At 64.9% G+C, this 52,838-nt stretch carries 59 protein-coding genes (1 of these 59 only partly in view); 31 read left to right on the top strand and 28 right to left on the bottom strand.

Annotated elements, in window-relative coordinates; translation table 11 throughout:
* The 6 genes from PRtIB026_RS20220 to PRtIB026_RS20195 form a co-directional block, all read left to right on the top strand.
* Positions 1-910, top strand: partial view of an extracellular solute-binding protein gene (locus PRtIB026_RS20220; protein ID WP_203651953.1) — the 3' portion only. The gene continues 170 nt to the left of window position 1, outside the view; 910 of the gene's 1,080 nt are visible here — the last part of the coding sequence; its start codon lies beyond the left edge, outside the window; it ends in the stop codon at positions 908-910.
* A gap of 23 nt (positions 911-933) precedes the next feature.
* On the top strand, positions 934-1,899 hold the full coding sequence (speB, locus tag PRtIB026_RS20215) for an agmatinase (RefSeq protein ID WP_203651955.1): 966 nt from the start codon (positions 934-936) through the stop codon (positions 1,897-1,899).
* Between the two features lie 132 nt (positions 1,900-2,031).
* Complete coding sequence (locus PRtIB026_RS20210; RefSeq protein WP_203651957.1) at positions 2,032-2,352, top strand: hypothetical protein; 321 nt, start codon at positions 2,032-2,034, stop codon at positions 2,350-2,352.
* 21 nt (positions 2,353-2,373) lie between these two features.
* Complete coding sequence (locus tag PRtIB026_RS20205; RefSeq protein WP_203651959.1) at positions 2,374-3,522, top strand: PQQ-dependent sugar dehydrogenase; 1,149 nt, start codon at positions 2,374-2,376, stop codon at positions 3,520-3,522.
* A 75-nt stretch (positions 3,523-3,597) separates the two neighbouring features.
* On the top strand, positions 3,598-4,698 hold the full coding sequence (gene zapE, locus PRtIB026_RS20200) for a cell division protein ZapE (protein ID WP_203651962.1): 1,101 nt from the start codon (positions 3,598-3,600) through the stop codon (positions 4,696-4,698).
* Between the two features lie 11 nt (positions 4,699-4,709).
* Positions 4,710-5,294 carry a DinB family protein gene (locus PRtIB026_RS20195; protein WP_232856993.1) on the top strand — a complete coding sequence of 195 codons (585 nt, stop codon included), beginning with the start codon at positions 4,710-4,712 and terminating at the stop codon, positions 5,292-5,294.
* Between the two features lie 7 nt (positions 5,295-5,301).
* On the opposite strand, the gene PRtIB026_RS20190 is transcribed toward PRtIB026_RS20195, so the two are convergent.
* Positions 5,302-5,670 carry a CesT family type III secretion system chaperone gene (locus PRtIB026_RS20190; protein WP_203651964.1) on the bottom strand — a complete coding sequence of 123 codons (369 nt, stop codon included), beginning with the start codon at positions 5,668-5,670 and terminating at the stop codon, positions 5,302-5,304.
* A gap of 380 nt (positions 5,671-6,050) precedes the next feature.
* On the opposite strand from PRtIB026_RS20190, the gene PRtIB026_RS20185 reads away from it, so the two are divergent.
* From PRtIB026_RS20185 to PRtIB026_RS20120, 13 genes are read left to right on the top strand one after another with little or no spacing between them, the layout of a single operon-like run.
* Positions 6,051-6,752: a helix-turn-helix transcriptional regulator gene (locus PRtIB026_RS20185; RefSeq protein WP_267812789.1), complete on the top strand. Its 702-nt coding sequence runs from the start codon at positions 6,051-6,053 to the stop codon at positions 6,750-6,752.
* A 34-nt stretch (positions 6,753-6,786) separates the two neighbouring features.
* Positions 6,787-7,209: a CesT family type III secretion system chaperone gene (locus PRtIB026_RS20180; RefSeq protein WP_203651967.1), complete on the top strand. Its 423-nt coding sequence runs from the start codon at positions 6,787-6,789 to the stop codon at positions 7,207-7,209.
* On the top strand, positions 7,197-8,717 hold the full coding sequence (sctC, locus tag PRtIB026_RS20175) for a type III secretion system outer membrane ring subunit SctC (RefSeq protein ID WP_203651968.1): 1,521 nt from the start codon (positions 7,197-7,199) through the stop codon (positions 8,715-8,717). Before PRtIB026_RS20180 ends, sctC begins: the two co-directional genes overlap by 13 nt.
* Before the next feature lies 1 nt (position 8,718).
* Entirely contained in the window at positions 8,719-9,621 is a 903-nt protein-coding gene (locus tag PRtIB026_RS26490; protein WP_203651969.1) for an FHA domain-containing protein, read from the top strand.
* Complete coding sequence (locus PRtIB026_RS20160) at positions 9,611-9,808, top strand: EscE/YscE/SsaE family type III secretion system needle protein co-chaperone (protein WP_203651970.1); 198 nt, start codon at positions 9,611-9,613, stop codon at positions 9,806-9,808. Before PRtIB026_RS26490 ends, PRtIB026_RS20160 begins: the two co-directional genes overlap by 11 nt.
* A 1-nt stretch (position 9,809) precedes the next feature.
* Positions 9,810-10,070 carry an EscF/YscF/HrpA family type III secretion system needle major subunit gene (locus PRtIB026_RS20155; protein WP_203651971.1) on the top strand — a complete coding sequence of 87 codons (261 nt, stop codon included), beginning with the start codon at positions 9,810-9,812 and terminating at the stop codon, positions 10,068-10,070.
* 2 nt (positions 10,071-10,072) lie between these two features.
* Positions 10,073-10,423 carry a YscG family type III secretion system chaperone gene (locus PRtIB026_RS20150; RefSeq protein WP_203651973.1) on the top strand — a complete coding sequence of 117 codons (351 nt, stop codon included), beginning with the start codon at positions 10,073-10,075 and terminating at the stop codon, positions 10,421-10,423.
* Positions 10,420-10,641: a hypothetical protein gene (locus tag PRtIB026_RS20145; RefSeq protein WP_203651975.1), complete on the top strand. Its 222-nt coding sequence runs from the start codon at positions 10,420-10,422 to the stop codon at positions 10,639-10,641. Before PRtIB026_RS20150 ends, PRtIB026_RS20145 begins: the two co-directional genes overlap by 4 nt.
* Positions 10,638-10,976, top strand: a complete 339-nt coding sequence (gene sctI / locus PRtIB026_RS20140; RefSeq protein WP_203651978.1) for a type III secretion system inner rod subunit SctI — start codon at positions 10,638-10,640, stop codon at positions 10,974-10,976. Before PRtIB026_RS20145 ends, sctI begins: the two co-directional genes overlap by 4 nt.
* A gap of 28 nt (positions 10,977-11,004) precedes the next feature.
* Positions 11,005-11,718, top strand: a complete 714-nt coding sequence (gene sctJ / locus PRtIB026_RS20135; protein WP_203651980.1) for a type III secretion system inner membrane ring lipoprotein SctJ — start codon at positions 11,005-11,007, stop codon at positions 11,716-11,718.
* The gene (locus tag PRtIB026_RS20130) at positions 11,715-12,329 is read left to right on the top strand and encodes a SctK family type III secretion system sorting platform protein (protein WP_203651982.1); all 615 of its coding nucleotides are present in this window, start codon (positions 11,715-11,717) and stop codon (positions 12,327-12,329) included. Before sctJ ends, PRtIB026_RS20130 begins: the two co-directional genes overlap by 4 nt.
* On the top strand, positions 12,308-12,943 hold the full coding sequence (locus PRtIB026_RS20125) for an HrpE/YscL family type III secretion apparatus protein (RefSeq protein ID WP_203651984.1): 636 nt from the start codon (positions 12,308-12,310) through the stop codon (positions 12,941-12,943). Before PRtIB026_RS20130 ends, PRtIB026_RS20125 begins: the two co-directional genes overlap by 22 nt.
* Positions 12,940-13,116, top strand: coding sequence for a hypothetical protein (locus PRtIB026_RS20120; RefSeq protein ID WP_203651987.1), 177 nt, complete (start codon positions 12,940-12,942; stop codon positions 13,114-13,116). The genes PRtIB026_RS20125 and PRtIB026_RS20120 overlap by 4 nt, the downstream gene beginning before the upstream one ends.
* Positions 13,117-13,305: 189 nt before the next feature.
* Here the strand turns inward: PRtIB026_RS20120 and sctU are convergent, their stop codons facing one another.
* The 8 genes from sctU to sctN are packed head-to-tail and all read right to left on the bottom strand — an operon-like array spanning position 13,306 to position 19,597.
* On the bottom strand, positions 13,306-14,352 hold the full coding sequence (gene sctU / locus PRtIB026_RS20115) for a type III secretion system export apparatus subunit SctU (protein ID WP_203651989.1): 1,047 nt from the start codon (positions 14,350-14,352) through the stop codon (positions 13,306-13,308).
* Entirely contained in the window at positions 14,349-15,137 is a 789-nt protein-coding gene (gene sctT, locus PRtIB026_RS20110) for a type III secretion system export apparatus subunit SctT (protein WP_203651991.1), read from the bottom strand. Before sctT ends, sctU begins: the two co-directional genes overlap by 4 nt.
* Positions 15,134-15,400 (bottom strand): type III secretion system export apparatus subunit SctS, encoded by a 267-nt coding sequence (gene sctS, locus PRtIB026_RS20105; RefSeq protein ID WP_203651993.1) that lies wholly within the window; start codon positions 15,398-15,400, stop codon positions 15,134-15,136. The genes sctT and sctS overlap by 4 nt, the downstream gene beginning before the upstream one ends.
* Position 15,401: 1 nt before the next feature.
* A complete protein-coding gene (sctR, locus tag PRtIB026_RS20100; protein ID WP_203651994.1) occupies positions 15,402-16,055 on the bottom strand; it encodes a type III secretion system export apparatus subunit SctR in 654 nt (217 codons plus the stop codon).
* Entirely contained in the window at positions 16,052-16,975 is a 924-nt protein-coding gene (sctQ, locus tag PRtIB026_RS20095) for a type III secretion system cytoplasmic ring protein SctQ (RefSeq protein WP_232857010.1), read from the bottom strand. Before sctQ ends, sctR begins: the two co-directional genes overlap by 4 nt.
* Positions 16,972-17,814 (bottom strand): type III secretion system needle length determinant, encoded by an 843-nt coding sequence (locus PRtIB026_RS20090; protein ID WP_203651995.1) that lies wholly within the window; start codon positions 17,812-17,814, stop codon positions 16,972-16,974. Before PRtIB026_RS20090 ends, sctQ begins: the two co-directional genes overlap by 4 nt.
* Positions 17,808-18,278, bottom strand: a complete 471-nt coding sequence (gene sctO, locus PRtIB026_RS20085; protein WP_203651996.1) for a type III secretion system stalk subunit SctO — start codon at positions 18,276-18,278, stop codon at positions 17,808-17,810. Before sctO ends, PRtIB026_RS20090 begins: the two co-directional genes overlap by 7 nt.
* Positions 18,269-19,597 (bottom strand): type III secretion system ATPase SctN, encoded by a 1,329-nt coding sequence (gene sctN, locus PRtIB026_RS20080; RefSeq protein ID WP_267812787.1) that lies wholly within the window; start codon positions 19,595-19,597, stop codon positions 18,269-18,271. Before sctN ends, sctO begins: the two co-directional genes overlap by 10 nt.
* 207 nt (positions 19,598-19,804) lie before the next feature.
* Here sctN and PRtIB026_RS20075 point away from each other — a divergent pair, with 207 nt between their 5' ends.
* The 11 genes from PRtIB026_RS20075 (at position 19,805) to PRtIB026_RS20025 (ending at position 29,005) form a co-directional block, all read left to right on the top strand.
* Complete coding sequence (locus PRtIB026_RS20075) at positions 19,805-20,647, top strand: HrpJ domain-containing protein (protein WP_232857013.1); 843 nt, start codon at positions 19,805-19,807, stop codon at positions 20,645-20,647.
* Positions 20,628-20,912 (top strand): TyeA family type III secretion system gatekeeper subunit, encoded by a 285-nt coding sequence (locus PRtIB026_RS20070; protein WP_203651998.1) that lies wholly within the window; start codon positions 20,628-20,630, stop codon positions 20,910-20,912. Before PRtIB026_RS20075 ends, PRtIB026_RS20070 begins: the two co-directional genes overlap by 20 nt.
* 2 nt (positions 20,913-20,914) lie before the next feature.
* Positions 20,915-21,286 carry a hypothetical protein gene (locus tag PRtIB026_RS20065; RefSeq protein WP_203651999.1) on the top strand — a complete coding sequence of 124 codons (372 nt, stop codon included), beginning with the start codon at positions 20,915-20,917 and terminating at the stop codon, positions 21,284-21,286.
* A complete protein-coding gene (locus PRtIB026_RS20060; RefSeq protein WP_203652001.1) occupies positions 21,283-21,648 on the top strand; it encodes a hypothetical protein in 366 nt (121 codons plus the stop codon). The genes PRtIB026_RS20065 and PRtIB026_RS20060 overlap by 4 nt, the downstream gene beginning before the upstream one ends.
* 4 nt (positions 21,649-21,652) lie before the next feature.
* Complete coding sequence (locus PRtIB026_RS20055; protein ID WP_203652003.1) at positions 21,653-21,982, top strand: tetratricopeptide repeat protein; 330 nt, start codon at positions 21,653-21,655, stop codon at positions 21,980-21,982.
* A complete protein-coding gene (sctV, locus tag PRtIB026_RS20050) occupies positions 21,979-24,078 on the top strand; it encodes a type III secretion system export apparatus subunit SctV (RefSeq protein WP_203652005.1) in 2,100 nt (699 codons plus the stop codon). The genes PRtIB026_RS20055 and sctV overlap by 4 nt, the downstream gene beginning before the upstream one ends.
* Positions 24,079-24,263: 185 nt before the next feature.
* Positions 24,264-25,184: a virulence-associated V antigen gene (locus tag PRtIB026_RS20045; protein WP_203652007.1), complete on the top strand. Its 921-nt coding sequence runs from the start codon at positions 24,264-24,266 to the stop codon at positions 25,182-25,184.
* Positions 25,185-25,192: 8 nt separating this feature from the next.
* Positions 25,193-25,699, top strand: a complete 507-nt coding sequence (locus tag PRtIB026_RS20040) for a SycD/LcrH family type III secretion system chaperone (RefSeq protein WP_203652014.1) — start codon at positions 25,193-25,195, stop codon at positions 25,697-25,699.
* A complete protein-coding gene (gene sctE, locus PRtIB026_RS20035) occupies positions 25,689-26,849 on the top strand; it encodes a type III secretion system translocon subunit SctE (protein ID WP_203652016.1) in 1,161 nt (386 codons plus the stop codon). Before PRtIB026_RS20040 ends, sctE begins: the two co-directional genes overlap by 11 nt.
* 14 nt (positions 26,850-26,863) lie before the next feature.
* Positions 26,864-27,685 (top strand): hypothetical protein, encoded by an 822-nt coding sequence (locus PRtIB026_RS20030; protein ID WP_203652018.1) that lies wholly within the window; start codon positions 26,864-26,866, stop codon positions 27,683-27,685.
* Positions 27,686-27,796: 111 nt separating this feature from the next.
* Positions 27,797-29,005, top strand: a complete 1,209-nt coding sequence (locus PRtIB026_RS20025; protein ID WP_203652020.1) for a hypothetical protein — start codon at positions 27,797-27,799, stop codon at positions 29,003-29,005.
* Between the two features lie 55 nt (positions 29,006-29,060).
* On the opposite strand, the gene PRtIB026_RS20020 is transcribed toward PRtIB026_RS20025, so the two are convergent.
* From PRtIB026_RS20020 to yegQ, 5 genes are all read right to left on the bottom strand, one after another.
* A complete protein-coding gene (locus tag PRtIB026_RS20020) occupies positions 29,061-29,498 on the bottom strand; it encodes a YqaA family protein (RefSeq protein ID WP_203652021.1) in 438 nt (145 codons plus the stop codon).
* Positions 29,498-29,926, bottom strand: coding sequence for a DUF411 domain-containing protein (locus tag PRtIB026_RS20015; RefSeq protein ID WP_203652022.1), 429 nt, complete (start codon positions 29,924-29,926; stop codon positions 29,498-29,500). Before PRtIB026_RS20015 ends, PRtIB026_RS20020 begins: the two co-directional genes overlap by 1 nt.
* A 137-nt stretch (positions 29,927-30,063) precedes the next feature.
* Positions 30,064-30,969 (bottom strand): copper resistance protein B, encoded by a 906-nt coding sequence (locus PRtIB026_RS20010; RefSeq protein WP_203652023.1) that lies wholly within the window; start codon positions 30,967-30,969, stop codon positions 30,064-30,066.
* On the bottom strand, positions 30,962-32,698 hold the full coding sequence (locus PRtIB026_RS20005; RefSeq protein ID WP_203652024.1) for a copper resistance system multicopper oxidase: 1,737 nt from the start codon (positions 32,696-32,698) through the stop codon (positions 30,962-30,964). The genes PRtIB026_RS20010 and PRtIB026_RS20005 overlap by 8 nt, the downstream gene beginning before the upstream one ends.
* A gap of 146 nt (positions 32,699-32,844) precedes the next feature.
* On the bottom strand, positions 32,845-34,179 hold the full coding sequence (gene yegQ, locus PRtIB026_RS20000) for a tRNA 5-hydroxyuridine modification protein YegQ (protein ID WP_203652025.1): 1,335 nt from the start codon (positions 34,177-34,179) through the stop codon (positions 32,845-32,847).
* Positions 34,180-34,303: 124 nt separating this feature from the next.
* On the opposite strand from yegQ, the gene PRtIB026_RS19995 reads away from it, so the two are divergent.
* A complete protein-coding gene (locus tag PRtIB026_RS19995) occupies positions 34,304-35,368 on the top strand; it encodes an AI-2E family transporter (RefSeq protein ID WP_110733451.1) in 1,065 nt (354 codons plus the stop codon).
* Between the two features lie 99 nt (positions 35,369-35,467).
* On the opposite strand, the gene PRtIB026_RS19990 is transcribed toward PRtIB026_RS19995, so the two are convergent.
* The 14 genes from PRtIB026_RS19990 to PRtIB026_RS19925 all read right to left on the bottom strand — a co-directional run bounded on the left by PRtIB026_RS19990 (position 35,468) and on the right by PRtIB026_RS19925 (position 52,694).
* A complete protein-coding gene (locus PRtIB026_RS19990; protein WP_203652026.1) occupies positions 35,468-37,519 on the bottom strand; it encodes a TonB-dependent receptor family protein in 2,052 nt (683 codons plus the stop codon).
* Positions 37,520-37,734: 215 nt separating this feature from the next.
* Complete coding sequence (nuoN, locus tag PRtIB026_RS19985; protein WP_038706426.1) at positions 37,735-39,204, bottom strand: NADH-quinone oxidoreductase subunit NuoN; 1,470 nt, start codon at positions 39,202-39,204, stop codon at positions 37,735-37,737.
* 7 nt (positions 39,205-39,211) lie between these two features.
* Complete coding sequence (gene nuoM / locus PRtIB026_RS19980) at positions 39,212-40,744, bottom strand: NADH-quinone oxidoreductase subunit M (protein ID WP_110733457.1); 1,533 nt, start codon at positions 40,742-40,744, stop codon at positions 39,212-39,214.
* 40 nt (positions 40,745-40,784) lie between these two features.
* Entirely contained in the window at positions 40,785-42,638 is a 1,854-nt protein-coding gene (gene nuoL, locus PRtIB026_RS19975) for an NADH-quinone oxidoreductase subunit L (protein WP_062573488.1), read from the bottom strand.
* Positions 42,635-42,943, bottom strand: a complete 309-nt coding sequence (gene nuoK / locus PRtIB026_RS19970) for an NADH-quinone oxidoreductase subunit NuoK (RefSeq protein ID WP_008096201.1) — start codon at positions 42,941-42,943, stop codon at positions 42,635-42,637. Before nuoK ends, nuoL begins: the two co-directional genes overlap by 4 nt.
* 3 nt (positions 42,944-42,946) lie before the next feature.
* On the bottom strand, positions 42,947-43,447 hold the full coding sequence (gene nuoJ, locus PRtIB026_RS19965; RefSeq protein ID WP_110733459.1) for an NADH-quinone oxidoreductase subunit J: 501 nt from the start codon (positions 43,445-43,447) through the stop codon (positions 42,947-42,949).
* Between the two features lie 10 nt (positions 43,448-43,457).
* Positions 43,458-44,006 (bottom strand): NADH-quinone oxidoreductase subunit NuoI, encoded by a 549-nt coding sequence (gene nuoI / locus PRtIB026_RS19960; RefSeq protein WP_203652029.1) that lies wholly within the window; start codon positions 44,004-44,006, stop codon positions 43,458-43,460.
* An 11-nt stretch (positions 44,007-44,017) separates the two neighbouring features.
* Positions 44,018-45,025 (bottom strand): NADH-quinone oxidoreductase subunit NuoH, encoded by a 1,008-nt coding sequence (gene nuoH / locus PRtIB026_RS19955; protein WP_050706494.1) that lies wholly within the window; start codon positions 45,023-45,025, stop codon positions 44,018-44,020.
* Positions 45,022-47,736: an NADH-quinone oxidoreductase subunit NuoG gene (nuoG, locus tag PRtIB026_RS19950; RefSeq protein WP_203652031.1), complete on the bottom strand. Its 2,715-nt coding sequence runs from the start codon at positions 47,734-47,736 to the stop codon at positions 45,022-45,024. The genes nuoH and nuoG overlap by 4 nt, the downstream gene beginning before the upstream one ends.
* Before the next feature lie 132 nt (positions 47,737-47,868).
* Positions 47,869-49,236 (bottom strand): NADH-quinone oxidoreductase subunit NuoF, encoded by a 1,368-nt coding sequence (nuoF, locus tag PRtIB026_RS19945; RefSeq protein WP_203652033.1) that lies wholly within the window; start codon positions 49,234-49,236, stop codon positions 47,869-47,871.
* A complete protein-coding gene (gene nuoE, locus PRtIB026_RS19940) occupies positions 49,233-49,730 on the bottom strand; it encodes an NADH-quinone oxidoreductase subunit NuoE (protein WP_012313767.1) in 498 nt (165 codons plus the stop codon). The genes nuoF and nuoE overlap by 4 nt, the downstream gene beginning before the upstream one ends.
* Before the next feature lie 2 nt (positions 49,731-49,732).
* Positions 49,733-51,514 carry an NADH-quinone oxidoreductase subunit C/D gene (gene nuoC, locus PRtIB026_RS19935; RefSeq protein ID WP_110733467.1) on the bottom strand — a complete coding sequence of 594 codons (1,782 nt, stop codon included), beginning with the start codon at positions 51,512-51,514 and terminating at the stop codon, positions 49,733-49,735.
* Positions 51,515-51,593: 79 nt separating this feature from the next.
* Positions 51,594-52,271: a NuoB/complex I 20 kDa subunit family protein gene (locus PRtIB026_RS19930; RefSeq protein WP_008096180.1), complete on the bottom strand. Its 678-nt coding sequence runs from the start codon at positions 52,269-52,271 to the stop codon at positions 51,594-51,596.
* Positions 52,272-52,280: 9 nt separating this feature from the next.
* Positions 52,281-52,694 carry an NADH-quinone oxidoreductase subunit A gene (locus PRtIB026_RS19925; RefSeq protein ID WP_028692461.1) on the bottom strand — a complete coding sequence of 138 codons (414 nt, stop codon included), beginning with the start codon at positions 52,692-52,694 and terminating at the stop codon, positions 52,281-52,283.
* Positions 52,695-52,838 lie beyond the last annotated feature (144 nt).

Below are 52,838 nucleotides of genomic sequence, written 5' to 3'. Positions count from 1 at the left end.
GGTGCTGGAGACCAAGCTGCTCACCGGCGGCAGCGGCTACGACGTGGTGGTGCCGTCGGCCACGGTGCTGGCCCGGGCGCTCAAGGCCGGCGCCCTGCAGCCGCTCGAGGCGCAGGCGATGCCCGGCTACGCCAACCTCGACCCGGACCTGCTGGCCAAGCTGGCCGAGGCCGACCCCGGCAACCGCCATGCGGTGCCATACACCTGGGGCACGCTGGGGCTGGGGGTGAATGTCGAGGCCGTGCGCCAGCGCCTGGGCGATGTGCCGCTGGACAGCCTCGACCTGTTGTTCAAGCCCGAATACGCCAGCCGCCTGAAGGACTGCGGGATCGCCATGCCGGACTCGCCCCAGGAGGTGATCGGCCTGACCCTCAACTACCTGGGCAAGGACCCGTACAGCCAGAGCAAGGCCGAACTGGACGCCGCCCAGGCACTGTTGCAGCAGTTGCAGCCGTCGATCAGCTACGTGGCCAACGGCCGCCAGATCAACGACCTGGCCAACGGCAGCGTGTGCCTGGCGCTGACCTACAACGGCGACGCGGCCATGGCCGCCGACCAGGCCCGTCGCGCCGGCAAGCCGTTCGAGCTGATCTACCGCATCCCCCGTGAGGGCACCCTGGTCTGGCAGGACAACCTGGTGATCCCCAAGGACGCGCCGCACCCCGAGGCGGCCCGTGCCTTCATCGCCTTCATGTTGCGCCCAGAATCGGTGGCGGCGCTGACCAACACGCTGTTCTTCGCCAACGCCAACCAGGCCGCGACGCCGCTGGTGGATGCGGCGATCCGCAATGACCCGGACATCTACCCGCCGGCCGAGGTGCGCCAGCGCCTGTTCGCCGACCGCAGCATGGCGCTGTCCGACCTGCGCCAGCGCAACCGCCTGTGGACCACCTTCCGCAGCCGCCAGTGAACAACAACGACAGGAGACAGACCGTGGACCTCGCCCAGGACAACGACCAGGCCATGACCCGTGACAGCCTCTACGGCACCGCCGCCGAGAGCACCTATGCTGGTATCACCAGTTTTTCCCGGCGCCGCTATAGCCGCGACCTGCGCGGTGTCGACGTGGTGGTCAGCGGTGTGCCGTTCGACACCGCCACCAGTAACCGCCCCGGCGCGCGCTTCGGCCCGCGGGCGATCCGCAACGCCTCGGTGCAGCAAGCCTGGGCCCGACACTGGCCCTGGACGTTCGACCCGTTCGATCACCTGGCGGTGATCGACTACGGCGACTGCGCGTTCGACAGCGGCACGCCCGCGTCGGTGCCGGACAGCATCGAGGCGCACGCCGAGCACATCCTCGAGGCCGGCTGCGCCATGCTCACCCTGGGTGGCGACCACTTCATCAGCTATCCGCTACTCAAGGCCCATGCCCGCCGGCATGGCCCGCTGGCGCTGGTGCACTTCGACGCCCACAGCGACACCTGGCCGGATGAGGAGGGCAAGCGCATCGACCACGGCACCATGTTCTGGCACGCGGCGCGCGAAGGCCTGGTGGATCCGGCGCACTCGGTGCAGATCGGCCTGCGCACCACCAATGACGACAGCCAGGGGTTCGCCATCCTCGATGCCCGCCAGGTACATCGTTCGGGCACCGAGGCGATCATCGCGGCTATCCGTCAGCGGGTGGGGGAGCGGCCGGTGTACCTGACCTTCGACATCGACTGCCTGGACCCGGCCTTCGCGCCCGGTACCGGCACGCCGGTATGCGGTGGGCTGAGCACGCTGCAGGCGCTGGAGATCCTCGGCGGCTTGCGCGGGATCAACCTGGTGGGCATGGACCTGGTGGAGGTGGCGCCGGCCTATGACCATGCCGATATCACCGCGCTGGCCGGGGCGACGCTGGCGATGGAGATGCTGTGCCTGTACGCGGCGCGGCACAAGGTGGATAAAGCCGGCTGACACCGGGGCTGCATGGCCGCCCCAAGGGGCCATACTGAAACATCAGGACCCATATTCATCCTTTTGCGTCGAACCCTGCGCGCTTTAGGCTATCCAACCCTGGAGCGCGCCTTTTCGTACCGGAGGTGAAGCATGAACCCCACCCTGCCAATCCTGGGCCTCGGCCTGTTGCTGGCCATGCCGCTCCAGGCGGCGCCCCTGCCGGCGCCGTTGCTCGCCGCCAACGACAGCAACAACCCGTACAACAGCCCGATCATGCGTGCCAACCCCAACAGCCGCCAGGGCAGCGTGCCCGCCACGCCGCCGGTGCGCGGCCCGTCCACGCAACCCAACCCGCGCCCGCCGACTCTCGACAACCGCGGTATCGGCAATGGCGAAAACCTGCGCCGCGAGCAGCAGACCCCGAACCTGGAACCCACCCGGCCACCACGCGATTCGCTGCGCGTGCCGTGAGCCCCTTCGAAGGAATCGAGCATGACGCCACGTACCTGGTTGACCACCCTGGCCGCCGCCAGCCTGTTTCCGCTGTTGGCCCAGGCGGCCGCCGAGCAGGAATTTCCCAGTGAAGCGGGGCAACTGACCGTCAGCACTGTCGCCGACGGCCTGCGCAACCCCTGGGCCCTGGCCTTCCTGCCGGGTGGCAAGGACATGCTGGTGAGTGAACGCCCCGGCAACCTGCGCATTGTCAGTGCAGAGGGCAAGGTCGGCCCGCCATTGTCCGGCGTGCCCAAGGTGTGGGCCGAAGGCCAGGGTGGCCTGCTCGACGTGGTGCTGTCGCCGGACTTCGACAAGGACCGAACGGTCTATCTGTCGTTCGCCGAAGAAGGCCCTGACGGCAAGGCGGGGACTGCGGTCGGCCGTGGCCAGCTGTCCCAGGACCGCGCGCGGTTGGAGAATTTCACGGTGATTTTCCGTCAGCAGCCCAAGCTCTCCGAAGGCAATCATTTCGGTTCGCGGCTGGTGTTCGACCGCGACGGTTACCTGTTCATCGCCTTGGGCGAGAACAACCAGCGGCCCACCGCCCAGGACCTGGACAAGCTGCAGGGCAAGATCGTGCGCATCCTGCCCGATGGCGAGGTACCCAAGGACAACCCCTTCGTCGGCCGCGACAATGTGCGCCCGGAGATCTGGTCGTTCGGCCACCGCAACCAGCAGGGCGCGGCGTTGAACCCCTGGACCGGCCAGCTGTGGACCCACGAGCATGGCCCCCGTGGCGGCGACGAGATCAACATTCCACGGCCCGGCAAGAACTACGGTTGGCCGATCGCCACCCATGGCATCAATTACTCGATGCTGCCGATCCCGGAAGCCAAGGGCAAGCACGTCGATGGCATGGTCGACCCGCATCATGTGTGGGAGAAGTCGCCGGGCATCAGCGGCATGGCGTTCTATGACAGCCCGACCTTCAAGGCGTGGGAACACAACCTGTTCATTGGCGCCCTGGCGACCCAGGAGTTGATCCGTTTGCAGCTCGATGGTGACAAGATCGTGCATGAAGAACGCTTGTTGGGCGATCTCAAGGCGCGGATCCGCGATGTGCGAGTGGGGCCGGATGGTTATGTGTATGTGCTGACCGATGCCAAGGACGGGGCATTGCTGAAGGTGGGCTTGAAGGACGGGTGATGGCTGAGGGGGCCTATCGCGGGGCAAGCCCGCTCCCACGCACGATAGGGGCGAAAGTGTCGTACCATGGCCGGCATGACGCCAGAATCCCTCTACCTCCAGGCCCTCACTGAACGCGGCTACTTTCCCGACCCGGACCAGGCGACCGCCGTCACTGCATTGCAGGCCTGCTTCGATGCCCTGGGCCAGGACAAGCCGACCCAGGGCCTGTACCTCTGGGGCCCGGTGGGCCGTGGCAAGACCTGGTTGATGGACCTGTTTCACCGTTCATTGTCGCTACCTGCCCGGCGACTGCACTTCCATCACTTCATGGCCTGGGTCCACCAGCGCCTGTTCCAGCTCAACGGCACCGCCGACCCGCTCAAGGCCCTGGCCCGCGAGTTGGCTGGCGATATTCGCGTGCTGTGTTTCGACGAGCTGTTCGTCAGCGATATCGGTGACGCGATCATCCTCGGCCGGTTGTTCCAGGTGCTGTTCGACCAGGGTGTGGTAATCGTCGCCACCTCCAACCAGCCCCCCGAGCAGCTGTACCGCGACGGCTTCAACCGCGAGCGCTTCCTGCCGGCCATCGCCGCCATCGAGCAGCATATGCGCGTGCTGTCGGTGGCCGGAGAGCAGGACCATCGCCTGCACCCGGGGGCACGGTTGCAACGCTACTGGGTGGCGCCAGCGGGAGGTGGCGGGGCGTTGTCGACGGTGTTCGACCAGTTGAGCCCGGATGACCCCGGCAGCGCGCAGGCCCTGCAGATCGGCTCGCGCCACGTTCAGGTCGTGCGCCACAGCCCGCGGGCGCTCTGGTGTCGATTTGCCGATCTGTGCGAGCAGCCCCTGGCCGCCATGGACTTCATGGCGTTGTGCGACCGTTACCCGGCCATTCTGCTGAGTGATGTGCCGGCCCTGGGCGGCGTGCAGCAGGCCGGGCGTATCGCCCGTGGCACTGAAGATGGCGCCGCCCGTGTCGAGGCCGGAGACCGCGAACTGCCGACGTTGGCGCCCAAGGATGACAGCGTGCGGCGTTTCATCGCGCTGGTCGACGAGTGCTACGACCGGCGGGTCGCGTTGTACCTGGAGGCCGAGGTCCCGCTGGAAGCGCTCTACACTCAAGGGTATCTGGCGTTCCCGTACCAACGGACCCTGAGCCGGCTACGGGAGATGCAACTGCAACGCTTCGCCTGAAGGAGTCGACCATGGAGCCGCTGTCGCATCATCTGCTGACCCAGGCCTACAACAATGGCTGGGCCAACCACCGCCTGTACAAGGCTTGCCTGCAACTGACCCAGGACGAGTTCGTCGCCCCCCGTTGCAGCTTCTTCCCCTCGATCAAGGCCACCCTCAACCACCTGTTGACGGTGGACTGGTTCTACCTGGACGCGCTGGAGTGCGAGCAGCGCGGGGCAACGCCCGACCCGGACGGCGAGCGCTTCTTCGTGCCCGAGCAGCCTTTCGCTACCTGTACCGACCTGCAAGCCCAGCAGGCCCAGGCCGACCAGCGGCTGATCGCTTACTGCCGGCAATTGCGCGATGACCAACTCGGGCGCTATGTCAGCATCGTGCGGCCGGAGCGGATGCAGCATGAGCCGCGCCTGCGCTTGCTGTCGCACCTGTTCGAGCACCAGATCCACCACCGCGGCCAGGTGCATGCGATGCTCAGCGACACGGCGGTCAGGCCTCCGCAACTGGACGAATTCTTCTGCGAAGAGGAGGCCTCGCTGCGCGCCGAGGACTTTGCCGCCCTGGGGTGGAGCGAAGCGCAGATCTGGGCGCAGCGCTGAACGCCATTCAGGGTGTTTCGCCGTCGGCCAGATCATGGGCGGCCTGAACCAGCTGTTCCAGTTGGTGATGCACCATGGCGCGGTCCATCTGCATCAGGGATTGGCGGTTCCATAGCACCTGGCAGCCCGTGATCGGGTCGAGGCCGAGCACGGGCTTGCAGGCGTCCTGGCAGAACAGGTTCTGCTGGCCCCAGCGTACGTCGTCGATGGCGGGTAGTTCGATGAACATCAGCAACTGGTCGGCGGGGTGCTCGGTCACGTTGCACACATGGGGGCCTACCCGCAGGCTGATCACCGGCTCGAAGGCCACTGGGGGATCCAGCTTCAAGGCCGCGTACAGCTGGGTCAACGCATAGTCATAGTTTGTGCCTGGCATGGCGAGTTCTCGTTGGAGGGGACCGCCACGGTAACGACCATGCTGCTTGCCCGACTATCGGAGGCTGTCGTCGTTTTTTAGCTGCTGGCTGTCGCTCACTTTCTGCCGTGCGCCAGGTTCAGCGAACTTCCTACAGATGGTGGCGAAATGCCTCCGCCCATTCCAGGACAATCCCTGCGTTCAAGCAGGGGAGGGCATCGTAGCCTATGGCCATGTCTACACCCGTTGAGCTTCGACGTGGTGTGTAAAGGGGTCTACGGGAAGTACGGCCTGGTGCGAGAGGGATTTCTCCAGTTGAGGACTGGTGTGTGCAAGGGCGGCAGTTGGATGTTGTCGGGGCGGGTTTTGCGTCCCAGGGGCAGGAAGGCTTCTACGCGATCATGGCAGGCGAGCTGGCCGTGCGCGAAAAAGACAATGTCATCGATCTACAGGCCGGCGAGCTGCTGTTCGTCAAGCGTGGCACCTACCTGGTGGCGACCCGATGGCAGGCGTGCCAGGTGCTGTGGCTGCCGCTGGACGTGAATTTCGTGCAGGCGTTCATGCAGCGCCACGGCCAGGAACTGAGCCATCTCGAGCGCTGCGGCGAGCCCGGTGTGAATACCTTGCGGCTTCACCCTTGCACTGCGGCGCAGGAATGCGTGACCCGCCTGGCGGGGCTCGAAGGCGAGGGGACCTCGTCGATGCTGGCAATGCTGCGCCTGGAGGAGCTGCTGTTGCTGCTGGTGTTCGGAGCACAAGGCAGGACGCTGTTGGCGGCCCTGCGGCAACAGGGCAATCGCCATGTCGATCGGCTGCACGCCTTCATGGAGCAGCACTACCTGCGCGAGTGGCGCCTGGACCAGTACGCCGAGGCCTTCGGGCTGGGCCTGACGGCATTCAAGAGCCTGTTCTGCTCCTTCTACAACTGCTCGCCGCGGGCCTGGATCACCGAGCGCCGGATTGTCCACGCGCATCATCTGCTGCTGAACACGCGCATGAGCATTGTCGACATCGCCATGGAAAGCGGCTTTTCCAGCCAGTCGTATTTCAGCCAGAGCTATCGCCGGCGTTTCGGTTGCACGCCCAGCGACGCCCGTCGCTAGACGCCAACCCCTACCTCGCATGGACAAGACCCGTATGAACAGACTTTCCACGCAGCTGGCCCGCCGGCTGGGCATGGCGCCATGGCTGGCCGATGATGCTGGCGGCTACCACCTGTGCATTGATGGCCATGGCCTGCGGCTCGAACCGCGTGGCGTACGGCTGGTGGTTCGCAGCTCGCTGTCGTCGGTGGTCGGTCAAGGCGCCAGTCTCGACCAACAGGTCCTGCGCCGCCTGTCGGGCATGCTCGTTGCGTGGGCTGCGCAGTGCCCGCAGCGGTTGGCACTGACACCTGAGGGAGAACTGCTGCTTGAGGCCTGGATAGACCTGTCAAAGGGCGATGTGGATGCCCTTGAGCATGTGCTCGGGGTTCAGCTCGCCCTGCTGAATGTCCTGTGCACGTTCCGTCGCGGCCCGACACCCCTGATTGCCCGGGGAGCAAGCGTATGGCTGCCATGAGATCGCTTGCCACCGGCCTGGCAGCCCTGCTGGCCAGTCTTTTCGCCCAGGGCGAGCCGCTGGATTGGGCGGACGAGCCGTTCCACTACATCGCCCAAGGCGAGAGCCTGCGCGACGTGCTGACCAATTTTGCCACCAACTATCAGGGTTCGGTGGTGGTCAGCGACAAGGTCAGGGACCAGGTTAGCGCCACCTTCGAGCAGCCGGACCCGCAGGCGTTTCTCGAGCAGGTCGCGGTGCTCTACAACCTGGCCTGGTACTACGACGGCGCGGTGCTGCATGTCGACAAGTCGAGCGAAGTGCAGACCCGCCTGATCCACCTGGACAGGGTACGCGAGCCGCAACTACGTGCGGCGCTCCAGGAGGGTGGTGGCTGGACCTCGCGCTTTGCCTGGCGTGCCACGTCGGGTGGACGGCTGGTGTATGCGTCGGGACCGCCCCGCTATCTGGACCGGGTCGAGCAGACCGTCAAGGCCCTGGAGCAGCAGGCCAGCCTGCAGGATGAACTGGGTGGCAGCCTGAGCGTCGAGGTGATCCCACTCCGGCATGCGGTGGCCGTGGACCGCGAGATCGACTATCGCGACCAGAAGGTGGCGGTGCCCGGCGTGGCCACGCTCCTTTCCCGGGTGCTGGCCGATGCCAATGTGGTGGCGGTCGACGGCCAGTCCGTGGGAGAGGGCGCGCCCGTGCGTGCCGGCCGGGCCGTGGTCCAGGCCGAACCGTCGATCAATTCCATCATCGTGCGTGATCACGCCGAGCGCCTGCCCATGTACCGGCGCCTGGTCATGGCGCTGGACCGGCCGGCGGCGCGGATAGAGGTAGGCCTGACGATCCTCGATATCAACGCCGAACACCTGGATGAGCTGGGCGTGGAATGGCAGTTCGGAGTCGGTAAGCATCAACTGATGGACATCCGAACCCAAGCGGGATTGGCGCAAACCACGTTGGCTGGCAGCCTGGTCGATAGTCGGGGATTGAACCGGCTGCTGGCCAAGATCACCCTGATGCAGGGCGAGGGTCATGCCCAGGTGGTATCACGCCCGACCTTGCTGACCCAGGAAAACACCCTGGCGGTGATCGATCACAGCGAAACCTACTATGTGCGGGTGATGGGCGAGCGGGTGGCCGAGCTCAAGGCCATTACCTACGGCACCTTGCTGAAGATGACGCCACGCCTGATCCGCAGCGCGGACCGGCCGGAAATCAGCCTGAGCCTGCATATCGAGGATGGCAGCCAGAAGCCCAACAGCACCGGGTCCGATGGCATTCCCACCATCAGCCGCACGGTCATCGACACGCTGGCCCGGGTAGACCTTGGGCAGAGTCTGATGATCGGCGGCATCCATCGCGACGAGACGAGCGAAAGCATCCGCAAGGTCCCGTTGCTGGGTGACATTCCCTTCCTGGGCGCCTTGTTCCGCTATCAGTCGAGCAACACCCGTCGTTCGGTGCGCCTGTTCCTGATCGAGCCGAGGCTGATTGACCCCGGGCTTGGCGAGCGTGCCTGATATGACCTGGAAACTGCGGCTCTACAGCGGTTTGAATGCCGGCGCCGAGGTGTCCCTGATGCCTGGGCGGGTGGTCATCGGCGCCGATCCGGCCCAGGCCGACCTGGTGCTGGCGGATACGGGCATTGCCGCCATTCACCTGGTGCTGATGGTCGAGGCCGGTGGCGTACGCCTGCTGGAGTGGGGTTCGAGCGAAGCACCCACCCAGGATGGACGAGAGGTGGCAGCGCAGGCCGAACTCCAGGCATTGGCGACTCAATGTTGCGGTCCGTTGCAGTGGGCCTTTTGCAATCAAGACGACCTGTTCGCCGAGTGGCTTCCCGCGCAGCGTCCTCGGTCAGGCTTGCGCCACGGCTGGTTCATGGTGCCGGGTGCCGGGTTGCTTTTGCTGCTCGTGTTGCTCACGCGATTGTTGATTGCCGACGCTGAGGCACAGGATACGCCAACAGCAGTGGCAGCGCCCGTCGAGCAACCGCCCCAGCCCCAGGAGCAAGCCCGGACGCGGCTGGCGCAACTGCTGCGCGAATGGCGCCTGGAGGACACTTTGAGCGTGACCGACCAGGGACACACCCTGGTGCTGCGCGGGGCGCTGCGCGAGCGCCAGCTTCAGGACTACCAGAACCTGCAGCGACAGTACCGCGAGGCATTCGGCGACCACCCATCATTGCGCTTGGTCGACGAGGGCAGGGCACCTGCGCCCGCGAAACTCGATTTCCCTGTTCGAGGCGTCTCACTGGGGCGGTTGCCCTACGTGACGCTGAGCGACAACCGCCGTTACCCAGTTGGGGCACTGATGCCCTCCGGCATTCGCATCCTGGCGATCGATCGGCAGGCGATCACGCTGAGCAAGGGTGGCCGGGACTACGTGATCAACCTGAAGGAGAGACCGGCAGATGATGGATGAACTCATGTGGGAGGTTCGTGATCCGCGTAAGCAAGCGCGAATGTTCTCGGTGCTGGAGCACGCACGGCAGGCCTGTGCCAGGCAGTTGTCGGAGCCGCTGCCACCTTCCGAGTTCCAGGAATTGCACCAACAAATGGCAGCCCTTGAAGCAGCCTTGAAGATACTCGAGAAACTGGAGGAACACTGAAATGACGAACATCAGCAGCGGCTTCTACGACGGCACCAACAACACCATGGACATGGTCCACGAGGGCATGGTCAAGCAGGCGCAACAAGCCAACAAGGCGGTGCTCGACGCCTTGCAGAAGCTCAACGAGAAAAGTGACGACCCCGCATTGCTGGCTGACATGCGCCACCGCTCGAACATCTGGTCGAACGTGTTCCAGGTCGACGCCACCCTGGGCCAGACCTTCAAGAACACCATCAGCAGCATTTTGCAGAAGTTCTGAGCATGAACCATTCCGTGAACAATCTGCTGGCCCGCCTGGGCCTGCTGGGTGTCGAACATCGTCACCATGAAGAGGCGCTGTTCATCGCGCAGTGGCTGGTTCGTGAGCCGGCGACGATGGAGGCGGCTTGTGCGATACGCATTGCCAGCCTGATGGGGCAGGGGCGGTGCGAGGAGGCGTTGGCGGAGGGCAACCAGGCGCCATGGCCATCCCTGGGGCCGTGGCTGGCGCTGTGCGAGCGTCAGTTGGGCTACATGGCCGTGCTCGAGCGGCGTCTCGAGGGCATGGCGCAGAGCGGTGATCCTGACCTGGTCCGCTTTGCCCAGGGCATGCGCGCCCAGGTGGTGGCATGAGTCCGCTGGCCTCGGCGCTTGTGTCTGGTGCGCAAGGTGCACTGATCGCGTTGCCCACGCACAGTGATCAAGACGCAGCCGAGTTCCAGGCAAGCCTTGTTGAACATCAAACCCGCGAACAGGTGTCCTCGGAACTGACGCAGCAAACGAGGCTGCAAGTGCTCGCCATGGCGATGGACCTGCTGAATGATTCCTTCACGGTGGAGGGCGGCTCATGAATGGCATTACCGAGGTAACCCGGGTTGTCACCGACCTGCAGTCCCTGTCAGCACCGGCTGCCGATTCCCGGCAGGTGGCCGAGTTCGAGCAAGCGCTTTCCGGTGCCGCCGACAGCCCTGGCGATGGACTGCTGCACCAGATAGGGCAGCTCCACCAGCAGCATACCGAAGCCCGGCAGGGCGCGCAGGCCAGCCTGGTCTCGCGCACGGGGGACCCCGTGGCACTGATGGACGCCCATTGGTCGCTGATCCGCAGCAACCTGCAGGTAGAGTTGATCGCCAAGGGTGTCGGGCGCACCACGCAGAACATCGAAACCCTCATGAAAGCCCAGTAGGTGTCCTGTGAAAAGATCATGGCAGTGCATGCTGCTTCTGGCAGTGCTGACACTGGGCGGGTGCAGGGTCGAGCTTTACCTTGGCCTCGCCCAGCGCGAGGCCAACGAAATGCTCGCGGTGCTGGACACCGAGGGCATCGCAGCGGTGAAGGCCCAGGACAAGGACGGCAAGGTGAAGATCCTGATCGACGAAGCCGATATCGGCCACGCGGTGGCGGCGCTCAAGCGTCAGGGCTATCCGCGGGAGATGTTCTCCACAGTCAATGACGTGTTTCCCCGGGACAGCCTGATCTCCTCGCCCTTGGAGGAACAGGCGCGGCTGACCTATGTGAAGTCCCAGGAACTGTCGCGGACCTTGTCGGAGATCGATGGTGTACTGGTGGCCCGGGTGCACGTGGTATTGCCGGAGCCCCGTGACGGCCTGCGCGCGCAGGCCGGCGTAGCGTCGGCGTCGATCTTTATCAAACATGCGGCGGATGCGGCGCTGGAGCTGTACATCGGGCAGATGAAACAGCTGTTGAGCAACAGCATCGAAGGCCTGGACTACGAGCGCATCAGCGTGGTGCTGGTGCCGTCGACCCAGGCGCGTCAACCGCTGGCGGGCCTGCGCCATGTCACGCTGTTGTCGATCCAGGTTCTGGAAGGTTCGCGCTGGCGGCTTGTGGCGCTGCTGGGCGTGCTGCTCGGGGTGCTGGTACTGAGCAACCTGGCGCAGTACCTGTGGTGGCGTCAGAGAGCATGACCGAGTTCCAGTTTCGTTACTGCCTGGCGCACTACCTGCATTCGACCCACTGTCCCGAAGCGCTGGATCAGATGGTTCAGGCCTTGCCGTACTGGCGGGAGAGTCGTGAGGTCAACGGCTGGCTGATGTCGGTGCTGGCGCTGTGCGAGCCGTTCGACTTGCCAGAACGACTCGGTAGGCTGGCCCTGTTTTCACAGCCGGCGTTGGAGCGGGTGTTGGCCAGTTTGGGCGGCCTGCTGCATGGCCAGGCCATCCGACAAGTACTCGAACGGTCGGGGCAGGCGCGGTTGCGGGCGGCACTCGACCCACAGGGCCTGCGCTATTGCCTGGAAAAGTGGTGTCTCGTCATTGGCCCTTGGCCTGTGGGCTGGCAACAGGCGCTGCCAGCCGGTGACCTGGACGCGTACCTGCCTGGTTGTGGCTTGGCGTTCTGGCTGCAGGCATGCGGTGAGGTCGATTCGGGGTTCGCTCGGCGTCTGAACCTGCGCCTGCCCGCCGTGACTGCAATGCCGACTTGGCCGATGGACGATGAACAACGCGTCCTGGCACGCACCCTTTGCCTGAAAGTGGCCCGAGACAGGAGCCCGGAATGTTGCCATTTATTGAGTTGAATGAGGCCCGGCCGATGATCGACCCGAGCATGAACGTATTGCGCAGCACTGACTATCAGCAGTACCTCGATGCCAGCGTACTGACCGAAAACGCACGTCAGCGTGCCCGGGATATCGATGCCCGGGCCGATGCGGTGCTCGAGGAGCATCAGCGGCTCGGGCGGGAGGTCGGGCTGGAAATGGCCGCCATCGAACAGGTGGCGTTGCTGCATGGGACACGCTTGCGCTGCGATGCCTTCTATCGCCAGGTCGACCAGCAGATGAGCGAGGTGGTGCGCCAGGCCGTGTGCAAGGTGCTGGGGGAGTACCCTGATATCGAGCTGACACTGGCCGCGACCCGTCAGGCGCTGGCGCAGGTTCAGCCAATGGAAGCGTTGTTGCTGCACGTAGGGCCCGATCAGTTGCCTGAGGTTCGCCAGCGTTTGGATGAAGTGCTCGCGCTATATCCCGAGGTCGGGCCTGTCGAGGTATGCGCCGATGCCAGGCTAGCGCGAGGCGGCTGTCGCCTGGAGACCGCAGGCTGCGTGATCGATGCCAGTATCGAAGGGCAGTTGGCCGCGTTGCAGCGGGCGCTGACGCAACGGCACCTTGACGATGAGGCTGGAACGCCATGAACGAAGCCGTGTTGGCCGCAGCCGCGCGGGCGATCCGTGATGATCAGGAGCGCGATGCGTTGCTCCAGGTGTTCTGGACACAGCTTCGCCAGCCTGCTCGGAATCTGGCGAGGGAGCGCGCAGAAACCGTGCCTGTGCGCCGGCCATTGCCGCAGCGTGGGATCCTGGTCTAGCGCTCCCATCTCCATTGTCCTGGACCTGTGGGAGCAACTGTCTTGCTCAATTTTTAGAATCTGGCGCGATCCCTGTGGGAGCGGGTTTACCCGCGAACACCAGCGAAGCTGGTGCCAACCACCGCGGCGCTTGCTTCGCGGGTAAACCCGCTCCCACAGGGACCTTGGTTTGCCTGTGGTTTACGTTATCTATGCCATCTCCTCCTGCGCCTGCAACCAGCGAATCACCTCGGCCACCGGCTGGATCAACTCGCCGGGAATGTACTGCTCCACCCGGCTGTCGGCGAATAGCGCCCGGGCCAGGGGAATACGTTCGAGCACCGGTACTCCTTCTTCCTCGGCAATCCGCCGCACCAGCAGGGCCTGCTCGTCGGTGTACTTGAGGGTGACCAGCGGCAAGGGTGTTTCCCCGGGTTTGTAGCGCAGGCCCACGGCGATATGGGTCGGGTTGGCGACGATGACCGACGAGCGCCTGACCTCCGCTCGCAACGTGCCGTTGTGCATTTCGCGATGGCGCTTGCGGCGCTCGCGCTTGAGCTCGGGGGCGCCCTCCATCTCCTTGTGCTCGCGCTTGACCTCTTCCTTGCTCATGCGCAATTGCTTGAGATGCTGCCAGCGCTCCAGGCCGTAGTCGGCTGCCGAGATCGCCAGGAAACCCACGGCACAGACCCCGATCAGTCTGCCCATCAGGCTGCCCAGCAACGGCAGGATGCACTCGATGCCGCACGATGACACCCGCAGCAGCGTGCGCAGGTGGTCGCTGAGCAGGCCAAGCACCAGCGCGCCGAGCAGCAGTACCTTGAGCGACGACTTGAGGAAATCGAACACGTTCCTGACCGAGAAGATTCGTTTCACCCCCTCCAGTGGACTGACTTTCTTCAGGTCGGGTGAGAGCGACTGGCCGCTGAACACGAAGCCGGTCTGCAGCAGGTTGCCGGCGATGGCGGCGAGCACGGCCGTCAGCAGGAACGGCAGGGTGAGCCATAGCAACTCATGCAGCAGTTGCTCGAGCATCAGCTCCAGCGCTTGGCGAAAGGGCAGGTGGAGCAGGGGGGCGGGGAGCATCATCAGCTCACGCAGATGCCCGAGAAAGTAATCGGGAAAAGCCATGGGCAACGCAACCAGGCTCAGGATCAGCACTGTGGAGACCAGCTCCTTGCTTTTGGCCACCTGACCGTTGCGGCGCGCATCGCGCAATTTTGCCCGTGTGGGCTGTTCAGTTTTCTCGCTGCTCATGGTTGCTCCAGCAACGGAGCGAGCAGACTTGCCTTGGCCAGCGCGATGGACACCTGATCCTCGGCCAGTGTCATCAGCAGGACCAGGTACGGCACAAGTAGCGTGCTGCAGACCAGGCTCTTGATCGGCATGGACAGGATGAACACGTTCAGCGACGGCGCGAAGCGGCTGACCAGGGCCAGGCCGAGTTCGGCGAGGAACATGGCGATCAGCAAGGGTGCTGCGAACAGCACGCACAGGGCCAGCAGGTAATCGAACTGGGCCAGGAAGAAGGTGTTCCACTGGCTGCCGATGTGTGGGTAGAAGCTTGCCACCGGCCAGCTGGCGTAACTGCCCAGCAGTGCCCCCAGCAACCCCAGGAAGGCGCCGCCGGTGAAGAACAGGGTAAGGAGCGTCTGCGCCAGCAAGGTGCCGGAGGGGCTGGTCTGGCTGCCCAGCAGCGGGTTGAGGGTGGAGGCCAGGGTGGCGCCGCGCTGGTTGTCGATGAGAAAACCGCAGGCCTCCAGGGCCCAGAACGGGATGACCACCACAAAGCCCAGCAGCAGGCCGAGCAGCACTTCCTTGCCGATCAGCAGCCCCAGCTGCAACCCGTCCAGCTCGGCGGGCAGGGTACCGGCCACGCAGGGGTAGATGAACAGCGCCAGCGAACAGGCCACGCCATTGCGCACCAGCGCGCCGCCCAGTACCTGCTTGCCGAGGATCGGCAGCAGGAGAAAGCAGCCGAACAACCGGGGCAGGATCAGGCTGAAGCCCAGCAGCATCTGTTCAAGTGTCTGGACCGTCATCGCACCGAGGGAATCCGGTTGAGCACCAGGTCGGTGTAGCGATATAGCTCGCTGCCCATCCAGTCGGCGGTGACGAACAGGGTGACGACCACCGCCACCAGCTTGGCGACGAAGCCCAGGGTCTGTTCCTGCACCTGGGTCAACGCCTGCACCAGGGATATCAGGGTGCCCACCAGCGCGGCCATCAATACTGTCGGCAGGGAAAGGACCAGCACCAGCCACAGCGACTGGCTGGCGAAGTGCAACACTTCGGTACTGTGCATGTCAGCCTCCGTAGCTCAGCACCAGGCCATGGGAGAGTCGTCCCCAGCCGTCGAGCAGGACGAACAGCAGCAGCTTGAAGGGCAGTGAAATGGTCACCGGCGAGACCATCATCATGCCCATGGCCAGGAGGATGTTGGAGATGATCAGGTCGATGGCGATGAAGGGCAGGCAGATCAGGAAGCCGATCTCAAAGGCCCGGCTCAGTTCGCTGATGGTGAACGCCGGCAGTAGCACCAGCAGGCTGTTGCCATCGATCCGCTCGGCGTAGTGGCTGGGCCATAGCTGGCGGGCGCTGTCGAGGAAGAAGGCGCGTTCGCGCTCGTTGACCTGGCCATCGAGGAAGGCGCGAAACGGCGCCATGCCTTCGTCGAGAAAACGTTCGACCGAGCGGGCATCGCCGAGGGTCGTTTCATGGGCGTTCAGGTAGTCGTAGGTAGCCATGCCCACCGGGGCCATGACGTAGATACTGAGAATGATCGCCAGGCCGTACAGGGCCATGTTCGGCGGAATCTGCTGGACACCCAGGGCATTGCGCAGCAACGAGAAGACCACGGCCATCTTCAGGAACGAGGTGGCCATGACCGCGATGAAGGGCACCAGCGACAGCAGCGCCAGGCCGAGGATCAGGCTCAGTTCGTTCGGCAGCTGGATCATGTCGGTTGCTGTTCCAGCAGGCGGTTGATCCGCACCCCGAGGCGGCCGTCGATCTGCACCAGCAGACCGGTGCCGACACAGCGCTGGTTGGCGAGGATACGCACCTGGGCATCCAGCGGGCTGTGCAGTTCGATCAGCGCTCCAGGTTGCAGGGTCGACAGCGTGTGCAGGTCGAGGGTCTGGCGACCGACTTCGAAACTGACCGGTATTGGTAGTTGCTCCAGTGTTTCCAGGGCGGTGTCGGTCACAGGGGGGGTGTCGTGCATGCGGACTAGCTCCAGGTGTGTGTCGTCGAGTTGCAGTTCGGCCCAGGGGTGGCCATCGAGCACGCCCAACAGTCGCGGGGAGCTTGGCGTACCTGCGGGCAGCAGCAGGATGTCGCCCGTGCCGAGGTCGCGCAGCTCGTGCAACGTCAGTTCGAGGGGTCGCCACTGCAGCGAGAGGTTCAGCAGGATGTTCAGGCGTTCGCGCAGTGGACGCCGTGGCAAGACCGTCAGCAGGCGCTCGCTGTCGCCTTGCACCCAGCAGGGCAGCAGGCCTTGCGTGCTGCTCAGCGTCACTTGCAGACCGGGTGTGCGGTCGATGGTTTCTGCTGGCTCGATGCCCAGGCATTGCAGGCCGGGCAGGCGAGGAGTGTCCCGTTGCAGCACCGCCAACTGCAGTGCGCTGGGGAGGCTGGCAAAGTCGGCGGCCTGCAACTGCGGTGCAAGCCATTGCGCCAGCTGCTGCCGACGACACAGCAGGCGAGTCGGTACGCCGAGCCAATCGATCTGCACGGCCAGATCCAGGTCATCGCCTGGAACGCTGACACTCAGCGAGACCTGCCCTTGATCGTCGGCATAATGGGGTTGGCGATGGCTCAGTAACTGCTGCAAGCGCAGTTCCTGGGTGTGGGCGGCAGGCAAGTTCAATGTACTCATGGTTCAGGCCAGCCTTCGTCCTCTACATGGCGCTTGTTGCGTGAGCCTTGCTGGCTGTCGCCATTTGCGCCGAAGCCGAGGCTGACCGGCTGCGCGGGATCGAGCCGTTGCAGACGCTCAAGCAGGTCCGTACCGGCTACCTGCAATTGCCGCAGGGCGGCTGGCGCCGCCTGGACCTCCACCTGCAGGCCAGCGCTCACAGGGTTCATGCGTACTTCGACATGGCCCAGCTGAGGTAACTGCACCTGCAACAGGGCCTGTTCGCGGGTACCCGTCCTGCTGGCGAACAGTTGCAATTGCAGGCGCTCCACAAGCGTCTGCAGATCCTGGATGGGGGCCGCGACAGTTGCCGGCAAGGCCCTGTCGATCAGGGGGCGCTCGCCCGATGAGGCAGGGGGCGCAAGGATTGGCTCGATATCACTGGGTAGCAGACGATCCGGCACGTTGTCGGTACTGTCGCGGACGGTTTGCAGGCCCGCATCGGCACGGCTTGCTTCGGTCAATGAGGTCGGCTCGACCTCATCAAGTATCGCTGGCATGGGCTCCGGAAGGGGGCGTTCGATGACGTTCTCGATCAGCGCAGGTCGTTCTGCTGCGCAGGCGGGTGGGCACTTTGCGATCAAGGCAGCCATGCTCAGGACCACTTGGGTGACAGGGCGTTCAGGGCTGGCCTCGTCCCGGGCAGGTCGAAGGCCTGTATCCTGCGGCGCGCTGCGCTTGAACCGTGGAATTTCCAGCAGGTGTTCGAACAACAGTCGCTGCTCGTTGCAAGGCCCACGTTCAGGCGGGTCAGGCAATGGGTTGTCCGGCAGCGCAGGAACAGGCTGGGTGTTCAGCATGGCGAGCCTCCCTGGCCATGGCACTCCTCCACTTCGAGCTCCTGGCTGTGCTCTGTGCGCCGAGCGGCTTGCCGGGATGCCTGCTCGTGCAGTTGCTTGAAGCTGTCCAGCTGTTGTCTGGCCTGGGCAAGTTTCGCTTGCGCCTGCTGGCGTGCGGTGTGCTGGCGCGCCAGTGCATTCTCGCAGGCCACGACTTGTCCACGCAGGCTCGCTTCCCGCTCGCCGAGCAGGCCGACCTGGCGACGCCACTGTTCCAGGTCATGGCGCTTGGTCAGGCGCCCCACCTGCGCATCGAACAGGCGCTGCTCCTCTTCGCGGGACCAGCACCGATACGTCAGGTGCGCCTCGAGCGATTTTGCCTTGTCCGCCTGTGCCGCCTGCAAGCGGGCCTGCTGATTGCGCGCTTCGTGCTCGGCCCGTTGCAGTCGGCGTTGCTTGATGGATAACAGGGTGGTCAAGGGCACCGGGCGATCTCCAGCAGTTGTTCGAGGCTCTGCTGCAGCGAACTGTGTTCGTGCGGTGCCTGGCACAGCCAGGCACGAATGGCATCGTGCTTGTCGATGGCCAGGTCCACGGCAGGGGCCTGGCCTCGGGAGTATTCGCCGACTCGCAGCAGCAGTTCGACGTCTTCATAGCGCGCCATCCACTGGCGCAACTGGCTGGCGGCGGCACGGTGGGCAGGGCTGACCACCTGGTGCATGACCCGGCTGACCGAGCGCAGCACGTCGATGGCCGGGTAGTGGTTGGCCGCCCCCAGCGCCTGTGACAGCACGATATGGCCATCGAGGATCGAGCGGGTTTCCTCGGCGATCGGTTCGTTCAGGTCGTCGCCCTCCACCAGCACGGTGTAGAGCGCGGTGATCGAGCCCTTGTCCGAGTGCCCGGCGCGCTCGAGCAGGCGTGGCAACTGGGCGAACACCGAGGGCGGAAAGCCGCGTCGGGTCGGCGGTTCACCCGCGGCCAGGCCGATCTCGCGTTGGGCCCTGGCGAAGCGGGTCAGCGAGTCCATCAGCAACAGGACCTTGCAACCCTGGTCGCGGAAATACTCGGCCACGGTGGTGGCGACGAAGCCCGCCCGGGCCCGCTCCATCGCCGGGCGGTCGGAGGTCGAAACCACCAGCACCGCGCGGCGCAGCCCGTGTTCGCCAAGCTCGTGATGAATGAACTCGCGCACCTCGCGACCGCGCTCGCCGATCAGCGCAAGGACGATCACGTCGGCCTTCGCGTTGCGCATCAACGAGGCCAGCAGCGTGCTCTTGCCGCCGCCGGCAGGGGCGAAGATGCCGACGCGTTGCCCTTCGGCGCAGGTGAGCAGGCCATCGATGCAACGGATGCCCAGGCTCAAGGGGGTGTCGACCAGCTTGCGGCTCAAGGGCGCCGGCGCATCCCGGTGCACCGGGTACCAGGCCTGTGGTGTGGCCGGCATGCTGCCGTCGAGCGGGTTGCCGAAGCCGTCAAGCACTGTTCCCAGCAAATGATCCCCCACGCCCACGCGGTGCATGCTCCCGGTGGGGCAGACCTCGGTGCGCGTGCAAAGGCCCTGCATGTCGCCCAGCGGGGCGAGCAACGCCTGGTCCTGTTGCAGGCCGATGACCTCGGCCAGCAGCGCCTGCTCATGGTTGGGCCTGCGCAGTCGGCATAGCTCGCCGACCTGCACGCCGGGCGCCAGCGCACGGATCAGGGTGCCGGTGACCTGGGTGACCTTGCCGTTGACCTGGACCAGGGTGGCGCCGTTCACGGCAGACTTCAGGGTCTGGGGAATCTGCAGCAGCGATGGCGACATGGGTACGATGTGGGTGCGTGAATGAAGGGGACCATTCTAGGAAGCCTGCCCGGGGATGGATTTCACTGTGAGTCGCATGTTTTTAGATTCCGGTCGCTATGTGTTGCGCGCGCCGGCAGGCTAAAAAGAAGCGCCCGACGATGACAGTACGGCTGCTGGCTTGCCTCTAGCATGCCGCTCATTCATTTATTTCGAAGTGAGGTGGGGATGAGCGAAGGCATCGGCTTTGCCCGGGTTGACCCGATGGTGGACATGGGGGGCGGCTGGGAGGCGCAGGCAACCGTCCAGGCGCGGCAGGTGACCCCGATGGGGCAGCAGGCCGAGATGGCGGAGGAGCTGTCGATGGCATTCTCGTCGCTGGCCAATGCCCGGCTCAGTGCCCGCAGTCGCGTCACCGATGCGCGCCTGCATGGGCAGCAGGCGGGCCAGGCGGCCGAGGAGATGCTGGCCAAGGTGCCGGACGTCCAGCGCCGCGCCCTGGATGAACTGGTGGCCTGGTTGCGTCAGCATCCTCATCTGACACCGGGGGAGCTGGAGGCACGCCTGGATGGCTTCTCCGGCGAAGCCTGCCATCGCTACCTGGCCCTGGCCTATGCCCGTGATGCATTGGGCAAGGCGGCTGATACCCGCGACTTGCTCGGCAAGCTGGACCAAGCCATGGCAAGCATGGCGCAGACGCAAGGCCAGGCGATCGAACTGGGGATCGAGATCGGTCCGCTGGCACAGGCGACCCAGGAGCAGGGTGTCGCCGAGGTGGCCGCGCTGCGCGAGGTTTATTGCGACTTCCTGTGCGGTTATCGCGGGCTCCGGCACGCCTGGGACGACTTGCGCGCACGCTTCGGCGATGCGGCCATCGGCGATATCGCCCAGTTCATGCTCAACGGCCTGGCCAGTCATATCAGCGGGCCGTCCTCGCACCTGGACAGCAACCAGCTGCAGCAGGTCATCAGCGACATGAAGCTGGTGCAGGCCCTCAAGAAACTGGAAAGCGACACGGCCGCGCTGTTCCGCCAGCTTGCCGGAGAGCCCAGTGGCGTACGGGCCTTCTGATCTGGTCAGCGACCTGTTGGCGCTGCTCGACAAGCGCTGGATCACCGAACAGGACATCCTGCGCCTGCTCGCCGCGCTGCCGCTGGCCCCTGGCGCTCAACGTGTCCATTGCCTGCGTGAACTGCGGCGGATCTTTCGCCTGCTGCCCTTGCAGGTGTTCAGCGAAGAGGTCCAGCGCGAGCACCTGCTGGCGATCTGTCAGTTGACCATGGACCAGCTCATCGACGACGAAGAAGCGTCGCTGCATGGCGGGCGGGAGGCGTGAGCATGGACTTGTGTACTGAAGCCATGGTCCGGTTCTGTCGCGATCAGGGAGTGATTCTGGCGCATCCGCAGGAGACCTTTCAGCGTCTGGAACTTGCGGATATCGGTGTCGTGCAGTTTGAGCGACAGGCAGGGCAGTTGACACTCTGGCTGACCTTTCCCGTGCATGGAGCACTGTTTGAACGTGCCCTGTCGAGTGCGCTCAGGCAGGTCCATGATCATCAGGCGCCTGGCCAACTGCCGCGTTGCGGCCTGCTGCCTGACGACCGCCTGGTGTTGCTGGTCAGCCTTGATGAGCACCGGGTGACCGAGCAGGTACTGCATGAGGCTTGCCGGCTGCTGTCGCGGGTGCGTGTCGAAGTGCTCACGGCATGAGCGTGATCGAGCGAGCCGGGCAGCTCCCTGACCTGTGGTTGCCGTCATTGGCAGCCGACACTGCGTTGCCACGGCCGGCTGGCGAACCGCTGCCGATGCCGGGGCAACCCGTGCAGGCTCATCTGCGTGAACTGTACCCGCGGCATCGGATGGAACGCCTGCGTCTGTCCTACGCCAGCCCCGAACAGGAACTGCATGCCCTGTACGACCCGCAGCGCTTCGCCACGACGCTGGACGCCCTGGCGGAGCAACTCCTCAACACCCAGGCCCGCGAGAACCGCCAGGCGGCGGCGCTGCTGCAGGCATTGCTGGCCGACCGGCATACGCTGGCGTGCTACGCCAACCTTCTGCTCAAGGTATGAATAGATGCAATTGACGATTGAACAGCGTGATGTCCTGCAGCTGTTGGCCTGGCTGCACCTGCGATGTGGCCTGCCCGAGGGCGCGCATACGTTGCTGGAGGTGCTGTTGCGGGTTGATCCCGATCACATCGCCGGGCGCCGCGCCTCGGTAGTGGCTGCATTGGAACTGGGCGACTGGGCGCGTGCCGAGCAGCAGTGCCTGGCGCTGCGTGACGCCGGTGAGCAGCGGGCCCCCCTGTGGCTGTGCCTGAGCCAGGCGCAGCAGATGGCGGGCCGGTTGGAGCAGGCCCAGGCCACCTTCGCCGAGTACCTGCGACGCAAGGCCCACCCATGAACACCTTGACCCGGGTGCTTGGCCATATCGGCGCGCGCAAGGACCTGATGCTGGCCGTGATGCTGCTGGCGGTGGTGTTCATGATGATCCTGCCGTTGCCACCGCTGTTGCTGGACCTGCTGATCGCCCTGAACATGACCATCGCCGTGGTGCTGCTGATGATGTCGGTGTATGTCGTATCGCCGCTGCATTTCTCGGTGTTTCCCTCGGTGCTGCTGGTCACCACGCTGTTTCGCCTGGCACTGTCGATCAGCACCACGCGGATGATCCTGCTGGAGGCCGACGCCGGGCAGATCGTGCAGACCTTCGGCGACTTCGTGGTCGGCGGCAACCTGGTGGTGGGCTGCATCCTGTTCCTGATCATCACCATCGTGCAGTTCCTGGTCATCACCAAGGGCGCCGAGCGGGTGGCGGAGGTCAGCGCGCGGTTTTCCCTCGATGCCATGCCGGGCAAGCAGATGAGCATCGATGGCGATCTGCGCGCCGGGGTCATCGACGTCAACGAGGCCCGCGAGCGCCGTGGCGAGGTGGAGAAGGCCAGCCAGATGTATGGAGCCATGGACGGGGCGATGAAGTTCGTCAAGGGCGACGCCATCGCCGGGCTGGTGATCATCGTGGTCAACCTGCTGGCGGGCCTGGCCATCGGCGTGATGCAGAAGGGCATGAGCGCGGCTGACGCCTTGCAGCTCTACGCGGTGCTTACCGTGGGCGATGGCATGGTCAGCCAGGTGCCGGCGCTGCTGATCGCCATCACAGCCGGCATCATCGTCACCCGCGATGGCGAAGGGGCGCGCGACCTTGGGGCGAATATCGGCAACCAGGTAATGGCGCAACCCAAGGCCCTGATGATCGGCGGCGCATTGCTGGTGTTGTTCGGGCTTGTTCCAGGCTTTCCGACGGTCACTTTCCTTACCCTGGCACTGCTGGTCGGGGGCGGTGGCTGGTGGGCGATCCGCCAACGGCGCATCGCGGAGGAGGGCCGGCTGCACACTGGTGGCCTGCCGGCGTTGCTGGCCAATGGCGCTGGCGCCCCCACGCTCAAGCCTTCCGGCAAGGCGAAGACGGCCGCTGACGCGCAAGCGTTCGCCTTGACGGTGCCCTTGCTCATCGATGTGGACAGTGGCCTGCAAGCCGCCTTGGAGGCTGCCTCGCTGAACGACGAGCTGGCGCGGGTCCGCCAGGCGCTGTATCTGGATCATGGCGTGCCGTTTCCCGGTATCCGCCTGCGTTTCAGCAGCGTGCTCGGCCCCGGCGAGTACCGCATCCTGTTGCAGGAAGTGCCGGTGGCGCGTGGCAGGCTGATGCCGGAACGGCTGCTGGTCCAGGAAAAGCCCAGCCAGCTGGCGCTTGTCGGCGTGCCCTACGAGGAAGGCGAAGCCCTGCTGCCAGGACGGGCAGCGCTGTGGGTTGAGCAGGCCCAGCGCGAGCGTCTGGAGCGCGCCGGATGCGCCTTCCTGGCGATTGACCAGGTGCTTGCCTGGCACCTGTCGCAGGTTTTGTGCGAATACGCCGGGGACTTCATCGGTATCCAGGAGACCCGCTACCTGCTGGAGCAGATGGAGCAGGGCTATGGGGAGCTGGTCAAGGAGGTGCAGCGCATCCTGCCGTTGCAGCGCATCACCGAGGTGTTCCAGCGGCTGGTGGGCGAGGGTATCTCGATCCGCAACATGCGCTCGATCCTCGAAGCCTTGGTGGAGTGGGGGCAGAAAGAGAAGGACGTGGTGCAGCTGGCCGAATACGTGCGCAGCAGCCTCAAGCGCTATATCTGCTACAAGTACGCCAGCGGCCACAACCTGCTGCCGGCCTACCTGCTGGATCCGGCGGTCGAGGAGATGATCCGCAACGGCATCCGCCAGACCAGTGCCGGCAGCTACCTGGCCCTGGAGCCTGCGCAGAGCGACACCTTTCTCGCCCAGGTGAAAGCCGTGGTGGGCGACTTGCAGGATGCCCAGGCAAGGCCCGTGCTGGTGGTGTCGATGGATATCCGCCGCTATGTGCGCAAGCTGGTCGAGGGCATCTATTTCGACTTGCCGGTGCTGTCCTTCCAGGAACTCACCACGCAGATCAACATCCAGCCATTGGGGCGCATCGGCTGACGCCAGCCTGGCGTCAGAAAGCGTACCCACAAACTACAAAATCGCGGCCGGGTCTGACGGAGCGGCCGCTTGCACCTCAATAGACTTCATCGGCATGTACCCCGGCCTTGTGCCAGGAAGGGTACCTGACCAACCGGATGCAGATGATGAGCAGTTCTATTGAAGCAAGTAGTCGCCCTGTCCCTTTGCCGTACGTAGACCGTGTCGCGCCGCCGGACACCTGGCGGGATATCAAACGGCTGGAGGCGATCCAGGATCAGCACGGGATCGTGGCCGTGGACGGCCAAGGCCAGCCGCTGAGCGCGGAGCACCGGTCGCAGGCCATCGAGACGTTGCTGGGGGCCGAGGGGCAAGCGCGTCTGGCACAGAGCCGTCCCTATTTCGAGAGCCTGTTGGCGCAACCGTTGCCCGAGCAGCATGTCGACGCGCTGTACCGATTGCTCGAGGCTTATGCCGGCTGGTTGCCGGGAGCGCCCTTGCAGCTGCAGAACCTGGGCGAGCGCCTGTGCATGGACGAGCTGGTGATGGCGGCGATGGGCCTGCGCATGCGCAAGCAGAAGACCGAACGCACCGAGCTCAGCGAGCAGCTCAAGTGCCTCACGGCGGAGCTGAAGATCTTCAGCGTGATCCAGTCGAAGGTCAACGTGGTGATGGCCGACAAGGGCACCTTCAAGCTGGAAGACGGTGGCTTCAACCTCTTCGACCGCAAGCTCTACGACCTCGATGCGGACAGTTGGGAGAAGAGCTCCGAGCGCCGATTGCTCTCGAGCCTGGATACGTTCCAGTCGGACGGGATCGTCACGGTGCGGCATTTCCTCGAGGGCGCGCAATCTGCCTCTGCGTCGAGTGAAAACGGCGGCCGCCTGCAAAAGGTCAGTGGACCGATGAGCGACCTGAAAGCGCAGTACGCCTGGGACAAGGACAACAACCCGTTGGCCAATTTCTCCCAGGCCCTGAGCGACCGCACCCGCATCGTCAACGACAAGGTGACCGAACAGACCACCCTGCTCAACGACGTGGGCTCGCGCTACACCACCTCCACCGAGGTGATGATGAAGTTCGTCGAGACCTGGTTCTCGATGCTGTCCAGGATTCTGCAGAACTGAGGTAGGTGATGACGGCAGTACAACAGATGGCCGGCCACGATGCCGATGCCAACAACGTCGATGCGATCGAGCGCTTCTTTGGCGATGGCGGCACCTTCGCCATGCTGCGCGGGGTATGCGCGGCGCAACTGGAAACGCTTTACGCCCAGGCGTTCAACTTCTACCAGGCGGGACGGCTGGACGATGCGCTCACGCTGTTCAAGGGGCTGGCGGCACTCGACCATTATGACCCCCGGGCGTTTCTTGGCGTGGCAGGCGCGTACCAGGCGCTTGAGCGCTACCAGGACGCATTGCCGGCTTATGCCTATGGCGCGATGCTCGCGCCGCAGGACCCGCGTTTCAGCTTCCATGGCGCGCAATGCCACCAGTACCTGGGCGACCTGGCAGCGGCGCGCAGCGGCTACGAGCAGGCGCTGATCCTGGCGGTAGACAGCGAGCATGCCGGCCTGGCAGGTCAGGCGCAGGTACTGCTCGAGGCCCTGCAGCAGAAGGAGGGCGCACGTCATGCGAATTGAGCTTCTGTCTGTGGAGCAGCCGCTCCTGATACCGGCTGAAATCGAATCGGAAATGCTGCTGCCGGGCACGGCGATCCAGTTGCCCGGCGAGACCGGTACAGCGTCCAGCGTCGCAACGATCAAGCAGGACATGAGTGTCCGATTGGACCCTCCAGCGCCGCTGGCGAAGGGGCTGCATCAGGGGTTGGCATTCGACAAGCTGATCGACGCTGAAGGCCTCATGCAACCAGTGCTGGTCGCGGTACCTGATGTCGGTGCATTGATACTCGGCCAACTCGCCGGGGATATCTCCGACGCTGAACTGGATATCCGCCTCACTGAACTGCTGAGCCAGTTGGGTGCGCGCCAGACCGAGCTGAACCTGCAGCAGGTACGTCAGCTCACCGAGCAAAACCGCCAGCAGATGGCGCTCAATGCGCAGAAGATGGAGGAGGTGGCTCAGCGACACCAGGACGCCGGCACGGCGAGCGTGTTCGCCAAGGTCTTCGGCTGGGCCGCAGCCATCGTCTCCATCGTGGTGGGGACCGTCATGGTCGCCACTGGCCTTGGCGCCGTCGCGGGCGCCTTGATGATCGCGGGTGGCGTCATGGGGGTGGTGTCCATGTCGTTGAACCAGGCCGCCGAGGACGGGCATATCTCCAAGGCGGTGATGAAGTACCTCGGGCCGGTGTTGATGGCGGTCGAGGTCGCCCTGGCGCTGGCCTCGGTGGTGCTGACCTGCGGCGGCAGCCTCGCGGTGGTCGCCGCCAGGGTGGCCGGCAAGGTGAGTGGCAAGGTCGCGCAGACGGTCCTTTCAGTGGGCCAGAAGATCCAGGGCGTCGCCTCCACCGGGGTCAGCTCGACCGCCAGCGCGGGCACCCAGGCCAAGCTGCAGATGACCCTGACCGGCGCCAGCATGGCCACCACCACGCTGTCCGGCGCCGGGCAGGCGGCCAGTTCGGTGATGCAGGGGCTGGCACTGCGCAGCGAGGCGCAACTGGCGGAAATGCGCCTGCTGCTGGACCAGGGACACAGTTTTCTCGAGCAGTTGGCCAAGGCGCTTGAACAACTGCTCGCGGGGAAGGCGCAACGCTTCGAGCAACTGCTGGAACTGTTGAACAACCGCAGCAAGGCCTGCGCCGATATCGCTTGCCGAAACGTCATTGCCTGATCAAGGAGTCAATCATGAATCTGTCCATTTCCACTGTCGATCATTCGTCCCACGTGGATGCCCAACTGCCGGTCACCGAGGGGCAGAAGGCCGGGCTGCCGCTATGGGCGATGCTGGCCATGCCCTGCGCGGCGACGCGCGCGGTATTTGCCGAGAAGCAAGGGCGGGTAAACCTGGATACACCGCAGGCCACGCCCTGCAGCCAGGACCTGGAGAGCCTGCTGGCGATTCTCCGGGCCGCCATGCAGGTGCGTGACGGCAACGCCCAGGGGCGCAGGACCCAGGCCGAAGTCAGCGTGCTGGCGAGCAAGGAGCAGATCGGCTGGATGCGAACCGCCAGCAATGCGCTGTTCGCCTCGGCGGCCGTCAGCGGCGCATTGGGCATGTTCACCCTGGCCAGCGGCACCACCGGCATGCTCAAGAACCTGGGGGATGCGCGCACGATCAAGGGCCTGGAACAAGCCAGCCATGCTGCCGAGTTTGCCAAGTCCGGTGAGGTTGCGATGGCCTCGAAGAGGCTGATTGCCGAGAACCGTATCGAGGTCAAGCACCTGCAGAACGCCATCGACACCCGCAATACCACGCTGCATACGCTCAATGGCGTGGCCCAGAGCGGCGCAGCCTTTGGCACTGGCATCGCCCATGCCATCAAGTCGCTGCAGGATGTCTGGGCAAAAGAGCAGGAGCTCGAGGCGGCGGTTGCCGGCAACCAGAAGGAGCTGTTCCAGCGCTGTACCGATGACCTGGCGAAGATGATCGATCAGTTGCGTCAACTGATCCAGGAAATCCTGCGCAACGACAATCAGGGGATCAGGGCTGCGGGCATCATGGCCTGAGCACGTCAGCTTTCCTGCAAGGATGTTGCAAGCCGTAAGGATCCAGGTTCTTGCGGGTGTGAGAGTGGTCTTTTCCCAAGTTAAACGATGCTGCAAGAAGAGGTTTGTACAATGATCGAATCGGTTTCAACCAGTTGGGTGTGTGCCGCCCAGTTGCATCCAGTCAACGAGAGCAGTGACTGCGCACAGGTGAAAACCAGCGAGTCAGCGCAGCGCCTGGCGCGTCACGAGGAGCCGCAGAAGCATGGCATCCTGATGCGCCTGTTCATCGCGATTGCCGAGTTCCTCGGCTTTCGTCCCGGTGTGGCGACGGGCGGCGCGCAGGCCACGGCTTCGGCGCCGGACATGATGCGTTCATTAAACGAGCAGATGGCCAAAGGGCTGCCGGATGTCATGAGGTCGCAGGCCAGCGGGATACTGGCGAAGCAGGAGAATCTGCCAACCGAGCAGTTCATGGCCAGTTACACGGAGCAGCTCACGGGCAGCAATATCATGCGTAACGCCAACTGCCTGTTGTCGAATGTCGTCAAGCTGGGCGAGCTTGTGCCAGAGCTGAAGGTTGGGACGAGCATCACCGAGGTCGATATCGTCGGTGGCTACTCTTTGCAAGAGGCCCAGTTTCCGGACAATATCAAACTGATGCAGAACGATCCGATGGCTGCCGCCAAGGTGCTCGATGCGGTGATTTTCCTGGCTTCGAAGTTTGCCGAGTTTCCGGATCCCGAGCAGGTAGGACCTGAAGCGGTGGTGGCGTTTGTCAAAGAGGTCGATGCCGAGTTCATCGACCTGTTCGCCCAGAAGTCCGATGCGCTGGCGCCAGTTGTCGTGGCGCAAGCATACGACGATGCCGCTTCGGTGGTAGCCGGCACTTTGGCCGAAGCGAGCCCTGCACAGCCTGTGGAGCCTGAAGCGAGTTGCGGTGGGGCGACCATCGGACAGCCTGATCCGCTAACATCGTTGAAGGACGTCAAGCTCGGATTTGTCAAGATCGACGATGAGGTCGCTCTGCCAACGCGTAATGACTTCAACGCGACCATGAATTCGCTGCAACGGCCGACCAGTCCGCTTTCTCAGTCATTTGAGCACCTGGAGCGTCTTGCCGAGCATGGCAGTGCCGCCGAAAAGGCAATCGCTTCAATGGTGCTGGACCACACGGCGATAGGGCAGACCCACTCCTACGGCGACCTCTTCGGGCAGCGTAAGCTGGAACCCGATCTGTTGCAGGCCCACTCTGCGCTCTCATTCGTGGACACACTGCAGAAGAAGCTGGACATGGCAGGGCGTCTGCTCGGCAACCTGCAGGCTGCCGACGCGGCTTGAGCTTGAGACTGGCTGGGGCCTCAGGGCCCCGGCCAGCCTTTCGAATCCCTTTAGGTCACCCGCTGTGAAACCAGCCCAGGGTGATCATTGCCACCACGATATAGCGCCCGCCCTTGGCCAGGGTGACCAGCAGCACGAAACGCCAGAACGGCTCGCGCATGATCCCGGCGATCAAGGTCAGCGGGTCGCCGATCACCGGCATCCAGCTCAGCAGCAATGACCACTGGCCCCAGCGCTGGTAGCGTTGCTGGGCGCGTTCCAGCTGGCTGGCGCTGAACGGGAACCAGCGGCGTTCGCGCAGGTGCTCGATGGCCCGGCCCAGCAGCCAGTTGACGATGGAACCGAGCACGTTACCGAGCGTGGCCACCAGCAGCAGGGTCGCCCAGGCGCCCGGTTCGCGCAGCAGCAGCCCGACCAGCACGGCCTCGGACTGCAGCGGCAACAGGGTGGCGGCGCCGAAGGCGCTGAGGAACAGCGCCCCGAGGCTGAGCATCAGTAGTTGGCGACCACGGTATCCTGGCCATCCCGGGTCACGCCGATGACCTGGTAGGCGTCCTTGTGGTCACCCATTTCCATGCCCGGCGAACCCATCGGCATGCCCGGCACCGCGATACCCTTGAGGTCGTTGCGTTTGGCCAGCAGACGCACCTGCTCGGCCGGGACATGGCCTTCGACGAACTTGCCGTCGATCACCCCGGTGTGGCACGACGCCAGGCGTGGCTCGACGCCCAGGCGCTGCTTGACCGCGCTCATGTTTGGCTCGACGTGGTCGTTGACGGTGAAGCCGTTATCGCTCAGGTGCTTGATCCACTCCTTGCAGCAACCGCAGTTGGGGTCGCGGTAGACATCGATGGTCTCGGCGGCCTGTGCCAGGCCGGTGACGGCCAGCAGGCCGAGGGTGAGCAGGTGTTTGCGCAGCATGGTGGAGCTCCTGTGAAACAAAACACATCTGGTTGATCTGCGCGGCCCCTGTGGGAGCGGGTTTACCCGCGAATGCGTCAGCGAGTCCACCATTGCATTCGCGGGTAAACCCGCTCCCACAGGGGCGACGTCAGCCCTTAAAAACGCAGGCGAACCCCGGCCACCAGCCGGGTCTGGCCGATGTCCTCGCCATCCTCCCTGGCCTGCTCGGCGCGGTTGCCGTGCAGGCGGTTGAAGCTGACCCCGACATAGGGCGCGAACGCGCGGGTGATCTCGTAGCGCAGGCGCAGGCCCACTTCGCTTTCGGCCAGCCCCGAGCCCTGTTCGCGCCCGGCGTCGTTGCGACCAAAGAAGTTGGCCTCGACGGTCGGTTCGAGGACCCAGCGATTGGTCAGCAGCATAGCGTAACCGGCCTCCAGGCGCAGCGCGGTCTGCTGCCGCTCGCCGGCGTAGGCGGTGGCTTCCAGCTCCAGGCCGTAGAGCGGCGTGCCCTGGATGCCGAAGGCGGCCCAGCCCTGGCCGCTGGCGGGCTTGAAGTCCTGGCGCACGCCACCGACCAGTTCCCACCAGGGGCTGATGGCATGGCCCCAGAGGGCCTGCAGCTCGGCCTTGTGGGTCTTGCCTTGTTCCCGCTCACCCTCGGTGCGCAGCCACAGGCGGTCGATATCGCCGCCGACCCAGGCAGTGGCGTTCCAGTTCAGGGCGCCGCTGCTTTCGAAGTTCTGGTACTCCAGTTGGTCGACGATCACTGCCCAGTTGGTCGCCCGGTCGTGCACCTGATGCCCCGGCAACGGCGGGAAGGCGGCGCGGCGATCGGCATCGGTGATCACCGGCAGCGGTGTGCGCGGTTGGCCGGGGGCCGCCGCCGCGTGGTTCATCTGGCTGTGGTCCATGGGCATGCTGGTGTGGTTCATCTGGCCGTGGTCCATCGGCATGGCGCCATGGTTCATGTGGTCCATGCCCGCGGCCAGGGCCCGTTCACTGGCCAGCAAGGCCATCAGCGCGACACCGGTGACGATGTGGCGGTTGCGGTTCTCATTCATCGACCCGTACCTCGCGGAACATGCCGGTCTCCATGTGGTAGAGCAGGTGGCAGTGATAGGCCCAGCGGCCCAGGGCATCGGCGGTTACGCGGTAGCTGCGCCGGCTGCCGGGGGGCATGTCGATGGTGTGCTTGCGCACCAGGAAGCGCCCTTGTTCATCCTCCAGGTCGCTCCACATGCCGTGCAGGTGGATGGGGTGGGTCATCATGGTGTCGTTGACCAGGGTGATGCGCACCCGTTCGCCGTATTTCAGGCGCAGCGGCTCGGCATCGCTGAACTTGATGCCGTCGAACGACCAGGCGAAGCGTTCCATGTGGCCTGTCAGGTGCAGCTCGATGTCCCGCGACGGTTCGCGTCCGTCCGGGTCGGAGTAGGGGCTGCGCAGGTCGGCGTAGGTCAGCACCCGGCGGCCGTTGTCGCGCAGGCCGATGCCGGGATCGGCCAGGTTGGCCCGGGGGGCCATGGTCTGCATGTCCACCAGCGGGTTGTCGGTTTCGCTGGCGGGGTGGCCTTGCATCATGGCCATGCCGGCCATGTTCGAGTGGTCCATGCCCGCCATATTGCCGTGGTCCATCGCTGGCATGTTCGAATGGTCCATCCCCCCCATGCCGCCGTGCCCCATGTCGTCCATGGTCAGCACCGGACGCGGGTCCGGCTCGGGCACGGGGGCCTGCAGACCCGCCGCGCGGGCCAGGGTGCCACGGGCGAAGCCGGTGCGGTCCATGCTCTGGGCGAACAGCGTGTAGGCGGGCAGGTTGCCCACGGTGACCAGCACGTCATAGGTCTCGGCCACGGCGATGCGCAGCTCGTCCACGGTCACCGGGGTCACCGGCAGGCCGTCGGCGGCGATCACCGTGAGCTTCAGGCCCGGAATGCGGAAGTCGAAGTAGGTCATCGCCGAGGCGTTGATCAGGCGCAGGCGTACGGTCTCGCCGGGCTGGAACAGGCAGGTGAAGTTGCCGTCCGGGGGCTGGCCGTTGAGCAGGTAGGTGTAGCTGGCGGCGCTGATGTCGGCCAGGTCGGTGGGGCTCATGCGCATCTTCGCCCAGGCCCAGCGATTGTCGACGGCCTTGCCCCAGCCGTTCTCAGCAACATCATCGACGAAGTCGCCGACCGTGCGCTTGTGGTAGTTGAAGGCGTCTGACTGCTTCTTCAGGGTGGCCATCAGGGCTTCCGGCGCCTGGTCCGACCAGTCGCTGAACAACAGCACATGGTCGCGTTGGTACTTGTGCGGCTCGGGTTCGCGGGGCTCGATGACGATGGCGCCGTACACGCCGGCCTGCTCCTGCAGCCCGGAGTGGCTGTGGTACCAGTAGGTGCCGCTCTGGCGCAGGGTGAACTGATAGAGGTAGTCGCCGCCGGGCTCGATGCCGGCGAAGCTCAGGCCCGGCACGCCGTCCATGTTGGCCGGCAGGATGATGCCGTGCCAGTGGATCGAGGTGGGCTGGTCCAGGCGGTTGCGCACGCGCAGGGTCACGGTGTCGTCCTCGCGCCAGCGCAGCTGCGGGCCGGGCAGGCTGGCGTTGATGGTCTGCGCGGTGCGTGGGCGGCCGGTGATGTTGACCGGGGTCTGGCCGATGAACAGGTCGAACTGCTGGCCGCTCAGGTCATGCAGCGGCAGACGGCCCTCGGCGGCCTGGGCCAGCGGGCGCCAGAGGCCGAGGCCGGCCAGGGCGCTGGCGGCACCCAGGCCCTTGACGAAGGTGCGGCGGGTTGGAGTCGGTGGCATGGCATGTTCTCGGTGCTGGCAAGGTCCATCCGATCGCGGGGCAAGCCCGCTCCCACGGTGGGAGCGGGCTTGCCCCGCGATCGGGAATGACACCGATGGTCGTCGCCAGCGCCTGTCAGCCACCTGAGGCGCGGATTACAGATTTGTCAGGCAACGGCCTCGCCACTCTCCAGGTCGCGCATCAGCAGGCCGAACTCCAGCGACACCTGCTCGGGAATCGGCAGGTACACCACATGGCCGTCGCCCGGCGCCACCCTGATGGCCTGCTGCTGGCGGTCGCACAGGCGGTGCAGGTCGAAGTGGTAGTTGCCGCGCGGGGTCATCAGCTCCAGGTGATCGCCCACCGCGAAGCGGTTCTTTACCTTCACTTCGGCCAGGCCGTCCACGCGCACACCGGTCAGTTCGCCGACGAACTGCTGGCGCTCGGACACCGAGTTGCCGCGCTGGTAGTTCTGGTACTCGTCGTGCACGTGGCGGCGCAGGAAGCCTTCGGTGTAGCCGCGCTGGGCGAGGGACTCGAGGTTGCTCATCAGGCTGCGGTCGAACGGCCGTCCGGCCACGGCGTCGTCGATGGCCTGGCGGTAGGACTGCACGGCGCGGGCACAGTAGAAGTGCGACTTGGTGCGGCCTTCGATCTTCAGCGAGTGCACGCCCATCCGGGCCAGGCGCTCGACGTGCTGGATCGCGCGCAGGTCCTTGGCGTTCATGATGTAGGTGCCGTGCTCGTCCTCGAAGGCGGGCATCTCTTCGCCGGGGCGGTTGGACTCCTGGAGCAGGAACACCTGTTCGGTCGGTGCGCCGAGGCCCAGGGTCGGCTCGCATTCACGAACGATGTCGCCCGTGGCGTTTTCGCTGGCCGGGGTGGCCTGGTACTTCCAGCGGCAGGCATTGGTGCAGGTGCCCTGGTTGGCGTCGCGCTTGTTCATGTAGCCCGACAGCAGGCAGCGCCCGGAATAGGCCATGCACAACGCGCCGTGCACGAAGACTTCCAGCTCCATTTCAGGCACCTGCTGGCGGATCTCTTCGATCTCTTCCAGCGACAGCTCCCGCGACAGGATCACCCGGGTCAGCCCCATGCCTTGCCAGAACTGCACGCTGGCCCAGTTCACCGTGTTGGCCTGCACCGACAGGTGGATGGGCATCTGCGGGAAGTGCTGGCGCACCAGCATGATCAGCCCCGGGTCGGACATGATCAGCGCATCCGGGCCCATCTCGATCACTGGCGCCAGGTCCTTGAGGAAGGTCTTGAGCTTGGCGTTGTGCGGGGCGATGTTGACCACCACGTAGAAGCGCTTGCCCTGGGCCTGGGCCTCCTGGATGCCCAGGGCCAGGTTGGCGTGGTCGAACTCATTGTTGCGCACCCGCAGGCTGTAGCGCGGCTGGCCGGCATAGACTGCGTCGGCGCCGTAGGCGAAGGCGTAGCGCATGGTCTTGAGGGTGCCGGCGGGGGCGAGCAGTTCGGGCTTGGCGGGAGAGGTCATGGTGCGCACCGGGGGCAAAAGGCGCGGATGCTAAGTCGGCGGCACTGTGCAGGTATTGATCTGGATCAACGGCACTTTTGCCGATGCGCGGGGCACTAAATTGTTGAGCCCCCGAGGAATGACCATGAACGAAGCCGTCTTGCAGAACAAAGCCCTGACCGTGCTGCTGGCACTGGTGACCATCGCCTTCATCTGGATCCTGCTGCCGTATTCCGGCGCGATCTTCTGGGCGGTGATCCTCGGCATTCTATTCTCTCCGTTGCAACGCCATCTGCTGCTGCGCCTGGGCGGGCGGCGCAACCTGGCCACGGCGACGGCGCTGGCCACCTGCCTGCTGGTCGCCGTGCTGCCGGTGATCATCATCAGTGCCTTGCTGGTGCAGGAGGGCGCGGCGTTGTACCAACGCATCGAAAGCGGCCAGCTGGACATTGCCGGCTATATCGAGCGTGGCAAGGATATGCTGCCTGTCTATGCCCAGCATTTCCTCGACCGCATGGGCATGGGCAACCTCGATGGCCTGCGCGACAAGATCACCAAGTGGGCCACCCAGGGCAGCCAGTTCCTCGCCGGCCAGGCGTTCAGCTTCGGCCAGGGTACCTTCGAGTTCCTGGTGAGCTTCGGCATCATGCTCTACCTGCTGTTCTTCTTCCTGCGCGAGGGCGCGGAGGTGGCGCGCAAGGTGCGCCAGGCGGTGCCGCTGCCCGAGCAGCAGAAGCGCCGCCTGCAGTTGAAGTTCAAGCGCGTGGTGCGGGCCACGGTCAAGGGCAACCTGCTGGTGGCGATCACCCAGGGGGCGCTGGGTGGGCTGATCTTCTGGGTGCTGGGCATTCCCAGCGTGCTGGTGTGGGCGGTGCTGATGGCGTTCCTGTCGCTATTGCCGGCGGTGGGCGCGGGGATCGTCTGGGGACCGGTGGCGCTGTATTTCCTGCTGACCGGGGCGATCTGGCAGGGGATCGTGCTGACGGCGTTCGGCGTGCTGGTGATCGGGTTGGTGGACAACCTGCTACGGCCGATCCTGGTGGGCAAGGATACGCGGATGCCGGATTACCTGGTGCTGGTGTCGACCTTGGGCGGGTTGGCGGTGTTCGGGCTCAATGGCTTCGTGATCGGGCCGTTGATCGCGGCGTTGTTCATTTCCAGCTGGGCGATCTTTGCCTCGACCAAGCCGCAGGTGCAACTGCCATCCTGAAAGGGCCATTCGCGGGTAAACCCGCTCCCACAGGGCACTGCACGAAACCTGTGGGAGCGGGTTTACCCGCGAATGGGCTGCATCGTAGCCCCAAGCTATTTATCGGAAACTGTAGGAAACCCCCGCATACACCCCGAACCCTTCCCCCGGCGTCGAGCGGGCGATGTCCTGCCCGGCATCGTTGTACCCCGGTGTCACCGTCGCCGCATACCGCTTGTTGGTCAGGTTGCGCAGGTCGAGCCAGGTCTGCCAGTCCCGTTTCGGCGAGTCCCAGCCCAGGCGCGCGCCGAGCAGGGCGTAGGCATCGGCGTGGTAGCTGTTGGCGTAGTCCACCTGCACCTTGGAGGCCATCTGCGTGTTCACCCCGGCGTAGAAACCGCTCGGCCAGTCGTAGCGCAGTTCGGCCTGGTAGTAGTGCATGGGGATGCCAGGCAGGCGGTTGTCGCCGAACTTGTCGTCGTCACGGTAGTGGAAGTCGCTGAAGGTGTAGGCCTGGCGCAGGCTGAGCTTGCCGGTGCCGGGTTGCTCCCAGAGCAGGCTGTCCAGGCCGGCCTCGATGCCCTGGTGCACGGTGGGGCTGGCATTGAACTCCTTGAACGGCAGACCCTGCACGACTTCCACGTTCAACAGTTCGTGGCGTACCTGGGCGTAGTACCAGGCCAGGTCCCAATGCCCCAGTGCCGAGTCGCCGCGGGCACCCAGCTCGAGGGTGGTGGCGGTCTGGTTCTGCATCTTCATGGGCTGGTTGGCGACCGGCGCACTCCAGACCAGCGACCACGGGTGCGGCGGCTCCACCGAGCGACTGAGGTTGCCGTAGACCTGCAGGTCAGGGCGGATGTCGTAACGCAGGCCCAGGCGTGGGGCGTAGTCCCAGTCATGCTGGCTGACCTTGCCGCCACTGGTCGGGTAGGTGACGTCGCTTTCGCGGCGGGTATAGATCATCGCCAGGCCCGTGCTCAGCCACAGGTTCGGGATCAGCTCCAGGTCGTTGCCCGCATGCAGCACGGTATCCGAACCCTGGTAGCTGAAATCGCGGCTGCGGGCGCCGAAGTTGTCGCCGCCGGGGCGAGCGAACTGCGAGGCGCCGCTGTTGGGCAGGTGCTTGGTGGTACGCCAACCGAGGGTGGTCTTGCTCTCATGGCCGAACAGGGTGTCGCGACGCAAGTAGTTCAGCGTGCCGCTGACATCGGTGTAGGCGACCTTAAGGCGCATCGGGCCTTCGCGCAGGTCCATGGGGTAGTCGTGATAGACCAGCCCCGCCTCCAGGCGTGAATCGTCATCCAGGAAGAAGGTGGTCTTGTTGCCCACCCAGGTGCTGCCCGGTTGCGGGCGGCTGTCGTCGCGGGCCAGGTACGCCGGATTGGCGGCACGGGGATGGTGCTTGATCTGGTCCTTGGTCAGGCGCCCGGCCAGGTCGTTCTCGGTTTCCCGGTAGCGCAGGTAGAAGCGCGTCTCCAGGTTTGGGTTGAAGCGGTAGCCGATGTTGGCGGCGATGCCCTTGGCGCTGCCGCTGCTGTGATCCTGGTAGCCGTCGTACTCGGCATCGGTCAGGGCCACGTAGTAGTCGAGGTTGCCCAGCACCTGCCCGGAGCTGATGTGCCGGCGCTGGTAGCCACGGCTGCCGACTTCGTAGCGCACCTGCAAGGGCGCGGCATCGTAGCCGGTGTGGGTCACGTAGTTGATCGCGCCGCCCAGGGCCAGCGAGCCCTGGTCGAAGCCGTTGGCGCCGCGCAGCACTTCGGCGCGGCTCAACCACAGCGGTTCGAACAGCTCGTAGGGCGTGCCGCCCGGGCCGGTCAGCGGCAGGCCGTCGAACATTGTGTACACGCCCGAGCCGTGGGCGCCCGGCGCGCGGTTGATGCCCGAACCACGGATCGACAGCTTGATGCCATCGTTGCCCGCCGACTGGGCGAATACGCCAGGCTGGTAGGCCAGCACGTCCTGGTTGCTGGCCACCCGACCTTGGCCGACCTTGTCCATGTCCACCAGGTTGCTGGAGCCGGGGATCTCGCGCAGGTGCTCGGCGGCGGCTTCCAGTTCGGATTGCTGCCGGTCCTGGATCAGCACCTGGTCGAGTTCGACGCGATTGGCGGCCTGGGCGGTGCCAGCGACAAGCAGGGCCAGCAGGGAGTAGGGGAGGGTGGGGCGCATGGGGACGGGGTTCCAGATCGGGGGCGGGAGTCTGACGCTGCAAAGGGCAGACGAAGCACAGTGGTCGATCTGTAATGGCCATCGCGGGGCAAGCCCGCTCCCACGCCATTTCGCTCAATTGGCGTGGGAGCGGGCTTGCCCCGCGATGGGCTGCAACGCAGCCCCCAAAAAAAACACCCCGCCGAGGCGGGGTGTCTTGTGACGCAGTCAGCCGATCAACCGATCAGTTGCAGACCCGCCTGCTGCACCATCTCCAGCAACGGCTGCGGGTACACGCCCAGCACGAAGGCGAGGATGGCAATGGCCAGCAGCATCACGCCGCCGGTGCGCTGTTCCCACTTCAGCGGGGCGTCGTGGCGACGCAGGTTCGGCTCGACCAGGTACAGGGTGACCATGACGCGCAGGTAGTAGTACACGCCGATGGCGCTGCCGATCACCAGGGCGCCGACCAGCCACCACAGGTGCGACTCGACGCCGGTGGCGATGATGTAGAACTTGCCGATGAAGCCCGCGGTCAGCGGGATACCGGCCAGCGAGAGCATCATCACGGTCAGCACGGCGGTCAGGTACGGACGGCGCCAGAACAGGCCGCGGTACTCGTACAGGGCGTCGGCGTCACGGCCGGCGTACGGCGAGGACATCAGGGTGATCACGCCGAAGGCGCCGAGGCTGGTGATCACGTAGGTGACCAGGTACACGCCCATGGCCTCCAAGGCCAGGCCCTTGCTGGCGACCAGGGCGATGACCAGGTAGCCGAAGTGGGCGATGGACGAGTAACCGAGCAGACGCTTGAGGTTGCTCTGGGTCAGCGCCAGCAGGTTGCCGATGATGATCGAGGCAACCGCGATCACCGCCAGCACGGTGCTCAGCACGCCGCTGCTGGCGGCGGGGGAGAGCATGAACAGGCGCACGACCACGGCGAACACCGCGACCTTGCTGGCGGTGGCCAGGAACGCGGCGACCGGCGCCGGGGCGCCTTCGTACACGTCCGGGGTCCACAGGTGGAATGGCACCAGCGACAGCTTGAAGGCCAGGCCCACCAGCATCATGCCCAGGCCCAGCTGCGCCAGCAGGCTCGGCATGCTGGTGGCGGCCAGCGCCTTGCCCAGCTGGTCGAAGGTCAGGCTGCCTGCGTCAGCGTACAGCAGCGCCATGCCGAACAGCAGGAAGGCGGAACCGGCGGCCGACAGCACCATGTACTTGATGCCGGCTTCCAGCGAGCGCTTGTTGAAGAACGCGTACGCCACCAGGCCGTAGACCGGCACCGACAGCAACTCAAGGCCGATGAACAGGCCGGCCAGGTGGTTGGCGCTGACCAGCACCAGACCGCCCAGTGCCGACATCAGCAGCAGCAGGTACAGCTCTTCACGGTTGCCCGGGAAGCCCTTGGAACCCTCGCCCAGATAGGCGTGGGCAAGGGTGACGCAGGCCAGGGTGGCCACCAGGATGATCGCCATGTACAGGCAGGCGAACTTGTCGATGGTCACCAGCGAGGTGACCGCCAGCGGCGCGACTTTAAGTGCCGGCAGGATCGACAGCAGGGCCAGGTTCAGGCCCACGGTGGACAGCAGGAAGGTCTGCGAGTGGTTGCGCTTCCAGGCGATCGCCAGCATCACCACCACCGTGGTGATGGTGGTGATCAGCATCGGCGCCAATGCGATGAAGTGTTGAGTGGTGAATTCCATAGCGCTCTTACCGGGCCGAAGCGAGTTGAGTGAAAGCGGAACCGAGCCACTGCTGCACACCGCTCATGGTGGCGGCAGAGGTGTCCAGGAACGGCTGCGGATACACGCCCAGCAGGATCAGCAGGCCCGCCAGGCCCAGCACCATGATCAGCTCGCGACCGTCCATGCCGGCCAGCACGGTGTCGGCCTTGGCCGGACCGAAGTAGGCGCGGTGGATCATGATCAGCGAGTACACCGAACCGAAGACCAGGCCGGTGGTGGCGATCACGGTGATCCATGGGACGTGGGCGAAGCTGCCGATCAGGATCAGGAACTCGCCGACGAAGTTGCCGGTGCCCGGCAGGCCCAGCGACGCGGCGGCGAAGAACAGGCTGATGGCCGGAAGATACGCGATGCGGTGCCACAGGCCACCCATCTCGCGCATGTCACGGGTGTGCAGGCGCTCGTACAGCTGGCCGGCCAGGATGAACAGCGCGGCGGCCGACAGGCCGTGGGCCAGCATCTGGATCACCGCGCCCTGCAGGGCCTGCTGGCTGCCGGAGTAGATGCCGATCAGCACGAAGCCCATGTGCGAGACGCTGGAGAAGGCCACCAGGCGCTTGATGTCGGTTTGCGCGAAGGCCAGGAAGGCACCGTAGAAGATACCGATCAGGCCCAGGGTCATGGCGATCGGCGCGAACTCGGCCGAGGCGTTCGGGAACAGCGGCAGGGCGAAGCGCAGCAGGCCGTAGGCCGCGGTCTTCAGCAGGATGCCCGCGAGGTCCACGGAACCTGCGGTCGGTGCCTGGGCGTGAGCGTCAGGCAGCCAGGAGTGGAACGGCACCACCGGCAGCTTCACCGCGAAGGCGATGAAGAAGCCCAGCATCAGGATGTACTCGACGCCGGCTGGCAGCTCGGCCTTGAGCAGGTCGCTGTAGTTGAAGGTGATCACGCCGGTGCTGTTGTAGTTGACCAGCACCAGGCCGAGGATCGCCACCAGCATGATCAGGCCGCTGGCCTGGGTGAAGATGAAGAACTTGGTCGCCGCGTAGATCCGGGTCTTCTTGCCGTCGGAGGAGCTGTGACCCCAGAGCGCGATGAGGAAGTACATCGGCACCAGCATCATTTCCCAGAAGAAGAAGAACAGGAACAGGTCCAGGGCCAGGAACACACCGACCACGCCGCCGAGGATCCACATCAGGTTGAGGTGGAAGAAGCCGACGTGGCGCTGGATCTCTTTCCACGAGCACAGCACCGACAGCACACCGAGCAGGCCGGTGAGCAGGATCATCAGCAGCGACAGGCCGTCGAGGGCCAGGTGGATGCTGATGCCGAAGCGCTTGATCCACTCGACTTTGTACTCGAGGGCCCAGGCGGGCTCCGCGCCAGGGGCCGGAGCCAGGGTGTAGTTGCCGTTCGCCCACAGCCACAGGCCGATGCCAAGCAGCAGGGACATGGTCAGCAGCGCGATCCAGCGCGGCAGGGTGGAGCCGAAGCGCTCACCCAGCCAGCACAGGAAGCCGCCGATGAAGGGGATCAGGATCAGCCAAGGCAAAATCATGACGGGTTGGTTTCCTTTGGCAAAGTCGCAAGATTCATAGTCATACCGCGGCCACTACCACGGCACCGAGCACCAGCACGGCGCCGACGGCGATCGAGGCGGTGTACCAGCGCAGCTGGCCGGTCTCGGTCTTGCTCATGGCGACGTGACCGCCGCGAGCCAGGCGAGGGATGAGGCCGATGCTGCGGTCAACCGGGTCCTTGCGCAGGATGTGGCTGATCAGCAGGTAAGGTTTGACGAAGAGCTTGTCGTAGATCCAGTCGAAGCCCCAGGCGGCGAACCACCAGGCCGACAGGACGCGACCGATACCGCTGTTGGCGACCGCAGTGACGAAGCGGCGCTTGCCCAGGAACAGCAGGGCCGACAGCAGGATACCGGCGATGGCGATGGCGCCCGAGGCGATCTCCAGCGAGTGCTTGGCTTCGCCACCGGCGTGGCCGGCGCTTTCAGGCAGCACGCCTGCCAGCGGCGGGTGGATCCAGGCGCCGATGAAGGTCGACAGCACGATCAGCACGCCCAGCGGCAGCCAGTGGCTGATGCCGTGGCCGGCGTGGGCTTCGGTCTTGGCTTCGCCGTGGAAGGCGATGAAGATCAGGCGGAAGGTGTACAGCGAGGTCATGAACGCGCCCACCAGGCCGGCGTACAGCAGGCCGGTGTTGCCGCTGGCGAAGGCTTCCCAGAGGATCTCGTCCTTGGAGTAGAAGCCCACGGTCAGGATCGGCAGGGCGGCCAGGGCGGCGCCACCGACCACGAAGCTGGCGTAGGCCAGCGGCAATTTCTTCCACAGGCCGCCCATCTTGAAGATGTTCTGCTCGTGGTGGCAGGCGACGATCACCGCACCGGAGGCAAGGAACAGCAGGGCCTTGAAGAAGGCGTGGGTCATCAGGTGGAAGATCGCCGCGTCCCAGGCGCCGACGCCCAGGGCCAGGAACATGTAGCCGATCTGGCTCATGGTCGAGTAGGCGAGGATACGCTTGATGTCGGTCTGTACCAGGGCGGCGAAGCCGGCCAGGACCAGGGTCACGCCACCGACCACGCCGACCAGGTGCAGGACGTCCGGCGCCAGCAGGAACAGGCCGTTGGTACGGGCGATCAGGTACACGCCCGCGGTCACCATGGTGGCCGCGTGGATCAGCGCCGAAACCGGGGTCGGGCCCGCCATCGCGTCGGCCAGCCAGGTCTGCAGCGGCAGCTGGGCCGATTTACCGACCGCGCCACCCAGCAGCATCAGGGTCGCCAGGACCATCCAGGTGTCACCGGCCTGGAACTTCTGCGGTGCCAGCACCAGCAGTTCCTGCACGTTCAGGGTACCCAGCTGGACGAACAGGATGAACAGGCCGATGGCCATGAACACGTCGCCGATGCGGGTGACGATGAACGCCTTGAGTGCCGCGTTACCGTTGTTGCGGTTGCTGTAGTAGAAACCGATCAACAGGTACGAGCACAGGCCCACGCCTTCCCAGCCGAAGTAGATGAACAGCAGGTTGTCGCCCAGCACCAGGAACAGCATGCTGGCGATGAACAGGTTGGTGTACGAGAAGAAGCGCGAGTAACCGGCTTCGCCACGCATGTACCAGGAGGCGAACAGGTGGATCAGGAAGCCGACGCCGGTGACCACGCCCAGCATGGTGACCGACAGGCCGTCCACGTACAGGGTGAAGTTCGGCGCGAAGCCGTCCACCGACATCCACTGCCACAGCAGCTGGCTGTAAGCACCGCCCTCAGGCGGGGCGACGTTGAACTGCCAGATCACGTAGGCGGCGGTGGCCGCCGACAGACCGACCGAGCCGACGCCGACCAGCGCCGACAGGTTCTCGGACCAGCGGCCGCGCGAGAACGACAGCAGCAGGAAGCCGATCAGGGGGAATACGAACGTCAGGAAGATAAGGTTCATCCGCGCATCTCACTGGCAGCATCGATGTCGAGAGTGTGGAAGCGGCGATACAGCTGCAGCAGGATCGCCAGGCCAATGCTGGCCTCGGCGGCTGCCAGGCTGATCACCAGGATGAACATCACCTGGCCGTCGGGCTGGACCCAACGGGCACCGGCGACGATGAACGCCAGGGCAGAGGCGTTCATCATGACTTCCAGGCTCATGAGCACGAAGAGGATGTTGCGGCGGACCATCAGGCCAACCAGACCTAAGCAGAACAGGATGCCGGCGACCGCCAGACCATGCTCGAGAGGGATAGCACCCATGATTTACTCCTTCGCCTCGTTGCGGCCCAGGTGGAAGGCGGTGACGGCTGCCGCGAGCAGCAGCATCGAGGCCAGTTCGACCACCAGCAGGTACGGCCCGAACAGGCTGATGCCGACGTCCTTGGCGCTGACGGTGGTACCGCTGATGGCGGCGCCCGACGGGGTGACGAACAGCACGTACAGCAGCTCCAGCAGCAGCAGGGCGGCGAGGATCACCGGCCCCGCCCAGATGCCGGGCTTGAGCCAGCCGCGCTCCTGGGCAACCGAAGCCGGCCCGAGGTTGAGCATCATCACCACGAAGACGAACAGCACCATGATGGCGCCGGCGTAGGCGATCACTTCCAGGGCGCCGGCGAACGGCGCACCGAGGGAGAAGAAGATCATCGCCACGGAAATCAGCGAGATGATCAGGTAGAGCAGGGCGTGCACCGGGTTGGTGCCGGTCACCACGCGAAGCGTGGAGACGACGGCGACACCGGATGCGAAGTAGAAAGCGAATTCCATCTTTCTGTCCTTATGGGAGCAAGCTCTTCACGTTGATCGGCTCGGCTTCGTTCTGCGCAGAGCCTTTCGGCTTGCCAGCGATTGCCATGCCGGCAACACGGTAGAAGTTGTAGTCAGGGTTCTTGCCGGGGCCGGAGATCAGCAGATCTTCTTTCTCGTACACCAGGTCCTGACGCTTGAACTCGGCCATTTCGAAATCCGGAGTGAGCTGGATCGCGGTGGTCGGGCACGCCTCTTCGCACAGGCCGCAGAAGATGCAGCGCGAGAAGTTGATGCGGAAGAACTCGGGGTACCAACGGCCGTCCTCGGTCTCGGCCTTCTGCAGCGAGATGCAGCCGACCGGGCAGGCCACCGCGCAGAGGTTGCACGCCACGCAGCGCTCCTCGCCATCGGGGTCGCGGGTGAGGACGATGCGGCCGCGGTAGCGCGGCGGCAGGTACACGGGTTTTTCGGGGTACTGCAGGGTGTCGCGCTTGCGGAACCCGTGGGAGAACACCATGGCCAGGCTGCGCAGCTGTGTGCCGGTGCCCTTAACGATGTCGCCGATATACTTGAACATGGGTCAAATCCTCACTGGGCCGCGACGGCTGGCGTGTTGTAGAGCACGATCGCAGCGGTCACCAGCAAATTGATCAGGGTCAGCGGCAGGCAGAACTTCCAGCTGAAGTCCATCACCTGGTCATAGCGTGGGCGCGGGATCGAGGCGCGCAGCAGGATGAACAGCATGATGAAGAACGCGGTCTTCAGGGCGAACCACAGGAACGGTACTTGCGGCAGGATGCCGAACGGACCGTGCCAGCCACCGAAGAACAGGGTTACCAGCAGCGCCGAGATCAGGATGATGCCGATGTACTCACCGACGAAGAACATGCCCCATTTCATGCCGGCATATTCGATGTGGTAGCCGTCGGCCAGTTCCTGTTCCGCTTCCGGCTGGTCGAACGGGTGACGGTGAGTCACGGCGACGCCAGCGATGAAGAAGGTGCAGAAGCCGAAGAACTGCGGAATGATGAACCACAGGTTGTTGGCCTGGTATTCAACGATGTCGCGCATGTTGAACGAACCCACCTGCACCACCACGCCCATCAGCGCCAAGCCCAGGAACACTTCGTACGACACGGTCTGCGCCGAGGCCCGCAGGCTGCCCAGCAGGGCGTACTTGTTGTTCGACGACCAGCCGGCGAACAGCACGGCGTAGACCGACAGGCCGGCCATGGCGAAGAAGAACAGCAGGCCGATGTTCAGGTCGGCCACGCCCCAGCCCGGGGTGATCGGGATGATCGAGAAGCCGATCAGCAGGGCGCTCATGGCCACTACCGGCGCCAGGGTGAAGATCATCTTGTCGACGAAGGGCGGGTTCCAGTCCTCCTTGAAGAACATCTTCAGCATGTCGGCGGCGATCTGGAACATACCGAACGGGCCGACCCGGTTCGGACCGTAGCGGTCCTGCCACCAGCCCAGCAGGCGACGCTCGACGAAGCTGAGCAGCGCGCCGCAGACCACCACGGCCAGCAGCACCACGATGGCCTTGACGACCTGAATGATCACGTCGATCACTTCGGGGGTGAACCAGCTCATTGTGCTGCCTCCTGCAGGCCTTCGACGGCTGCACCGAAGATGGCGGGCGGAATGCCGGCCAGGCCTTTGGGCAACGCAACCAGGCCAGCGCCCAGTTCTTCATTGATACGCAGCGGCAGGCGCAGCGAAACACCGGCCACGTTCAGGCTCAGCAGCGCGCCGTCGTTGACACCCAGGCGGTCGGCTTCGGACTTGGCCAGGCCGACGTAGGCGGCTGGAATACGCTCTTGTACCGGTGCGGCGCGCGAGGAACTCTCTTCGCTGCCGAACAGGTGGAAGAACGGTACGGCGGTCCAGGTGCCGCGAGCCGGGTTGAACGCGCCCGGAATGGCGGTGAACCAGTTGAGCTTGTCGCCTTGCGACTCGATCAGGCGCACGCCCGGGTCACCGGCACGCAGGTGGCCACCGACTTCGTCCTGGAACTTGTTCCAGGCCTGTGGCGAGTTCCAGCCTGGCGACCAGGCGAATGGCACCTGCTGGCGCGGTTCGGCCGAGCCCGAGTAGCCTTCCATGGAGAAGGCGAACGCGGTGTCCTTGTCCTGCGGGGTACGTGGCTCGTGCACGCTGATGTTGGCGCGCATGGCGGTACGGCCGGAGTAGCGCAGCGGCTCGCGGGCCAGCTTCATGCCCTTGATGCGGAAGGCTGCGCTTGGTGCGGCATTGATGATGCCGGCCAGTTGCGGCGCGGCTTCGGCGCAGGCGCTGGTGACGTGGTCCAGCTGGGTCCAGTCCACCGGCTTGTTCAGCAGGGTGGCACGCAGGGCGTGCATCCAGCGCCAGCCTTCGTGGATCTGGATGCTGCTGTCCAGGTACTGCGGGTCGAACACCTGGAAGAAGCGCTGGGCACGGCCTTCCTGGCTGACCAGGGTGCCGTCGCCTTCGGCGAACGAGGCGGCGGGCAGCACCAGGTGGGCGCGGTCGAGGGTCGGGGTCTTGGAGTGGTCGGCAACGATCACCACCTTGGCCGCGGCCAGGGCGGCGTCGACCTTGGCGGCCGGTACGCGGGCGTACAGGTCGTTTTCCAGCACGACGATGGCGTCGGCCTTGCCGCTGATCACGGCGTCCAGGGCCGCATCGACGGACTCGCCGCCCAGCATCGCCATGCCGAGGCTGTTGGCTTCAGGCACGACCAGGCTCAGCGAACCGTTCTTTTCGCGCAGCTTGAGGGCCTTGGCGATGTTGGCGGCGGCTTCGATCAGCGCAGGGTCCGCCAGGGAAGTGCCGGCGACCACCAGCGGGCGGTTGGCGGCGACCAGGGCATCGGCGATGCGCTGGGCCAGGGCCTTGGCTTCGTCGTCCAGGCCGGCGACGGCAGGCGCGCTCGGGTCGATGGCGTGGGCCACGGCGAAACCGATGCGGGCCAGGTCAGCGGGAGCAGCGTGCACACACTCTTCGGCGACGTCGTCCAGCTTGGTTTCAGCCAAGGATGCGATGAACAGCGGGTACAGCGCGTGCTGGCCGATGTTCTTCACCGCAGCGTCCAGCCAAGGCTGTACGCGCATGGCGTCGGCCATGGCCTCGGCCTTGCCCTTGGTGGCCTGGCGCACGGCCAGGGCGACGCGGGCGGCGGTCTGGGTCAGGTCTTCACCGAGCACGAACACGGCGTCGTGGTCTTCGATGTCGCGCAGGGTCGGGACTGGCAGTGGGCTGTCGTTCAGCACGTTCAGCGCCAGGCGCACGCGGGCCAGTTCGCCAGCTTCCATACCGGAGTAGAAGTACTCGGCGCCGACCAGCTCACGCAGGCCATAGTTGCTCTCGAGGCTGGCGCGCGGCGAGCCGATACCGACGATGGTGCGGCCGCGCAGCAGGTCGGCGGCCTTGTCCAGGGCGGCGTCCAGGCCCAGCTTGCTGCCATCGGCGAGGAACGGCTGGCGCGGACGGTCCTTGCGGTTGACGTAGCCATAGCCGAAGCGGCCACGGTCGCACAGGAAGTACTGGTTCACCGAACCGTTGAAACGGTTCTCGATGCGGCGCAGTTCGCCGTAGCGCTCGCCGGGGCTGATGTTGCAGCCGCTGGAGCAGCCATGGCAGATGCTCGGGGCGAACTGCATGTCCCACTTGCGGTTGTAACGCTCGGAGTGGGTCTTGTCGGTGAACACACCGGTCGGGCAGACCTCGGTGAGGTTGCCGGAGAACTCGCTTTCCAGCACGCCGTCTTCGACGCGACCGAAGTACACGTTGTCGTGGGCGCCGTATACGCCCAGGTCGGTGCCGCCGGCGTAGTCCTTGTAGTAGCGCACGCAGCGGTAGCAGGCGATGCAGCGGTTCATCTCATGGGCGATGAACGGGCCGAGGTCCTGGTTCTGGTGGGTACGCTTGGTGAAACGGTAGCGGCGCTCGTTGTGGCCGGTCATTACCGTCATGTCCTGCAGGTGGCAGTGACCGCCTTCCTCGCACACCGGGCAGTCGTGCGGGTGGTTGGTCATCAGCCATTCGACGACGCTGGCGCGGAACGCCTTGGACTCGTCATCGTCGATGGAGATCCAGGTGCCGTCGGAGGCAGGGGTCATGCAGGACATGACGATACGACCACGGGTGTCGTTCTCGTCGGTGTACTGCTTGACCGCGCACTGCCGGCAGGCGCCGACGCTACCGAGCGCCGGGTGCCAGCAGAAATAGGGGATGTCGAGGCCGAGCGACAGACAGGCCTGTAACAGGTTGTCCGCACCGTTGACTTCGAGCGCTTTGCCGTCTACGTGGATAGTGGCCATTGTTCAAAGTTCTTCGTTGGCCCGCGTGGGCGGGCGTGGCTAATGGAAATCGGTGAGCCTGCGGCCGGCCACGAATCGTTCGGGCCGGCCGGCGGGCTGGCGGATGGCACGGACCATCCGCTGTTCATCTTGTTATGCGCCGACCACGATCGGCTTCGCCAGGTTCGGGCGCAGGGCTTCGCTGCCAGCAGTGGCTGGGGCGACGCCGGCCTCGAACTCCGAGCGGAAATACTTGATGGCACTGCCCAGTGGCTCGACGGCACCCGGTGCGTGAGCACAGAAGGTGCGGCCTGGGCCGAGGAAGTTGACCAGACCCAGCAGGGTCTCGATGTCTTCGGCGCGGCCCTGGCCTTTCTCCAGGGCGCGCAGCATCTTCACGCTCCATGGCAGGCCGTCGCGGCACGGCGTGCACCAGCCGCAGGATTCGCGGGCGAAGAACTCTTCCATGTTGCGCAGCAGCGAGACCATGTTGACGCTGTCGTCGACCGCCATGGCCAGGCCCGTACCCATACGGGTGCCGACCTTGGCGATGCCACCGGCGTACATCTGCGCATCGAGGTGCTCGGGCAGCAGGAAGCCGGTACCGGCGCCGCCTGGCTGCCAGCACTTGAGCTTGAAGCCGTCGCGCATGCCACCGGCGTAGTCTTCGAACAGCTCGCGGGCGGTGACGCCGAACGGCAGCTCCCACAGGCCCGGGTTCTTCACCTTGCCGGAGAAGCCCATCAGCTTGGTGCCGTGGTCTTCGCTGCCTTCGCGGGCCAGCGACTTGTACCAGTCGTTGCCGTTGGCGACGATGGCCGGCACGTTGCACAGGGTCTCGACGTTGTTCACGCAGGTCGGCTTGCCCCACACGCCGACGGCGGCAGGGAAGGGCGGCTTGGAGCGCGGGTTGGCGCGGCGGCCTTCGAGCGAGTTGATCAGCGCGGTTTCTTCACCGCAGATGTAGCGCCCGGCACCGGTGTGCACGAACAGCTCGAAATCAAAGCCCGAGCCGAGGATGTTCTTGCCCAGCAGGCCTGCGGCCTTGGCTTCGTCGATGGCGCGGTTGAGGTTCTTCGCCGCGGTGGTGTATTCGCCACGCAGGAAGATGTAGCCACGGTAGGCCTTCAGGGCGCGGGCGCTGATCAGCATGCCCTCGACCAGCAGATGGGGCTGTTGCTCCATCAGCATGCGGTCCTTCCAGGTGTTCGGCTCCATTTCATCCGCGTTGCACAGCAGGTAGCGGATGTTCATGGATTCGTCTTTGGGCATCAGGCCCCACTTCACGCCGGTGGGGAAGCCCGCGCCGCCACGGCCCTTGAGGCCGGAGTCCTTGACGGACTGGACGATATCGTCCTGGGACATCTCGGCCAGCGCCTTGCGGGCGGCGGCATAGCCGTTCTTGGCCTGGTACTCGGCCAGCCATACAGGCTCGCCGTCGTCGCGCAGGCGCCAGGTCAGGGGGTGGGTTTCGGCCGAACGCGCGATGCGGTTGGCCGGGCCGAAGGAAGTGATGGTCATACGTAACCCTCCAGCAGCTTGGAGACGCCGGCAGGCTGCACGTCGCCAAAGGTGTCGTCGTCGATCATCAGCGCCGGGGCCTTGTCGCAGTTGCCCAGGCAGCACACCGGCAGCAGGGTGAAACGCCCGTCCGCAGTGGTCTGGCCGAGGCCGATGCCCAGCTCGCTCTGGATCTGGCTGACCACCGATTCGTGGCCGCCGATGTAGCAGACCATGCTGTCGCACACGCGGATGATGTGGCGGCCGACCGGCTGGCGGAAGATCTGGCTGTAGAAGGTGGCCACGCCCTCGACGTCGCTGGCGGGGATACCCAGCACTTCGCCGATGGCGTAGATGGCGCCGTCCGGCACCCAGCCGCGTTCCTTCTGGACGATCTTCAGGGCTTCGATGGACGCCGCGCGCGGGTCCTCGTAGTGGTGCATCTCGTGCTCGATGGCCGAGCGCTCGGTTTCGCTCAGGGCGAAACGGTCGGTTTGGATAAGCGTGCTGTTCATGCTTAGCGGTCCACGTCAGCCATAACGAAGTCGATACTGCCCAGGTACGCGATGAGGTCCGCGACCATGCTGCCTTTGATCACCGAAGGGATCTGCTGCAGGTGCGGGTAGCTCGGGGTACGGATCCGGGTGCGGTAGCTCATGGTGCCGCCATCGCTCGTCAGGTAGTAACTGTTGATGCCCTTGGTCGCCTCGATCATCTGGAACGACTCGTTGGCCGGCATGACCGGGCCCCACGAGACTTGCAGGAAGTGGGTGATCAGGGTCTCGATGTGCTGCAGGGTGCGCTCTTTCGGCGGCGGCGTGGTCAGCGGGTGATCCGCCTTGTACGGGCCTTCCGGCATGTTGCGCAGGCACTGGTCGATGATGCGGATACTCTGGCGCATCTCCTCGACACGGACCATGCAGCGATCGTAGGCATCGCCGTTGTGGGCCAGCGGCACTTCGAACTCGAAGTTCTCGTAGCCAGAGTAAGGGCGGGCCTTACGCAGGTCGAAGTCGCAACCGGTGGAACGCAGGCCGGCACCGGTGGTGCCCCATTCCAGCGCTTCCTTGGTGTTGTACGCGGCAACGCCGATGGTACGGCCCTTGAGGATGCTGTTCTGCAGGGCGGCCTTGGTGTACTCGTCGAGGCGCTTGGGCAGCCATTCGACGAAGTCCTTGACCAGCTTGTCCCAGCCGCGCGGCAGGTCGTGGGCGACGCCACCGATGCGGTACCAGGCCGGGTGCAGGCGGAAACCGGTGATCGCTTCGATCACGGTGTAGGCGCGCTGGCGGTCGGTGAAGGTGAAGAACACCGGGGTCATGGCGCCGACGTCCTGGATGTAGGTGCCCAGGAACAGCAGGTGGCTGGTGATGCGGAAGAACTCGGCGAGCATGATGCGAATCACGTCGACTTTCTGCGGCACCTGGATGCCGGCCAGCTTCTCGACCGCCAGTACGTACGGCAGGTTGTTCATCACCCCGCCGAGGTAGTCGATACGGTCGGTGTAGGGAATGAAGCTGTGCCAGGACTGACGCTCGGCCATCTTCTCGGCGCCACGGTGGTGGTAGCCGATGTCCGGGACGCAGTCGACGATCTCTTCACCGTCCAGCTGCAGGACGATACGGAAGGCACCGTGGGCGGACGGGTGGTTCGGGCCGAGGTTGAGGAACATGTAGTCCTCGTTGGCGCCCTGGCGCTTCATGCCCCAGGCTTCCGGGTTGAAGCGCGCCGATTCCTCTTCAAGCTGTTGCTTGGCCAGGGTCAGGCTGTAGGGATCGAACTCGGTGGCGCGGGCGGGGTAGTCCTTGCGCAGCGGGTGACCTTCCCAGGTCGGCGGCATCATGATACGGCTCAGGTGCGGGTGGCCGGCAAAGTCGATGCCGAACATGTCCCAGACTTCGCGCTCGTACCAGTTGGCGTTCGGCCAGATACCGGTCACCGTCGGCAGGTTCAGGTCGCCTTCGCTGAGCGACACCTTGATCATCACGTCGCTGTTACGCTCGACCGACAGCAGGTGGTAGAACACGCTGAAATCGGCGGCAGGCAGGCCGCGGCGCTGGGTGCGCAGGCGCTCGTCGACGCCGTGCAGGTCGTACAGCATGCTGTACGGCTTGGCGACGCCGCGCAGGAAGCTCAGCACTTCCTTGAGCTGGGCACGCTTTACCCACAGTACCGGCATGCCGGTGCGGGTTTCCTGGGCGACGAATGCGTCGGCGCCAAAACGGTTGTGCAGTTCGACGACCACATCCTGGTCGTCAGCCTTGTAGGGCGGAATATAAATAGCGTTGTCCGCTGTCATGGTCTCGGTCGCTTTGGGTCAGCGTTAAGAATGAAGCCAGGCCGCCGGCTCCTTCGGGAGCGGGCGGCAGGTCGCTGGATCAGACTTCGTCGGGGCTGCGCAGGTTGGTTACCGCAATGCGCTGTTCGCGACGCAGGTCTTTCTGGGCGGGCATCTCGGCACGGTAGATGCCTTGATCACCAACCACCCAGGAAAGCGGGCGTCGTTCTTGGCCGATCGACTCCTGCAGCAGCATCAGGCCTTGCAGGAATGCCTCGGGGCGCGGCGGGCAGCCAGGCACATAGACGTCCACGGGGAGGAACTTGTCGACCCCCTGAACGACCGAGTAGATGTCGTACATGCCGCCGGAGTTGGCGCACGAACCCATGGAGATGACCCACTTGGGCTCGAGCATCTGCTCGTACAGGCGCTGGATGATCGGCGCCATCTTGACGAAGCAGGTACCGGCGATGACCATGAAGTCGGCCTGGCGCGGCGAGGCCCGGATGACTTCGGCACCGAAGCGGGCGATGTCGTGGGGCGCCGTGAAGGCCGTGGTCATTTCCACGTAGCAGCAGGAAAGGCCGAAGTTGTACGGCCAGAGGGAGTTCTTGCGACCCCAGTTGACCGCGCCACGCAGCACATCTTCGAGTTTCCCCATGTAGATGTTCTTGTGGACCTGGTCTTCCAGCAGTTGATCGGTGACGGTTTCCCGCTCACCGACCGGATACTGCTCGTTGGGTGCGTCCGGATCGATTCTGGTGAGATTGTATTGCATGCCAAAGCCTCATTGTTTCAGCTTCGCTTGCCGCTTGCGGCGACCTTCGGGAGCCCAATCGAGCGCCCCGACGCGCCATAGGTAGACAAGACCTGCCAACAGAATTGCTATGAAAATGAGAGCTTCGACGAATCCGGTCCAGCCGCTTTCGCGGACGGACACAGACCATGCATACAGGAAGAGGGCTTCGATATCGAAGATCACGAACAGCATCGCGACCAGATAGAATTTGGCGGACAGGCGCAGGCGGGCGCTGCCGACGGGCAGCATGCCGGATTCGAAGGGTTCGTTCTTGGCGCGACCCCAGGCCTTGCTACCGAGCAGGCTGGACAGGCCGAGCATGAAGGCACACAGGCCGACGACACCCAGGAGGAAGATGGCAAAGCCCCAGTTGTGGGCGATGAGTCCTGCCGAATCGGACATGCTAGAAATCCTTATACAGAGACCCAGCTCTGCAGTCTGAAATAAAGTAGAGCGGCGACGTGGTGTCGCAGACGCAGTGACCAAATGTCGCAGCTGAATCAATCGCGCTGATTTTATGGGTAAACCCAGTGCAAGTAAAATTTC

This window comes from Pseudomonas sp. RtIB026 (genome assembly GCF_016861355.2).
Taxonomy (GTDB): domain Bacteria; phylum Pseudomonadota; class Gammaproteobacteria; order Pseudomonadales; family Pseudomonadaceae; genus Aquipseudomonas; species Aquipseudomonas peradeniyensis.
This window is presented reverse-complemented; position numbering and strand designations above follow the sequence as displayed.

What these genes read in the sequence shown, in the direction of transcription:
- PRtIB026_RS20210 (WP_203651957.1), top strand. Translation starts at nt 2,032, where the DNA reads ATGAACCCCACCCTGCCAATCCTGGGCCTCGGCCTGTTGCTGGCCATG.
- PRtIB026_RS20205 (WP_203651959.1), top strand. Translation starts at nt 2,374, where the DNA reads ATGACGCCACGTACCTGGTTGACCACCCTGGCCGCCGCCAGCCTGTTT.
- zapE (WP_203651962.1), top strand. Translation starts at nt 3,598, where the DNA reads ATGACGCCAGAATCCCTCTACCTCCAGGCCCTCACTGAACGCGGCTAC.
- PRtIB026_RS20195 (WP_232856993.1), top strand. Translation starts at nt 4,710, where the DNA reads ATGGAGCCGCTGTCGCATCATCTGCTGACCCAGGCCTACAACAATGGC.
- PRtIB026_RS20190 (WP_203651964.1), bottom strand. Translation starts at nt 5,670, where the DNA reads ATGCCAGGCACAAACTATGACTATGCGTTGACCCAGCTGTACGCGGCC.
- PRtIB026_RS20185 (WP_267812789.1), top strand. Translation starts at nt 6,051, where the DNA reads ATGGCAGGCGAGCTGGCCGTGCGCGAAAAAGACAATGTCATCGATCTA.
- PRtIB026_RS20180 (WP_203651967.1), top strand. Translation starts at nt 6,787, where the DNA reads ATGAACAGACTTTCCACGCAGCTGGCCCGCCGGCTGGGCATGGCGCCA.
- sctC (WP_203651968.1), top strand. Translation starts at nt 7,197, where the DNA reads ATGGCTGCCATGAGATCGCTTGCCACCGGCCTGGCAGCCCTGCTGGCC.
- PRtIB026_RS26490 (WP_203651969.1), top strand. Translation starts at nt 8,719, where the DNA reads ATGACCTGGAAACTGCGGCTCTACAGCGGTTTGAATGCCGGCGCCGAG.
- PRtIB026_RS20160 (WP_203651970.1), top strand. Translation starts at nt 9,611, where the DNA reads ATGATGGATGAACTCATGTGGGAGGTTCGTGATCCGCGTAAGCAAGCG.
- PRtIB026_RS20155 (WP_203651971.1), top strand. Translation starts at nt 9,810, where the DNA reads ATGACGAACATCAGCAGCGGCTTCTACGACGGCACCAACAACACCATG.
- PRtIB026_RS20150 (WP_203651973.1), top strand. Translation starts at nt 10,073, where the DNA reads ATGAACCATTCCGTGAACAATCTGCTGGCCCGCCTGGGCCTGCTGGGT.
- PRtIB026_RS20145 (WP_203651975.1), top strand. Translation starts at nt 10,420, where the DNA reads ATGAGTCCGCTGGCCTCGGCGCTTGTGTCTGGTGCGCAAGGTGCACTG.
- sctI (WP_203651978.1), top strand. Translation starts at nt 10,638, where the DNA reads ATGAATGGCATTACCGAGGTAACCCGGGTTGTCACCGACCTGCAGTCC.
- sctJ (WP_203651980.1), top strand. Translation starts at nt 11,005, where the DNA reads ATGCTGCTTCTGGCAGTGCTGACACTGGGCGGGTGCAGGGTCGAGCTT.
- PRtIB026_RS20130 (WP_203651982.1), top strand. Translation starts at nt 11,715, where the DNA reads ATGACCGAGTTCCAGTTTCGTTACTGCCTGGCGCACTACCTGCATTCG.
- PRtIB026_RS20125 (WP_203651984.1), top strand. Translation starts at nt 12,308, where the DNA reads ATGTTGCCATTTATTGAGTTGAATGAGGCCCGGCCGATGATCGACCCG.
- PRtIB026_RS20120 (WP_203651987.1), top strand. Translation starts at nt 12,940, where the DNA reads ATGAACGAAGCCGTGTTGGCCGCAGCCGCGCGGGCGATCCGTGATGAT.
- sctU (WP_203651989.1), bottom strand. Translation starts at nt 14,352, where the DNA reads ATGAGCAGCGAGAAAACTGAACAGCCCACACGGGCAAAATTGCGCGAT.
- sctT (WP_203651991.1), bottom strand. Translation starts at nt 15,137, where the DNA reads ATGACGGTCCAGACACTTGAACAGATGCTGCTGGGCTTCAGCCTGATC.
- sctS (WP_203651993.1), bottom strand. Translation starts at nt 15,400, where the DNA reads ATGCACAGTACCGAAGTGTTGCACTTCGCCAGCCAGTCGCTGTGGCTG.
- sctR (WP_203651994.1), bottom strand. Translation starts at nt 16,055, where the DNA reads ATGATCCAGCTGCCGAACGAACTGAGCCTGATCCTCGGCCTGGCGCTG.
- sctQ (WP_232857010.1), bottom strand. Translation starts at nt 16,975, where the DNA reads ATGAGTACATTGAACTTGCCTGCCGCCCACACCCAGGAACTGCGCTTG.
- PRtIB026_RS20090 (WP_203651995.1), bottom strand. Translation starts at nt 17,814, where the DNA reads ATGCTGAACACCCAGCCTGTTCCTGCGCTGCCGGACAACCCATTGCCT.
- sctN (WP_267812787.1), bottom strand. Translation starts at nt 19,597, where the DNA reads ATGTCGCCATCGCTGCTGCAGATTCCCCAGACCCTGAAGTCTGCCGTG.
- PRtIB026_RS20075 (WP_232857013.1), top strand. Translation starts at nt 19,805, where the DNA reads ATGAGCGAAGGCATCGGCTTTGCCCGGGTTGACCCGATGGTGGACATG.
- PRtIB026_RS20065 (WP_203651999.1), top strand. Translation starts at nt 20,915, where the DNA reads ATGGACTTGTGTACTGAAGCCATGGTCCGGTTCTGTCGCGATCAGGGA.
- PRtIB026_RS20060 (WP_203652001.1), top strand. Translation starts at nt 21,283, where the DNA reads ATGAGCGTGATCGAGCGAGCCGGGCAGCTCCCTGACCTGTGGTTGCCG.
- PRtIB026_RS20055 (WP_203652003.1), top strand. Translation starts at nt 21,653, where the DNA reads ATGCAATTGACGATTGAACAGCGTGATGTCCTGCAGCTGTTGGCCTGG.
- sctV (WP_203652005.1), top strand. Translation starts at nt 21,979, where the DNA reads ATGAACACCTTGACCCGGGTGCTTGGCCATATCGGCGCGCGCAAGGAC.
- PRtIB026_RS20040 (WP_203652014.1), top strand. Translation starts at nt 25,193, where the DNA reads ATGACGGCAGTACAACAGATGGCCGGCCACGATGCCGATGCCAACAAC.
- sctE (WP_203652016.1), top strand. Translation starts at nt 25,689, where the DNA reads ATGCGAATTGAGCTTCTGTCTGTGGAGCAGCCGCTCCTGATACCGGCT.
- PRtIB026_RS20030 (WP_203652018.1), top strand. Translation starts at nt 26,864, where the DNA reads ATGAATCTGTCCATTTCCACTGTCGATCATTCGTCCCACGTGGATGCC.
- PRtIB026_RS20025 (WP_203652020.1), top strand. Translation starts at nt 27,797, where the DNA reads ATGATCGAATCGGTTTCAACCAGTTGGGTGTGTGCCGCCCAGTTGCAT.
- PRtIB026_RS20020 (WP_203652021.1), bottom strand. Translation starts at nt 29,498, where the DNA reads ATGCTCAGCCTCGGGGCGCTGTTCCTCAGCGCCTTCGGCGCCGCCACC.
- PRtIB026_RS20015 (WP_203652022.1), bottom strand. Translation starts at nt 29,926, where the DNA reads ATGCTGCGCAAACACCTGCTCACCCTCGGCCTGCTGGCCGTCACCGGC.
- PRtIB026_RS20010 (WP_203652023.1), bottom strand. Translation starts at nt 30,969, where the DNA reads ATGAATGAGAACCGCAACCGCCACATCGTCACCGGTGTCGCGCTGATG.
- PRtIB026_RS20005 (WP_203652024.1), bottom strand. Translation starts at nt 32,698, where the DNA reads ATGCCACCGACTCCAACCCGCCGCACCTTCGTCAAGGGCCTGGGTGCC.
- yegQ (WP_203652025.1), bottom strand. Translation starts at nt 34,179, where the DNA reads ATGACCTCTCCCGCCAAGCCCGAACTGCTCGCCCCCGCCGGCACCCTC.
- PRtIB026_RS19995 (WP_110733451.1), top strand. Translation starts at nt 34,304, where the DNA reads ATGAACGAAGCCGTCTTGCAGAACAAAGCCCTGACCGTGCTGCTGGCA.
- PRtIB026_RS19990 (WP_203652026.1), bottom strand. Translation starts at nt 37,519, where the DNA reads ATGCGCCCCACCCTCCCCTACTCCCTGCTGGCCCTGCTTGTCGCTGGC.
- nuoN (WP_038706426.1), bottom strand. Translation starts at nt 39,204, where the DNA reads ATGGAATTCACCACTCAACACTTCATCGCATTGGCGCCGATGCTGATC.
- nuoM (WP_110733457.1), bottom strand. Translation starts at nt 40,744, where the DNA reads ATGATTTTGCCTTGGCTGATCCTGATCCCCTTCATCGGCGGCTTCCTG.
- nuoL (WP_062573488.1), bottom strand. Translation starts at nt 42,638, where the DNA reads ATGAACCTTATCTTCCTGACGTTCGTATTCCCCCTGATCGGCTTCCTG.
- nuoK (WP_008096201.1), bottom strand. Translation starts at nt 42,943, where the DNA reads ATGGGTGCTATCCCTCTCGAGCATGGTCTGGCGGTCGCCGGCATCCTG.
- nuoJ (WP_110733459.1), bottom strand. Translation starts at nt 43,447, where the DNA reads ATGGAATTCGCTTTCTACTTCGCATCCGGTGTCGCCGTCGTCTCCACG.
- nuoI (WP_203652029.1), bottom strand. Translation starts at nt 44,006, where the DNA reads ATGTTCAAGTATATCGGCGACATCGTTAAGGGCACCGGCACACAGCTG.
- nuoH (WP_050706494.1), bottom strand. Translation starts at nt 45,025, where the DNA reads ATGAGCTGGTTCACCCCCGAAGTGATCGACGTGATCATTCAGGTCGTC.
- nuoG (WP_203652031.1), bottom strand. Translation starts at nt 47,736, where the DNA reads ATGGCCACTATCCACGTAGACGGCAAAGCGCTCGAAGTCAACGGTGCG.
- nuoF (WP_203652033.1), bottom strand. Translation starts at nt 49,236, where the DNA reads ATGACCATCACTTCCTTCGGCCCGGCCAACCGCATCGCGCGTTCGGCC.
- nuoE (WP_012313767.1), bottom strand. Translation starts at nt 49,730, where the DNA reads ATGAACAGCACGCTTATCCAAACCGACCGTTTCGCCCTGAGCGAAACC.
- nuoC (WP_110733467.1), bottom strand. Translation starts at nt 51,514, where the DNA reads ATGACAGCGGACAACGCTATTTATATTCCGCCCTACAAGGCTGACGAC.
- PRtIB026_RS19930 (WP_008096180.1), bottom strand. Translation starts at nt 52,271, where the DNA reads ATGCAATACAATCTCACCAGAATCGATCCGGACGCACCCAACGAGCAG.
- PRtIB026_RS19925 (WP_028692461.1), bottom strand. Translation starts at nt 52,694, where the DNA reads ATGTCCGATTCGGCAGGACTCATCGCCCACAACTGGGGCTTTGCCATC.